Source organism: Microcoleus pseudofavosus SVA1_A4, assembly GCF_036700565.1.
Lineage (GTDB): Bacteria > Cyanobacteriota > Cyanobacteriia > Cyanobacteriales > Microcoleaceae > Microcoleus.
The window spans coordinates 61,770-119,440 of record NZ_JAUBPE010000008.1; the positions used below are offsets into that span (position 1 = coordinate 61,770).

Sequence of the window (57,671 nt, forward strand, 5' to 3'; positions counted from 1 at the left end):
CTCCCACACCGACTCCCACACCGACTCCCACACCGACTCCCACACCGACTCCCACACCGACTCCCACACCGACTCCCACACCGACTCCCGCGCCTACGCCAACTCCAACTCCTACACCTGCACCGACTCCGACACCCGCGCCGACTCCAACTCCTACACCGGGCGCAGATGATTGCCTATTCGATGGAGTCACTGCTCCGGAATTCAACTTTGCCACCATTACTCCCAACTCTGTAGAGCAAACTCTCAACGGCGGTAACGGTACTGATTTCATCATGGGGTGCAGCCAAAATGAGTTAATTAATGGGCTGGATCGGAATGACACTCTCTACGGTATGGGCGGCAGTGACAACATTGATGGCGGTGCCGATACCGACTTAATCTACGGCAATGAAGGCACCGATTTCCTTCAAGGTGGCTCTGGCAACGATACTATCTACGGTGGCAAAGATAATGACACTATTGTTGGCGGAGATGACGACGACTTTTTGAGGGGAGATTTCGGCAGCGATACTGTTGCCGGCGGCCTTGGCAGCGACACCATTTTTGGTGGCAAAGATGACGATCTCTTGTTCGGCGAAGATGGCGACGACTACATTTTAGGCAACTTAGGAAATGACACAATTAATGCTGGAAATGGCAATGATACTGTGTTTGGCAATGAAGGTGCAGACCTAATTTTTGGTAAAGCTGGAAATGACACGCTTTACGGCGGCAAAGACAACGACAGTCTCGATGGCGGTGAGGGCAACGACTTGCTGTTGGGCGGCAATGAAAACGATGTTCTCTGCGGCGACATCGGTAACGATACGCTTTACGGCGGCAAAGGCAATGATATCCTCAGTGGCGGTGCTGGTTCCGATTTCCTTTCCGGCGATGTTGGGGACGATACTTTGACAGGCGGTTCGGGAAATGATGTGTTTTTCCTAAATCAAAGTTTGGGTAGCGACATCATTACTGATTTCCGCAAGGGCGAGGATTTAATTGGGTTGAATCCCGGTTTGAGTTTCAATCAACTCAGCATTACTTCTAGCAACAATCAAATTTTGATTAGCTTGACTGGCACTGGTCAATTGCTGGCAAAATTGAACGGTGTAGCGGCGGGTACTCTTGCCGCTAGCGATTTCATTAGTTAGTAGTTATACCAAATCCGGGTTGGCTATCCCCTTTATCGTTGAGCGGTTGAAACCGATCGCACAACTTTTGGGAAATGGTATAAAATCGTTGGATTAACTAGGGATCTTCGACTTCGCCCCAGAAGTCGGGGATCTTTTTAATCGCACAACAAGCGATCGCCATTCTCCACAGCCGCATTCGTCCGCAAATAATCGCGCGCGCGATCGCAACCATAACCCAACAAATCCACCTTCAAAACTCGCTCCACATTCCACAAAATCAGCGTATTATCCTCACTCACAGAAGCCACAAACGACCCATCCCCACTATAAACTATCCCCCGAATCGCCGCAGAGTCACCTCTAAGCGTCGTTAATTCCGTACCGTCAAACTTCCACAACTTCACCGTATTGTCTACACTACCAGAAGCAATAATATTACCATCCGGGCTAAATGCCACCCCCCAAACCGCCGCCGCGTGACCTTCCAAAGTTCTCAATAACTTACCATCTAAAGTCCAAATCTTAACTGTATTGTCTCCACTCCCAGAAGCCAGAAATTTACCGTCAGGGCTAAACGCCACCCTCCACACCGCAGCAGTATGACCTTGAAAAGTTCTCACCAAAGTACCATCAAGCTTCCACAACTTCACAGTACCATCCCCCCCTGCCGAGGCAATTAGCTGACCGTCCGGGCTAAATACCACCTGCGAAACAGGAGCATGATGTCCTGTCATAGTATGCAATAAAGTACCATCGGGCCGCCACAGCTTGATAGTATTATCTTGACTGCTAGAAGCAATAATTTGACTGTCAGGACTGAAAGCCAATCCAAAAACCGTAGCGTTATGACCTACCAAAGTGGCGATCGCATTTCCGTTTCGACTCCAAATATTCACGGTATTATCGTTTCTGCCAGAAGCAATTAACTTGCCATCGCGACTCAGAGCAACAGCATAAATCGCAGCGTTTTCTCCAGTAAAAGTCCTCAACAATTTGCCTTGCCGACTCCAAAGTTTAGTCGTGCCGTCCTCGCTGCCTGTAGCGATTGTAGAACTATCCGCACTCAGTGCGATCGACCAAATCCCAGCTTTATGTGCAGTAATAACCGTCCGCAAAGGGTTTTGACTTTGCCACAGCTTCACCGTGTTTTCTGCACCCGCCGAAGCAATAAAACTGCCGTCGGGACTCCAAGCTATCCCCCAAATCGAAGCACTGTGACCTCTAAATGTCGTCAGTTCTGTTCCGTCAATATTCCATAGTTTTACAGTTTTATCCCGACTTGCAGAAGCAACAGTCTGACCGTCAGGACTGAAAACAACTTCAGATACTACAGCAGAATGACCTTCAAGAGTTCTCAGCAAAGTACCGTCAGAGTTCCAGAGTTTCACCGTTTTGTCTCCACTTCCCGAAGCAACAATCTGACCGTCAGGACTAAACGCCACTGCCGATACCACAGAAGTATGACCCCGGAGAGTTCTTAACAGTTTGCCGTCAGAGTTCCAGAGTTTCACCGTTTTGTCTCCACTTGCCGTAACGATAGTCTTACCGTCTGGACTGAAAGCCACTGAGGGTACCCCAGCAGTATGACCCTGGAGAGTTCTTAGCAGTTTGCCGTCAGAGTTCCAGAGTTTCACCGTTTTGTCCATGCTGGCAGAGGCAATAATTTTACCGTCGGGACTAAACACCACTGTCCAGATACCAGCAGTATGACCCTGAAAAGTTTTCAACAAAGTGCCGTTTCGCTGCCAAAGTTTTACAGTCCCATCATCACTTCCAGAAGCAATAAACTGACCGTCCGGGCTAAATTTGACCGATCGAACGATCGCCTGATGACCTTTGAGCGTTGCGATTTCCCTTCCGTCCCGCCGCCACAGTTTGATAGTTTTATCCACACTTGTTGAGGCAATAAACTTACTGTCAGGACTAATATCAACGCCGAGAACAGCCGCTTTATGCCCCGATAAACGGTTGAATTCATCTGCTTCGTAAACAGCTTGTTTCAGTACATTGTCAACTAGACCAGCGGTACTGACACCTGCCCCACCTAGTTTTTGCAATTTCCGTTTGGCTTTAATCGCTTCTATCAGTGCATCCAATTTGCGATTAGAAGCAAACAATCCATCAGAAGAAGACGCCAGCGCTTTAATTTCGCTCACCCGCGCTTGCTGTTCGCTTGCTGTTGCTTTGCGATATAGAAAAAACGTTGCGATTCCCAACCCGCTGGCCAGCAGTAATGCGATACTGACTGCAAACAATAAGATTCTTTGTTGTTTAGCTGCTTTGGTTTCTTGAATTAGTCTTTTGTGTTCTTCTGTTAGCCTCGCTTCAATTTCTTTAGTGCGTTCTGCCTCTAATCCTTGTTGGACTTCGCGCCGATCTATTTCTTCACTTGCAGCTAAAAATTTATAGTCTAAATCGCTCAAACTTTTTCCCTGCGCCCAACTTTGAGCATCTTTCAAGGCTTGTCCCCGCAACAGCCGCGATAAATCTTGCTGCTTAGATGTCACCCACGCATCAAAGGTTTGAGAATAAGGCCGCAGTTGTTTTAATTGTTTGTCTACCCATTTTAGGTTAAAAACTTGTTCGTAAATGCGGTTTTTTACTTTCAGTAAACTTTGCTCTTTCACTACCAACCCAGAGAGGATAAGTTCTATTTGTTCTCGGCTGTCATCGGTTGAGATCCCCCCTGCCCCCCTTAATAAGGGGGGTTCTGATTGTCCCCCCCCTTGATAAGGGGGGGTTAGGGGGGGATCGGATTGTCCCCCCCCTTGATAAGGGAGGGTTAGGGGGGGTTCTAATTGTAAGATTTGCTGGTAAATTCCGAGCAGTCTACTGGTCTTTTGTTCGTTGCGAAGGATGCGATCGCGTATCGTTTTTAAATGCTCTGGTTCGTCGCAGGCTTGCCAGTGGTGGATGATGCGCGATCGCACTAAATTTTCTACCCAAAATGCCTCCGTGCCTGGGGGAATATGTAAAATCTTGCTATCATTTTCTTGACTAATATTCGCTACTATGTTACACAGTTTTTGCGTGAGAAAAGGTTGCCCGCCCGTCCAATTTAAGATTTCTTTTAAAACTGGCACTGCATTGTTTACACTTGTTTCTAATCCAGCCAGTAAAGGCTGCGCTTCCTCAAAGGTAAATCCTGGCAAATCAATTGCCATTCCAATATTAAATGGAGTCCGATTTTTGTCAGCAATTAAGTCGCTAGGAGTGGCGACTCCAAAAATGGCAAAGGTAAGGCGATTATACTCTGGATTAATGGCGCGTTGGTTATAGCAAAATCGAATTAAGGCAAAAAAGTCATCAACGGGAAAATCTAAGCCTAAAATACTATCTATTTCATCGACAAATATAAAAATTTTATCTTGGGGGAATTGGACGAGCAGGATATTTTCTATAAAATGACTTAATCTTTGCAGCAGGGAAACTTCTTCTTCATCTCGCCACCAAGTTTTTAAGTTGATTTTCCCTAAAAGATTGAAGCTGCGCCACAGTTCGGCGGCGATTCCTTTATACCACTGCAAGGGGGTAATATTTTCGCTACCAGTGCGGGTTAAATCGAGGGTAGTGCATTGATAGCCTTGCGATTGTAGTCGGTGCAGGGTGCGGACTAAGAGGGAAGATTTTCCCATTTGTCGCGAGTTGAGGACGTAACAAAATTCACCGGCTATTAAAGCTTCATATAGTTGGGAATCTGCTTGTCGCCTCACATAGGTTCCGGCATTTGTGGCAAGACTTCCGCCGACTTGATATTCGAGCTTAGTCATCATTATTCCCTCCTATATACAAACTGCAAAACTTTTTCCCTGCATCCAGATTTGAGCATCTTTTAAGGCTTGTGCCCTCAAAAGGCGCGAATAATCTGTTTGTTTGGAAGCTATCCAAGCATCAAATAGTTGGGAGTAAGGGCGCAATTGCCCTAATTCTTTTTCTACAATTCCCAATTAAATACTTCTTGATAAATTAGGATTGGGTGCATCTCAATGAAAGCAAATATATGTCCGCACTCTAAAGGGTGCGGCTAAATGAACTAAGGCTGGATATTGAAATCGCCAACAACCCTTTTAAGCACCCGATCGCAGCCGTTGTCGAAATTCCTTAGCTGCTGTGAGCGAATTGGGATATCGAATGTATTCTGCCAGCAATTCTAGATCCAGATTAGGGAGAATTTCGCTGCGAGTAATTGGTTCATAACCGCAGGTTTCGACAAATTGAACTGGGATTTCTTCTCGCAGATAGTAGAGGCTGAAGCGGTCGTTTTGCCAGAACCAAACCTCTTTAACATTCAGCCTTCTGTAAATTTCCAATTTGTTAATGCCACCGCTGGTAACGATTACCTCAATTGCCAGGTCTGGAAATTCTTTGTCTGTGCCAATGCAGTAAGCTTCATCGGGTTCGGTACCGCCCCTTTTTTCCTCTCGTCGCAGGGTTGTAGAACCAAAGGGAAAATAGTTGATGTCTGCTTCTAAGAAGTAAATGACTAAAAGATCTCCAATGCGAGTTTTTCTGCTTTCATGGCGGCGCGAAGGTGACATAATTTCTAAGGCTCCATCTAAATACGTGACTCGATATGCCGAAGTATCGCCATTTCTGGCGAGCAAGGCTTCGTATTGCTCCCAGTTAACGCGATCGGTAATGTAGCGGCATTCAGGATCTTGCCGTTGGAGTGCTTGTTGGTCGAGTAGCGCGTTGAGATCGCTTGTGAACATTAGTATTACCTCCTTTAGGTTGTTTTTATTCTAATTTACTGAATGCGATCGCACAAATGTCTATCTTCCTCCTTCAGGTCGGCATTTGTTCGCAGGTAATCCCGCACCCAGTCGCATCCAGACGCTAGTACCCGATCTAACTCTACACTCCGCTCTAAATTCCACAGAATTACTGTTTTGTCCTCAGAACCAGAAGCAAGAGTTTTGCCATCAGAACTGAAAGCCAAAGACCCAACTCGTGCGCTATGTCCAATCAGGGTTGCAATCTCATTGCCGTCACGTTGCCAGAGTTTAACAGTACCGTCACTACCCCCTGTAGCGATCGTTTTATTGTCAGGACTAAAAGCAACACTCCAAATTCCAGACGTATGTCCCTTGAAAGTGTGTAGCAACTTACCATCACGACTCCAAAGTTTAGCCGTCTTGTCATCACTCCCCGAAACAATTACCTCTCCGTCAGGGCTGAAAGCTACACTAAAAACTAAACTGCTGTGACCTTGAAGGGTCTTAATTAATGTACCATCACGCCGCCAAAGCTTAACTGTTTTATCTCCACTGGTTGAGGCAAGAATCTCCCCGTCAGGACTAAAAGCTACCCCCCAAACCCCAGCTTTATGTCCTCTCAGAGTAGTCAATTCGGTTCCGTCTAACCGCCAAAGTTTGACTGTCGTATCCCCACTTGAAGAAGCAATAATTTTGCCATCAGGACTAAAAACGATTCTCCTCATATCAACCCGTCCTGGGAGAGTCTTCAATAAAGTGCCATCAGCACTCCAAAGTTTAACCGATTTGTCTGCACTAGCTACAGCAATAATTTTGCCATCGGGGCTGATGGCAACACCACTAAACGCAGAGTTATGCCCCTCAAATCGCCTCAGTAACTTACCGTCTCTGTGCCAAAGAAGAACCTCGTTTCCACTTGATGAAACAACTAACTGTTGATTCTTGCTTAAAGCGACTCCCCAAACGCCAGCAGTATGTCTTCGCAGAATTGTCAGCAAGGAGTTACTGAATTTCCAGAGTTTAACGGTGCCATCAAAAGAAGTGGAGGCGAGATATTCGCCATTGCGACTAAATGAAAGATCGCTAATTGCGCTGCCATGTGCTTTGATAGTGGTGAGCAAAGTGCCGTCAATGTTCCAGAGTTTGAGCATTTGGTTATCAGAACCAGAGGCGATCGTCTCTCCATCGGGGCTGAAAGCCACTGCCTGAACTCCAGCGTCATGGGCGGCAATTGTTCTTAACAAAGTGCCGTCACGGTGCCAGAGTTTAATAGTACCGTCTCCAGTGCCTGCAGCAATGGTATTACTATTAGGACTAAAGGCAATGGATAAGACTGGAGATTGATTTTGTGAAAGCGTTTTCAGCAAGGTGCCATCGCGCCGCCAGATTTTCACCGTGCTATCTTCAGAAGCTGAGGCAATTAACTCTCCATCTGGGCTAAAAACTGCTTTTCTGACTACGCCAAGATGCCCTGTTAGTGTCTTGAATAATGTGCCATTGGGCCGCCAAAGTTTCACCGTACTGTCTTGGGAAGCTGAGGCAATTAATTCTCCGTCTGGGCTAAACTTGACGCTGTAAATTGGAGCTTTATGTCCTGTGAGAGTGTGTAGAGGCAGTGCTGCGGCGCCTGTGCTGCCGTTACGCTGCCAGAGTTTGATAGTTAAGTCTCCACTCCCTGAAGCGATAAGCTGACGATCGGGACCGATCGCAACTCCGAGAACTGGTGCTATATGTGCTTTGAAGGTGCGAATTAATCTGCCATCTTGATGCCAAATTTGCACGTCTCCGTCGCTTGTTGCTACAGCGATCGCCTCACCGTCAGGACTAATTGCTAAGGCGTTCATCCAACCACTATTTCCTGATAAGCGGTTATATTCAATTTCTCCATAAATGGCCCGACGTAGCGCCGATTCAACCATGTCTGTTGTCGGGCGATCGGTGCCGTTTAATATTTGTAGTTCTTTTCTGGCTTTGAGTGCTTCTATTAAAGCATCTAACCGCTTATCTAAGGCAAAGAGGGCTTCGGAATACCGCGTGATGCTTTGAATTTTACCGATTTTTTCATTGCGTTGGCTTTGAGCAGATTTCTGATATTGCGAGAAGGCAATCGCTCCCAATCCTAAAGCTAAGATTAATGCCATACTCAGTGTAGCTATAAAGTAGTTTTGTCGTCGGGCATTTTTTTTCTGTTCGAGCAGTCGCGCTTCAACTTCTGTTAGTCGTGCTGCTTCTAGTGCTTGTTGCACTTCGATTCTGTCTAATTCTTCACTTTGGGCTAAAAATTGATAATCTAGGTCGCTTAAACTTTTTGCTCGCGCCCAATTTTGAGCGTCAATCAATGCTTTCCCGCGCAATAGCCGCGATTTATCTTGTTGTTTTGCCGCAAACCACGCATCGAAGTTTTGCGAGTAAGGGCGCAGAGATATTAAGTTTTTTTCTACCCAATTGAAATCGAAGACTTCTTGATAAATTCGGTTTTTAACTTGCAGAAAATTTTGCGTTTTTTCTACCAATCCACTTAAAATAAGTTCGATTTGTTCGCGGCTGTCATCGGAGGGCACGGGCGGGCACTGGGGCACCGCCCGTACGCTTTGCAAGATTTGCTGGTAAATGCCTAGCAATCTTCCGGCGCGTTGTTCGTCACGGAGGATGCGATCGCGTATCGTTTTTAAATGCTCTGGTTCGTCCAGGGATTCCCATTTATTGACGATGTGCGATCGCACCAAACTATCTACCCAAAATGCCTCTGTTCCCGGAGGAATATTTACTAATCCGCCTGCCGTTTCAAGGCTGGCTTTGTACGCCAAATAGCAAATTTTATGGGTGAGGAATGGCTGTCCTGAAGTCCAAGCTAATATTTGTTTTAGAACGGCATGAGGATTACTTACGGCACTCTCTAATCCTTTAACTAATAGTTGGGCTTCGTGCAGTTCAAAACCCCGCAAATCTATAGCATGACCGATATTAAAAGGAGTTCGCTTTTTGTCAGCAATTAAGTCGCTTGGCGAGGCTACTCCAAATATTGCAAAACTAATACGGTTATACTCTGGATTAATCGCTCGCTGATTGTAGCAAAACCGAATCAGGGCAAAAAAATCATCGACAGCGAAATCCAAACTGAGAATGCTATCGATTTCATCAATGAATATAAAGATGCGATCTTCAGGAAATTTGACTAGCAAGATATCTTCAATAAAATGACTCAATCTTTGTAGAAACGAGACATCTTCTGCGTCGCGCCACCAGGCTTTAAAATTAACTTGCCCGAAAAGATTGAACCCGCGCCACAAATCGGCGACCATTCCTTTATACCACTGTAAAGGGGTAATATTTTCACTGCCGATATGCGTCATATCGATCGTGCTGCATTGAAAACCTTCTGCTTGCAGTCGGTGCAGGGTGCGTACCAAGAGAGAAGATTTGCCCATTTGCCGCGAGTTGAGGATGTAACAAAATTCGCCAGCTTTTAAAGCTTCATAGAGTTCGGAATCTGCTTGTCTTACTACGTATGTAGGGGCATCATTGGCGAGACTGCCACCAATTTGGTATGTAACTTTGGTCATGCCGTTTATGGGTGGGTTTAAAAGTGAAAGTTGAGTATAAAAAGAGGCAGTCTGAGCGTTATTTTTGTCACCATCTCTACTGAATTATAATCCATCGGTCAAATTTAGGTTTCCACAGTAGTTGTTTTTATAATAATATTGACAAACTAACAATTGGAAGTTATTATACAATATAGCCTAATGTTGTAAATTTATATTGACATTGAAATTAACAGCAAACAAGGAGAATCAATATGCTCATTCAAGAACAACCGGCCCAGTCTAAACAAATGACCCTAGACGAGTTTCTGGACTGGTATCCAGAGGGTCAAGGTCGCTTTGAATTACATGATGGAGCCGTTATTGAAATGCAAGCAACTGGAACTCACGAACAAGTAGGAGGTTTCCTAGCTCTCGAAGTGGGAGTAGAAATTAAACGTTTGGCTTTGCCCTATTTCATTCCTCGCCAAGGAATTATTAAGGCTGTTGATTCTGATAAGTCTGGCTATAGTCCCGATGTGATGGTGTTAGATTGGCAACAAATCGAAACGGAACCGATGTGGAAAAAGCGATCGACTATTACCAGAGGTGAAACGATCCGTTTAGTCATTGAAATCGTGAGTACGAATTGGCAAGATGACTATTTGATGAAGTTAGCAGAATATGAAAAATTGGCAATTCCTGAATACTGGATTGTCGATTATTTGGGGTTGGGGGGAAGAAGATATATTGGCAACCCCAAACAACCCACTATTTTTGTTTATCAGTTAGTTGATGGTGAGTATGTAGTTAATCAGTTTAGAGCTGATGATGTGGTGCGATCGCTTGCCTTCCCCGATTTAAACTTAACGGCAGAACAGATTTTTCAGGTGGGGCAATAACTAAATAAAGTTTGGCGAACCAAAATACAGGCGGTACAACTCGCAGCTCAGGGTACAGCGGTTGTTATCGATATGAATCAGCCCCATACTAACTAATTTAGAAGCTACTATCGGATCTAATTCCACGCCGCGCTCAGATTTTACCACTTGTTTAAGTGCAAATGCGAGTTCGGGATACTCTTGCAATGTCACCCAAAAACTCCGCAAGTAATCTTTATAAATTCCCGCCATTGTGGGAGCTTCTTGTAGTAGCCGATCGAGCGTTACACTGTTTTGACAGAGGTGGTAAAGAGCGAGCCGCACCAGATAAGGGTGTCCCCCCACCATTGCCATCAGTCGATCGGGGCTATCTGTCAAATCCAGTCCGTGACGCTGCGCTAAAGCAAGTATCTGCTCTTCTGTAAAATAGGGCAATTGCAGCGGCAAACCGACATTAAAAGGAGATTCATTGAGCTTTAAAGGAATATAAATTTCTGTGGAGTGAAGAACAATTAACCGCAGTTTTTCCAGGGTTTTAATCCGCTTTGCTTCTTCATGCCAGCTTCGCAGCAGCGGCAAAAATTCTCGGGCAATTTTTGGATACTCGAAAATCCTATTGACTTCATTTAAAGCTAAGACAAGGGGGCTACTTATTTCTGCTAATATATATTGTTGCAAATAGATGGTACAGCTTACTTTGCTACCCATATCTTCATCCCAATAATCATCTAATAGGGGTGGCAATTCTAGGTGACGGCTGATGTTGGCACAAAACCAGCGCAAGAATTTATCGAGGTTGTCTAAAACAGCTTCCTCGGCTTGCTGAAAATCCAAACTTACAGTTCGGCAGCCAAGAGAATTAGCGCGATCTAAAATCCGTAGCAGCAGGGAACTTTTACCCATCTTCCTGGGAGCTTTAATCCGCAGAACACTTCCAGGTTTGGCAATTTCTCGATACGCGAGTTCTTCAATTAGCGGGTGATTGATATAAAATGGTGAACCGAGGGGTACGGGAGAGCCGGGAAATTCTAAAGGTGTTACTAGGCATTGGCTGCGGAGGAATTCTTGAATGAATTCTCGTTCCTCTACTCTCAGGGAACGCGATTCTAGAGAGGATCGAAAATTTGATTTGCTAATAGGTGTCTGCAAGATTTCAGAGAGAGATTGCCACAAGCCAGAGGCGATGTTTCTCAGGTAATGCTCTCCGTAATGAGAGGCAGATGCGATGCTTGTATAAGTCTTTCCTTCCCAAACTTGGCGGAGTATGATTTCTTGTACGGGATGTAAATCTTTTTGCGATCGGGCACGAGTTAGCTGTACTACCTCATCTATCGTCATAACTGGCAATTCTCCCGTAAGTGTATCGTTGATATTATCACTTTTGATTGACTTTAAAGCCCAGAGCGATCGCCTATTGGATGGCGACACGAGGCGGAAGCAAGATTTCCCTGGGGGTAACAGGTCAAATCCGTTAAATCTCACCTAACCCTTCTTTACCCTACTCCCTACGATCTACTTTCTTCGCTCGTTGACCAAAATGTCATGTAGGTGTCACATTTGGTCGTGAAGCCACAGTTAAAAATGTGACAGTTGATCTTGCTAAAGCTTAGTCGATTGATGTTAATTTAATTAGAAGTAGTTTCATATCGCTGCATCTACTCATCACAAGTGTTAAGTCCAAAAGCCTAATTCTTCTTTTTGTGCCAGCAGGTTTTTGAATTTTCCTGTAGTCCCCTCGAAAAAATAGTAGCAGATAACCGAGTTCATTTGATGCAAATGGTTCCTAAAATGTTTTCTAATTATTTTATTCCTCACGGTCATTGCTACTTGTGGAAGCCTGGATTAGTGGGGCTGCACGTTTTGTCCGACGCTTTGATTGCCGCCGCTTATTTTTTGATACCACTCACGCTGATTTATATTGTCAAGAAGCGCAAAGACGTGCCTTTTGACTGGGTTTTCATGCTGTTTGGCTCTTTTATTATCTGCTGCGGGATTACCCATATTATGGAAATATGGACGCTGTGGCATCCTAATTATTGGATCTCGGGTTTTCTTAAAGGGATTACGGCGCTGATTTCGCTATGTACAGCATCAGTGCTGGTGGAACTAATCCCAAAAATCTTGGCTATCCCCAGTCCCGATCAATTGGCGGTGGCAAATTTGGCTTTACAAAATGAGATTGGCGATCGCAAACAAGCTCAGGAAGCACTCTCGGAATTAATGCTGGAATTAGAAAAGCGGGTGATGGAGAGGACACTCGCTTTAGAATTAACTAATGAACTTTTGCAACAGGAAAATCGCGATCGCTCTTTGGCTGAAAATTCATTGCGGCACTCTGAATCTCAACTGATAGAGCAAACTCAGCAGCTAGAAAACACTCTCCAACAACTCAAAGGTACTCAAACTCAACTCGTGCAAACTGAAAAAATGTCGTCTTTGGGTCAAATGGTAGCTGGCGTTGCTCACGAAATCAATAACCCTGTTAACTTCATTTATGGCAATCTGATTCCGGCTGAGGAATACATTCATGAGCTTGTGGAGTTGATTAAGGTTTATCAAGTTTATTATCCCACTCCTGCGCCGGAAATTGCAGACAAGATTAAAAGCATAGAGCTCGATTTTATTTTAGAAGACGTGCAAAAACTTTTTGGTTCAATTAAAATTGGAGCAGAGCGGATTAAAGATATTGTTAAATCTTTACGCACTTTTTCCCGTTTAGACGAAGCCGATATGAAAGAGGTAAATATCCATGAAGGTATCGACAGCACTTTAATGATTTTGCAGCACCGCTTGAAAGAACAACCAAACCGCCAGCCTATCCAAGTGATTAAAGAATATGGAGATTTGCCACTGTTGGAATGCTACGCTGGACAGCTCAACCAAGTATTTATGAACATTTTTTCTAATGCTATTGATGCTTTAGGACAGGTGGCTGCCCAGGAGCGTTCGGCCAAAGGCTATTGGGAAAAGAATTTCCCTGAACAATTAGAAAATACCCATTGCCAACTGCTAACAATTCGCATCCGCACGCTTTTAGTTGATGGCAAGCGGGTGCAGATTCGCATTGCTGATAATGGCACTGGCATAGGTGCTGAGACGATCGCTAAAATTTACGATCCGTTTTATACGACAAAACCCATCGGTTACGGTACCGGGCTGGGGTTGGCGATTTCTTATCAGATTATTCAAGCCCATGAAGGTTATTTGCGCTGCACTTCCGAGGTTGCCAGAGGTACTGAGTTTATCATTGAAATTCCTTTGCGATCGCCACCTCACTCCCAAGCAATGTGTTACGATCGAGTTTTAATAAGGCGGTAAGAACTAACTCAGTCCTGGACGCACTCTAACCGTGCTGCAAGGGTTTGAGATTCTTCGCGCTTGGCTCAGAATGACATCATTACGTTGTTAGTGCGTCCAAGACTGTAACTCATTCCGAATCCTGCTACAATTTTCGGTTGCTTTCACTTTTTTGCCTAACTTACGCATAGTTCAAATCGATATTATCTTCCAAAAAAAAATATGTGGGAATTACTCAAAAATATCTTTTCCCCAACTCAGTATATGCCGCACGGTCACTGCTATCTGTGGCAAACGCCTTTAGTGTGGCTGCACATAACTGGCGACTTTTTAATTGCGATCGCCTACTATTCAATTCCGGCGATGCTGATCTATTTTATCTTCAAGCGGCGCGATGTTCCTTTCTTAGGAATATTTGCTTTATTTGGTGCATTTATTATTCTCTGCGGCACGGGTCACTTGCTAGAAATTTGGACGCTGTGGCATTCGGCTTATTGGCTGTCGGGGATTGAAAAAGGAATTACTGCACTCGTTTCCTGCTACACGGCCGGCTCGATGGTAACGCTATTGCCACAGTTTTTATCTTTAAAAACCCCCCAAGAATTAGAGGCCATAAATCGCAAGTTGCAAAGCGAGATTGCTGTGCGTGAAGATGCAGAATTAGCCTTGCGCCACGCTTATGATGACTTAGAAATTAAAGTCCAAGAGCGCACCGCACAGTTGAGTGAAACTAACAGTTATTTAGAAGCAGAAATTAGGGAAAGAATTGCCGCTGAATCGGCTTTGCGCGAAAGAGAAATTAGGTTAACAGAACAACAAACTGGTTTGCTAGAATTAGCAAAAACTTCTAGTATCTATGAGGGAAATATCGGCGAGGCTTTGAAAGAGATTACACAAATGGCAACCCGTACTCTGAATGTTGAGCGGGGAAGCGTTTGGTTTTATCGGGAAGATAAATCCGCAATGTGCTGTGCCGACCTCTACGAACTGACGGCCAATCAACACAGCGGGGGCGTAGAACTGAAAGTTACTGACTATCCTACCTATTTCCAAGCTTTGAATACAGAACAGGCGATCGCAGCGGTTGATGCCAAAACCGATCCGCGCAGCCAAGAACTTAGAGAATCTTATTTGATTCCTTTAAACATCTCGTCGATGCTAGATGTTCCTATTAGCCATCAAGGACGATTTGCGGGTGTAATTTGTTTAGAACATCAGGGAACGCTAAGGAATTGGACGCTCGACGAACAAAGCTTCGCTAGCTATTTGGCACAGATCGCAGCTTTAGCTATGGAAGCTCGCGATCGCAAGCAAGCAGAGTTAAAATTGCGCTCAGTTACCGAACGCTTGCAGTATTTGTTGGCGGCAACTCCGGCGGTGATTTTTAGCTGCAAATTAGGCGGAAATTATGACGTAACATTTGTCAGCGAGAACATTATTTCAATGATGGGCTACGAAGCGCGAGAATTTATTGATGGTTCCCTTGATTGGCATAGCCTCGTTCACCCAGAAGATCGAGAGGTTGTTGATAGTTCATTCGCTCAAATATTGGAAAAAGAATCGATTTCCTACGAATACCGCGAGCGACACAAAGACGGTAGTTATCGCTGGATATACGATGAGGTTAAGTTGGTCAAAGATGCTGCTGGCATACCTGTGGAATGCGTTGGTTATGGAGTAGATATTACCGCTCGCAAACAGGCGGAAATAGCCTTGCAGCAACAAGTAAAAAGGGAGCGACTGGTGAATTCAATTCAAGAACGGATTCGCTCCTCTCTTAACCTAGAAGAAGTGATGACAGTGGCTGTTGAAGAAGTCCGCCAGTTTTTGTCAACTGATAGAACAGTTATTTACCGCTTTAATCCAGATTGGAGTGGATTTGTAGCCGTCGAGTCGGTAGCAGCCGGTACGATGCCGATTTTGGGAATTTACATTAATGACCCTTGCTTTCGAGAAAGCTACATTTCTGTTTACGAGCAGGGACACCTGCGGGCGATCGACAATATTTACATGGCAGGTATTTCAGAGTGCCACATTAGTTTACTGAGCCAGTTTGAAATTAAAGCTAACCTCGTGGTTCCCATTATGCAAGGTGAAAAATTATGGGGGCTACTCATTGCTCATCACTGCCGCAGTCAAAGGGTTTGGACCTCTTCTGAGATAGAATCTCTCCAGCAAATTTCCGTGCAGCTAGCAATTGCCATCCAGCAATCCCTCCTTTTTGAACAAGCCAAAACTGAAATTGCCGAACGCAAATTGGCAGAAACAGCATTACAAAAAGCTGTCCTAGCTGCTGATACAGCTAACCGCGCCAAGAGCGAATTCCTTTCTTCGATGAGCCACGAACTGCGGACTCCCCTGAATGCCATTCTGGGATTCAGTCAGGTGATGGTGCGCGATTCTTCTTTAAACAATCAACACCAGCAGCACCTAGAAATTATTAATCGCGCTGGCGAACACTTGCTTTCCCTGATTAATGACATTTTGGAAATGTCCAAAATTGAAGCGGGCAGAAGTCAGCTTAATGACAGCAGTTTTAATTTAATGCGCCTGCTAGAAACCTTAAAACAAATGTTTCGATTAAAAGCTAAATCTAAGAAATTGCAGCTAAATTTTGAAGTGGTTGACGGCGTACCGGACTTTGTTAATGGAGATGAAGGTAAATTGCGTCAAATTTTGATTAATCTTGTAGGAAATGCGATCAAGTTTACAGAGACGGGTAGCGTTACCTTGCGAGTGAAAAAGAAGGTAGAAGAAAGCTTGGCGGTTGAAACCGCAGAGTTGGCGGGTACACAAAAAAGCTTGGCGGTTGAAACCGCAGCTATACAAACAAAACCCGCCTACGCGGGTTCTAATCAGTCCGCGCAGGCGGACTTTGATTGTGTAGACGCGAATTCTATTCGCCCGGTACTTTTACGCATTCAGTTTGAAATTGAAGATACCGGCCCTGGGATTGACGCACAAGAGATAAATAAGTTATTTGAACCCTTCGAGCAAACAAAAACAGGTCAAAAATCTCAACAGGGGACTGGATTAGGTTTACCAATTAGCCGCAAATTTGTACAAATGATGGGAGGGGATATTACTGTCAGCAGTACGCCTGGTTTGGGAAGTAAGTTTGCATTTGATATTGAAATCAGGCTGGCCGAGCCAACCGAGATTAAAATGCTTAAACCGCATAAAAAAGTAATGGGTTTAGCACCGAATCAACCAGAATACCGGATTTTGGTGGTTGACGATCGCGCCGATAACTGCCTAGTCATAGAGAGATTGTTGTCACCGCTAGGCATCCTCGTCAGAGAAGCTAGAAATGGTCAAGAAGCTATTGCTGTATGGGAGGATTGGCAACCGCACCTGATCTGGATGGATATGCAGATGCCAGTCATGAATGGCTATGAAGCCACCAGAAAAATTAAAGCTCATCCTCTCGGAAAACAAACCGCGATCGTTGCTCTCACTGCTAGCGTTTTTGAAGAGGAACGAAAAACTATTTTAGAAGCAGGCTGCGATGACTTCATGCGTAAACCCTTCGAGGCAAAGATATTATTTGCGAAAATGGAAGAACTTTTAGGAGTGCGTTACATTTACGAGGAATCTGTTGATGCCAAACTAGAAAATGAAAGCAAAATTAGCGGCGTGACCAGCAATCAATCTGTAGAATCACAAATCGGTCAAATGCCTCTTGAGTGGGTGGAGAAGATATCTCATGCTGCTCATGAATGTTGCGACGATAAAATCCTTAATTTGATTGAGGAAATGCCTAGAGAATTTGCTTTAGCCGCACAAGTTTTAACTACTTTAGTGCATGATTTCCTATTTGACGATATTATAGAGCTAGCGCAATCGGCAGTTACGGCGCGGTGAGAATACCAGTTTCCAACTAATCTCAACTTAGGAGGAGTGATTTTTTGAAAAAAGATTTAAGATTAACCCCCAACGACCTCTCCCGCTCCTCTCTTTTTAGGAGAGAGAATCGGAAGTCATACTGTTGCGATTTTTTTACCACAAATTCTTAAGTGTTAATATCTTTTATCTTAAAAAATTACCGTGAGCGATCGCATGGACAGCAATCAATATCCTACAATTCAAGCCAACATTCTAGTAGTTGATGATAAACCAGATAACGTGCGGCTTTTATCAACGATCCTAACTGAAAAAGGGTATCAGGTTCGTAAAGCGCTGAACGGGCAAAGGGCGATCGCTACAGTGCTGGAGTTTCCGCCTACTCTAATTCTGCTGGACGTAATGATGCCAGAAATGAATGGTTATGAGGTGTGTGCAAAGTTGAAAGATTCACCAAAAACCAGTGCCATTCCAGTGATTTTCTTAAGCGCATTAGATGATGTTTCAGATAAGGTGAAAGCCTTTGATGTGGGAGCAGTTGACTATATTACGAAACCTTTTCAAGATAAAGAAGTATTGGCACGAGTGGCAAATCAGTTAACAATTCAAAGTCAACAAAAGCTACTTCAAGAGCAAACGAAGCAATTAGAAGAAGTTGTCGGACGTTTGCAAAACGAAATTAAAGAGCGGCAGGGGGTGGAGCTAGCTTTACGCCTCGCTCAAAAAAAGTCGGATCATTTATTGCTAAATATTTTACCCGAAGCGATTGTTGAAAAGTTGAAAAAAGGCGAGGGTACTGCTGCCGAGAGGTTTGACTCAGCAACAGTTTTATTTGCCGATATTGTTGGTTTTACTTCTCTTGCTGCCAGAAATTCACCTCTGGAATTGGTGAATTTCCTAAACCAGATTTTTTCAAAGTTCGATCAACTAACTGAAAAACACGGTTTGGAGAAAATTAAAACGAGTGGGGATGCTTATATGGTAGCAGGGGGGTTGCCGGTGCCGATGGCAGCTCATGCAGAAGCGATCGCGAATATGGCGTTGGATATGCAGGATGCGATCGCTGAGTTTAAAACTGACACGGGCGAACCTTTTCAAATTCGGATTGGCATTAATACAGGCCCAGTAGTTGCTGGCGTAATTGGCACTAAAAAATTCATCTACGATTTGTGGGGAGATACTGTTAATGTTGCTTCTCGGATGGAATCTCAAGGATTACCGGGGTATATTCAAGTTACTGCTGCTATTTACGAGCAGTTAAAAGATCGGTATGTATTTGAGGAAAGAGGCGCGCTCGCAGTCAAAGGTAAAGGAGAGATGATCGCCTATTGGCTAAAGGCTAAAAAAATGAGTTCAAGCTAATTGGTAAGTGATAGCCGAACTCATAATTAAAAAATGAAAATTATTTGGAGTTTAAAAGTTTTATTTTCTCGTACTATCTCAATGCGATCGATAAATTCTCGAAAGTAGAACCTGCGTTCTGATTCTGACAAATCGAGCCAAAATTGGGGAAGAGAAACGGTTTGAGCAGTTTCTCGCAAATTTACTGGGGGCATTTGTGCGAGTTTGCTTTGCATTTCGGCAATTTCGGTGCGGATTTTGTAGGCTCTCAATTCGGCAGTTTCTGTGTCTAAGATCCCATTTTCAATCAGGGCGGGAAGTTGCTCTAGGATGTCTTGTTTGGCTGCGATCGCCCCGCCAATTCCTGCTTTAATTCGATTCATGTCGGGCATTTGCAGCCCAGCGACAGCATCGGGCAAATCCCGGCAAATTCCTGCGATGGTTAATTGCAATACTTCGTCGTAGGAAAGGCCGCTGCATTTAGGCTGGGACAGACAGTTAATTGGCCGCAAATAAAGGTATTCTCTATCTTTGCGGTATGCTGTGACTTTTGCAACTGTCATGGGCGACTTGCATTCCGAACAAATTGCTAAACCTGCGAGGGAACGGGGGGCGCTGGCGGTGCGGGGAGAAAGGTGGCGGTTGCGGCGCAGCAACCGGTCTACTTGGGCGGCTTCTTCTCTAGAAATAATCGGGACGTGGGTATTAGAAATTACTTGGCCGTTTTGATACTCTAAATCGCCTCGGTAGGCGGAATTTGTCAGCCAGCGGCGGCCCGTACTGACAGAGATTTTTTTGTTGTATTTCTTGGCTAAATAGCGCACGGAACCCCGCAAAGAACCGTAGATCAAAAAGTGTTCAAAAAAGTCTTTGACGGCGGGGGCGGCCGTGCGATCGATCGTGTAGCGCTCTTTGCCGCGCCGATAGCCGTAGGGAGCCTTGCCCGGTGGAGTCCGGGATTTGATACGGTTGCGGGCGTGTCCTTTGCGAATGCTGCGGCTGTGTTGGCTGCGCTGGAGTTCTGCGAGGATTTGCAGCAAGTTTTTGCGGTTTCGCGGTTCTGTTTCTTCTTGGACAATGATTTCGACGCCGAGGGTTTCGAGTTGGGCGAGGTGGGCGCACACTTGCTGTACTGTGTCGCCGAGTTCTTCAAAGCGCTGAATTAATAAGTATTGGACTGGTTCTGTTTGGCAGTCTTTGAGGAGTTGTTGCAGTTGTTGCCGCCCTCCTAAGTCTTGATATATTCGATCGACCTCTTGGCCCCAAATTTCCGGTGCGGGTGCAGCTTCGAGTAGGGGTTCGCTGTAGCTGTAGGCGATGATTTTCATCTCTTACTCGCTGAGTTCGATTATGTTGCCATCTGGATCTTGGGTAAATAAAGCCGATCGACCTGACGCGCTCATTTGTATCTGGCAATTGTGAGCGATTAATTGCTCTTTGGCTGCTTCTAAGTTAGCAACAGAAAATGCTAGGTGTCGGTTGCGCCCCAATTTCTCATAGTCTACGGCATCTGGTATAATTGTTGCAGCTAAAATTAGGTGGATCTGGAAGTTGCCGACTTGATACCATATTCCGGGAAATTTTAAGTTTATTTCTACTTTGGACAGTCCTAATACGCTGCTGTAAAAATGTTGGGATTTTTCGAGATTTGAGATGAGTAGGGCGCTGTGGAGGGCTTGATTAATTTCCATTGTTTTTTGTATTTAATTTTGAAGTTTAACCGCTGATGCAGGCAGATGAGCGCTGATTAACGCAGATTTGGTGATGTTTGTTGAGTTTTTGATAGGATAACATTGTCAGTTGCTCTTAAATACATTCAAAACTGCTCTGAGTAACTCGCGATCGCATATTTTCCGGTCGATCGCATTGTGTCTTTTGCTGAGAATGCTGAGGCAACGCAAACAGCCCGCTGGGAGTAATTTTAACAATGGTTTCTCAAAAACGCGCGATCGCCCCCAAAAGGGGCAAAGTCGGTCTCCGCGGCGTCCTGGTGGTTCCGTTTGTGTTGCAAATTGTCGCTGCTGTGGGCTGGGTTGGCTATCTCTCTTACAGAAACGGAGAGAAAACAGTCAACGATCTTGCCAGTCAGTTGCAGCGCTCCATCAGTGCCAGAGTTTACGAGCGCGTCCAAAACTACCTCGAAACTCCGTCGCTAGTCAATCAAATCAATCAGGATTCTTTACCCCTGGGGGTGTTGGACTTTGAGGATTTGGAGCGAGCTAAACCCTATCTCTGGAAGCAAGTTCTTCGCTTTAATTCGATCGGTTACGCGGGAATTGCCAACGAAAAAGGTCAGTACCTGCGAATTGGTTGGGTGAACCGGCTGGCGGGAGCCGAGCAACCTCAGCTTGCCCAGCAACTGATTCCCGGGGGTGGCGACTTGCTCTACTACAACATTGACAGTGATGGAAACCCGACCAAAATTGAGAGGTCTCAGCCCAATTATGACGTTCGCACGCGCCCCTTTTACAGAGTTGTTGTTGACAAGAAACAAGCAGCTTGGAGCGACGTTTACATTAATTTTGGCTACGGTACGCTGCAAATTAATGCCAGTCAACCCTATTATGATGCCAGTGGCAAACTGATTGGCGTGCTGACTTGCCAGATGGGACTCGATCAAATTCGCGGTTTTCTGCAAACCTTAAGCGTGGGTAATACCGGTCAAGTATTTATCATTGAGCCGAACGGCGATTTAATCGCCAGTTCGGTAAAAAATCAGCCTCTGTCCCTAGGAGAAGGCGAAAACAGAAAGCGGCTCAAAACACAGGACAACAGCAACCTGCTGATGCGCCAAAGTGTGGTTTATTTACTCGATCGCTTCCACCGTTTGGAAGACATTCAAGACACTGCTCAACTTAATTTTAAGCTCAACGGTCAGTGGCAATTTCTCCAAGTTTCTCCGCTAACTGACAAGTACGGTCTCAACTGGCTGATTGTAGTTGTGGTTCCCGAAGCCGACTTTATGGCGCAAGTTTATGCTAACACTCGCAACACCATCTTGCTCTGTATTGCGGCTCTAATTGCCTCCGTTGGAGTGGGTTTTGTCACCGCTAGCAAGATTGCTCGCCGGATTTTGGAAATTGCTAAAGCTTCAGAAAATCTCGCAGGTGGCGCTCTCAACCAGAACGTTGATTCTAGCAGAATTTTTGAAGTTGAGGCCTTAGCTAATTCCTTCAACAGCATGGCGGGCCAACTGAAAGAATCCTTTGAAACTCTAGAAGATAAAGTCAAAGAACGCACCTCCGAACTCGCCACAGCCACTAAACAAATTGCTGCTCTCAACAAGCGGCTGAGAGCGGAAAACCGCCGCATGAGTTCCGAACTCGATATGCTGAAACAAATGCAGCAGTTGATTCTGCCCAAACCTGCGGAACTCGCAGCCATTAAAGATTTAGATATTGCCGGATTTATGGAACCAGCCTCGGAAGTTGGCGGCGATTACTACGACGTACTTTACACTGAGGGCGTTGTGACAATTGCGATCGGCGATGTCACCGGACATGGCTTAGAAAGCGGTATTTTGATGGTGATGACTCAAGCTGCTGTCCGCACTCTTCAGGAAATGCAAGAATCCGATCCTGTGCGCTTTTTAGCTACTCTCAACCGCACTATTTATAAAAATGTCCAGCGCATGAACTCGGACAAAAATCTGACGCTAGCTCTTCTCAACTATGCCGACTGTAAAGTTAGTATTAGCGGTCAACACGAGGAAACTCTCGTAGTCAGAAAAGGCGGTCAAATTGAACGCATTGACACAATAGATTTAGGATTTCCCATCGGCTTGGATGAAGAAATTGCCGATTTTATCGACCATGTTATAGTAAAGTTAGAGTTGGGGGACGGGGTGGTGCTGTACACCGACGGCATCACGGAAGCCAGAAACACCAGCCAACAATTCTACGGACTCGAAAGGCTTTGTGAAGTGGTTTCTATTAATTGGCACAAAAGCGCCGAAGAAATCAAGCAAGCGGCAATTAATGACCTGCGACAATTTATTGGGGAGGAAAAGGTATTTGATGATATTACCTTACTAATTTTTAAACTTAAGGATGGGTAAACAGTAAAGGACTAGCGAATTAGTCCCGAAATTCGCAAGCATAACGGTTTTATTGTCAAGTATATGGGAGATGGAGTGCTGGCAGTTTTTCCCGACGGCGTTGATGATGCTATTCAGGCAGGAATTGTTAAGTTGGAACAGTTGCAAAAATACACTCAGAGTCGTAAAATAAGTGGGATATACCGCTGAATGTTGGCATTGGTATCCATGTCGGTGATACAATGGTGGGGATTATTGGAGACGCGAACCGGATGCAAGCCGATGCCCTGTCCGATCGTGTCAATCTCACCGCTCGTCTGGAAGGTTTGACTAAGTATTATGGCGTATCTTTATTAATGTCTGGAGATGTGCTACAACGTTTGAGTCAACCAGAAAAGTATCATATCCGTTTTTTGGATCGTGCAATTGTCAAAGGTAGACAAGAAGCCATTACAGTTTGTGAGGTGTTAGATGTTGAAGTAGAACCAGTGCGATCGCTCAAAATTCAAACTTTGCCTATTTTTGAGGAGGGAGTAGAACAATATTGTCAAGGAAATTTTGCTAATGCCCAAGTTTGTTTTGAACAAATAGTGGCGCTAAATCCCCACGACCAACCAGCAAACTTTACCGAAAACGCATCCAATCGCTGTTAGAAAATAGTATTCCCGCTAATTGGAATGGCGTGTGGAAATTTACCCAGAAGTGAGATTAACACATCAATGGGAGGGGAAAAAATAATGACATCTGGAAGCTTAAAAACAATGACACAAATCTTTGGAGACTTCATCGAAAAATTTCCTCCCGAACACGACTCCCTAGAACTTACATTTACGCCCAGTTCTCGTCCCATCAAGCAGCGCTGGCGCAATAACAGGCTTTCAGCTCATTTTGTAGCCGATTATTTGTCTAGTTTTTTACCGGTGGATGAGGAGGATGCTAGCAGCGAACAACGGATTAAACAAAGCAAGGGAGCCGTGAGTTACGTCGCTAACGAATTGTTAGAAAATGCTATCAAATACACCGATGATAATTATATTTATAAGGTCAAGTTTGGTATACACTTTATTGAAGATGTTGAGGTGATAGCAGTAATTTTTGCTACCAACTGTGCTAATTCACAATCAGTCAATAAATTGCAGGCATTCATTAAAGAACTACTATCTTGCGACGACCCCAATGAACTTTATTTGCAACAGGTTGAAAAAAATGCTGAAACAGACAGTGAAACGTCGGGATTGGGATTACTGACGATGGTTAATGACTATTCAGCCAAGATAGGTTGGAGATTTGAGACAATACCAGACAGTCTTGATACCATCCTGGTGACGACGGTGGCTCAACTTATTGTCTAGTTTCTAGCATTTCAATATTTACTCTTTTTGTGCAATCGCAATATTTCAGTCAGGAAACCAAAAAATAATGGGTATTCAAGAAATCAAAGGTGAAGATTACAGCATTAAGTACGATCGAGAATCGGTAACAGTCAGTTTCCAAGGCGAACTCAGCCTGAGCGGCCCAGCAGAGTATGCACCAATAGTCGAATTGTTAGATGAGGTCGCCAATCCCGAACCGCCTACTATTACCTTGAACCTAAAAAAATTGGAATTTGTTAACAGTTCTGGTATCAGTATGCTGTCTAAGTTTGTCATTACCGTGCGGAAAAAGAAAACGATCCAACTTTTGGTATTGGGTTCAAATGATATTCCCTGGCAACAGAAATCTCTCAAAAATTTAGAAAAGCTGTTGCCAACTTTGAAGCTAGAATTAAAGTAGGATATGTGTAAATTTTAACCGCAATTAACACAGGCGGGACGCCCGTGCCACCATTAACACATATAAATTAGATGTTTGTAAATTGCTTAAGTTTGTTGCACCGGCAGTTCAATAATAAACTCGGTTCCCTTGGACGGTTCAGACTCGCACCTGAGCGTTCCTCGATGATTTTCTACTAAGATTTTGTAGACAATAGACAATCCTAAACCAGTACCTCTACCGATTTCCTTGGTGGTGAAAAACTGCTCGAACATTCGTTCTTTTATCTGTGCTGTCATTCCCGCTCCCGTGTCAGCAATCCGCACTCTCACGCGATCGGGTCCAGCTAATTCTGTGCAGATCGAAATTTTTAGCGTCGCATTGGGCTGATTTTGTGCTGCCTCGTCCAAAGCATCGATCGCGTTGCTAATTAAATTCATAAATACTTGATTTAGCTGTCCGGCATAACACTCTACAGCAGGTAATTGTCCATAATTTTTAACTAATTGAATCTGGGGACGGTCTGTTTTAGAATTGAGACGGTTTCGCAAAATTAATACGGTGCTGTCAATGCTGTCGTGCAAATCGCACAGCGTCATTTTACTGTTATCGGTTCGCGAAAAGTTGCCCATAGATTTGACAATTTCGCGAATGCGATCGGAACCAATTTGCATGGAAGACATAACATTAGGCAAGTCTTCAACTAGAAAATCAAGCTCCATCTCTTTGATTTGATCTTGAATTTCGGGACAGGGATTGGGACAGTATTCTCGATAGAGACGCAGCAGGTGTAGCAAATCTTGAGTATAAATTTCCGCATGGATCAAGTTGCCGTAAATAAAACTAACTGGGTTATTAATTTCGTGGACGATACTAGCCATTAGCGCTCCCAGCGAAGACATTTTTTCGCTGTGGAGGAGTTGAGCTTGAGTTTGTTTGAGTTCGCAAAGTGCGCGATCGATCTGGGCAGCTTGAGCTTCTGCTTTGGCGGTAGCAGCACAGTTTTCTTGATACAGTTCAACCTGTTTGAGGTCGATTTCAAATTGTTCGATTTCGCTTTCTTGCTGGTATTGACTCACAACGGCATCGAATGCTTCTAGCAATTTGCCGCCCGCAGCTTCGACAATGTAAAGCAGATGGGGATTTTCCAGCCTGAGTTCGGCATCGGGAACTTGCACCAATGCTTTAATTCGATCGATATATTCGCGCACTTGTTTGTCTAAATACAGTGGCGCCTCAAAATACATGGCCTTGACGGTGGCGGAAGGGGGACTAAATAAGTTGATGCTGCTGTCAGTATTAATTAAGTCGCGGTGCGATTTTTCCATAAGCTCGATCGCCTCTAGCAAATTCCCCCGCAGTTTTGCTCTTTCTGCCGCATTCACAGAGGAAACTAACCTCATGCAAAAAAAAGCCGTTCGTTGGGAAAGCATTCGCTGGCGGCCGCTGATATTAATTACCGCAGCACTAACTTTTCTGGCTGTCGTAATTTCTTCCAGATTAAAGTAGTTGCTCAGTGTCGCCATTGGTAATACCCCCGACTCGACTAAAGGTCTGTAGCTCGTGCTGACACAATATTTTAGCACCATAAAAATTTTTCTACAATAGAGTAAGAAATATATTCTGTATTTCCTCTTAAAGTAGTATACTAAAACACAATTATTTTCCATTGGTGGCTTATAGCAGATGTTAAAGGAAGAAGGAAGTTCGACCACGGATTATTTAACTAATTTAACTGATGTAACTGATGTTAGGAAGAAGGCTTTAGTTATCTACCAGAGGCAGAAGTTGCAATCGACCGCATGGGGAAAAAGCCATTAAGAACGTCCTAACCGTCGGGCGCGGTTGCAGTATCACAGTTTTTCAGATTCGGCTTGTTGTACAGTTTTTCTTAATTATCCAAAAATTTACCAATCAACTTCGCCATGATTTGAGCTTGAGTTTGCGGCAACCCGTGAGTGGCATTGGGAATAATTGCTAACTCTGCCCCCGGTATCTCGTTGGCGTAGGTTTGACAGTGCCATAGAGGAATTGTTTCGTCGCTATCTGCGGCGATGACTAAGGTAGGAATTTGCAATTTGTTAATTTCTTTTTCTACTGTATCAACTGCGTCTTCGGGCCGCATCCGGCTCATTAAAAATGACCTTGCTACTGGTTGAGACATTAACTCCCTGCGCCACCCGGAAATTTGCTGCAATTTCTCACTTTTTCCGGCTAAACTAGCAAAAGGTTTTGCCAACTGCAATGCCCAATCAACGGCTGGGGTTTCCCACAGCAGCGGTCGCAAAGCATCGTATTGACCGCAAAAACTGTCGTCCCTAATTCCCGCAGGTGCTGCTAACACTAAACTGCTGACAGAATTAGGATATTTTAGGGCATATGCAGAGGCTACCCAACCGCCAAAAGAATGTCCGATTATGCAGCAGGGTTCGATATTTAGTTGTTCTACAACTTGCCGCACAAAGGCAACTTCTACAGCTACGTCGTAGCGGATTTGTGGTTTGCTGGATTCTCCAAAACCTAACATATCTAAACTGATGCACCGAAACTGAGATTGCAATAACTCCATTAATGGCAGCCAGCAATTCTTTTCTCCTAAGAAACCGTGCAGCATCAATAAGGGTCGGCCGCGCCCGATGTCGAGGTAGGCGACTGTTTGGCTGCTGCTATTGACAAATGTACTTAATGTGTGCTTGTGTCCTACTGCTGCTTGAGACTGCATGGGCGATCGCCTCCCGATACCTAAAAAACATTTGTAAACAATTGTAACAAAACCGCAGTCCAAAGGTTAAACTTCATTACGGAGTAAAGAATTAGAAATATAGCGTGATAATCTCTATTATTATTTGAAAATACTGCAAACTCAAAGCAGGAGAACACTTTGAACTCTACTTTAAAACAGTACCCGGCTTGCTCTCTTCGCGAAGATGTCAGTGAGTACGTAGCACACCTACAGCTTCACATGACTTTACAAGCTCGCAACTTGCTCCCTACCATTACCACCGCTAAGGACAGTCGCGAACAACTGTTGCAGCAGACTCAGGCTCATTTTGAGAAACGATTTTCTCGTCAAACTCTTTAAACCAATTTTACGATCGCCCGCGGTCGATCGAACTTTCCCAAATTTCAGCATCGTAGAAACCCGGTATCCCCAAAAATACCGGGTTTCTTTTCGGCTAATTAGGCAGGGGGCCAGGTTTTGGGTAATATGCGTTGGGTTCTTTAATTTTATGTTTATGCGAATTCCGATTATTGCTTTTTTGACTTTGGCGTCGGTGGCTGGCGGTGAATTGGCGGCGCGGGCGATCGATCCGACACTCGCACTGACTGAGGCGGAGTTTAGAGAGGGAACCGCAGAAATTGACAGGCGGGAAGCCTGTCCCACAAGGGTACAGACGGAGGATGAGGTGAGTCTCACATCTGGCACCATTCTCAAGAACGGGCAAGATGCCCGTTCCACTACAGATGAATTGTTTTGTGGAACAGGCATCTTGCCTGTTCATAAAAAGCTGAGTGAGAATGGTGCAACCTCTCAGGTGAGTCCAACTGTGGGGGATTTGCCGGCATCCGACGAGCTCGCAGTTGCGGTCGAAGTACCCGCGGCGCAGCTATCCCCTAGGGAATCTCCCTCATATCGTTTCCGGTTGCATCAAAATAATAAAATCGAGTCAACAGTTAACACTCAACCATTGAGTTTTTCCACCCCTCCTTCAACAGTCAACAGTCAACAGTCAACAGTCAACAATCACCTGACGGTGCAACCGGAATTGATATCACTCAAGTCCAGCCACCATAAAGATTTTACATCTCTGTTAAAAACTCCGACGATCTCCGCCAAAGCCGAAATCCCGGAAGCAGTCAACCGCAACGCCCGACAGCTAGGCGGTACTCTACAAATCAGTCAAGCGGGCAATGAGGCGGGCATTTACGTTGCTGAGGTGAAAATTCGCTTTGTCAATTCCAGAGGCGAAGCAGTTGATAAAAAAGGGAATCCGATTCAGGGCAGAATTTCGGAAGATTTTATCCGAGGCGAACTCAAACTCAAGGCGGGGGATAACTACAGCCCTGAAGTTGTACGATCGGATTTGCAGCAGTTGCAGCAATTGGGATTGTTTGAGAAAGTTACGGTTTCTACTGAAGAAGTTGGCACGGATATTAATGTAATTTACAACGTTCAAGAGCGATCGGCCCGCTCTTTTGGCGTGAGTGCCAGTCTTAGCGATGATCTGGGCGTTGCTGTTCCTCTTTCGTATACCGATCGAACTTTCGGCCGGGTTCCGCAGCGACTGTCGGTGGAACTTCAGCCCAGCCTCCGAGGTATCCAGTACGATGTCCAGTTTATCAGCCCTTACGTTGCCGCCGAAGACCGTTTGGGATACAGTGTGAGAGCTTTTGGCGATCGCAGAGTATCGGAAATTTTCAACAAAGATATTGATTTGCCCAACGGAGACCGGGTACGGGAAATTCGGATGGGCGGAAATCTCAGGTTTACCAGACCTTTGGGCGATTGGCAATCGACTTTGGGACTGAATTATACAAACATCAGCACGCGCGATCGCAACTTAAATATCGCCCGCCGCGACGAACTCGGCAATCCTCTCACATTCAGCGGAACGGGCGTTGACGAGTTATACACTGTTTCTTTTAGCGCGATGCTCGATCGGCGAAACAATCCCTTCAACCCCACCAGCGGCTCGATTCTCAGCCTCAGCACCGAACAGTCGATACCTCTGGGGCGAGGGAACATTGTGAGCAACAGGCTGTTGGCCAATTATATACAGTATGTACCAGTAACTTGGCTCGGCATCAGCGAGTCCGAAGCCTTGCCCGAAATGCTGGCTTTTAACTTGCAAGCGGGGACGGTAATCGGGGATTTGCCCCCAACGGAAGCTTTTCGCCTCGGCGGCCGCAATTCTGTGCGGGGTTACGATAGCGGGGACATTGGCAGCGGCCGGAGTTATTTCTTGGCTTCCGGCGAATATCGGTTTCCTGTCGGGCGGGATGTCGGCGGCGTAATATTTGTTGATTTTGCGTCGGATTTGGGAACGGGAGACAGCGTGTTGGGAAAACCGGCGGTAGTCAGGGATAAACCGGGGACTGGAGTGGGTGTTGGGTTGGGTGTGAGGGTGCGATCGTCCGTTGGATTAATTCGCTTAGATGTGGGTGTTAGCGACTCCGGCGACATCAAATTTGTACTCGGTACAAAGCAACGTTTTTAAATTAGTCATTAGTCAGCAGTCATTAGTCACGAATTATATCGTTTCCGGTTACATCGGAATGATACCGAGGACACGGCAGTGCCGTGTCCCTACCCCATTAATTGTAGGGACACGGCACTGCCGTGTCCTCCGTTTATATCATTCCGGTGCAACCGAAATTGATATTAAGTGTAGGGGCGGGTTTTATCAACATCAATGTCTAAAACAAACCATCTCAAAAACCCGCCCCCACCCACGAACAATAGTTAGTTATCATTTGTTAATTGTCACTTGTTAATTATTCTGTCCTTGTCTCGCTGTAGAGCAATTCTATTTTCAAAGCCGTCTCAACTCTTTGATACTCGGCTTCAACCTGTTCTAAAACCTCGCAGGCTTGGGGAGACAAAGGCTTGTTGGCATCGAGCCCAATCCGCGCCATAACTTCGAGTTCCTCGCAAAACTCAAACAAGCGAAAAGCACCGAGAGTACCGCTAATCGATTTCAAAGAATGAGCGGCCCGCCGCAAAGCCAGGGGATCGGCGCTGTTGACGGCCGCAGAGATGCCGTTAAGCAATGTGGGAGCACTGTCAAGGTATATCTCGATTACTTCCTCCAAAGCTTCAACGTCTCGCAGTCCCTCAATAATCTTGCTGTTGAGGCAATCGCGGCATTCTGACAGCGTGCTGTCTAAACTAGATTCACCGTACCTGATGTTTGAATTGGGAATTGTCAGTTGTTGATTTCCCGCAACAGCCCCATTCGATCGCACATCTAATTCACTCGTTCCTCCTATCTGTTCGGCCTGCGAGTTCACAGAAAAAATCGGCGGAGGGCGATCGAACTCCCCATTCGATCGAGAATTACACGCGCTCAAAGCTCGAACCAACTCCTCAATTTCGATCGGCTTGCTCAAATAGTCGTCCATCCCAGCAGCCATGCACTCTTCGCGATCGCCCTGCATCGCATTTGCCGTCATCGCTACAATCCAAGGCCTAGTTGATTTTAGATTTTGGATTTTAGATTTTCGATTGTTAGATTCCTCGTCAGTCAATGTGGGATTTTCGATTTGGGATTTTCGATTTTGAGATTGCTCATTAGTTGCTGAAACTTCTGATTCTCCCGTTGGATTTTCTAAGGTGAAATCTTCGGAAAATTGCTCGCGGATGCGGCGGGTAGCTTCCAAACCGTCCATTTCCGGCATTTGCACGTCCATCAGCACCACATCGTAAGGCTGGCGGCGCAAAGCTTCGAGCACTTCGATACCGTTTCCCGCCACATCAGCGCGATACCCCATCCGCTGCAAAATTTGCAAAGCCACCTTCTGATTTACCAAATGATCGTCAGCCAACAGAATCCGCAGGGGTAAGTGCAAAGCCAGCACGGGTATGCTTTGCAAAAAAGGCCCGCTGCTGCGCTGCACTCTAATTTCAGTTGGCTGTTCCCCAAAAATATTGATTAAAACATTGTAAAGCTGAGATTGTTTAATAGGCGTGTTTAAAAAAGCAGCAAAATCCACCTCAATTGCAGCGGTGTTAATTTCTTGCCTGCCGATCGAAGTTAGCATGACTAACGGCAACTTTTCGCAATCAGGATACTGGCGAATTTGCGCAGCTAAAGCCAACCCGTCCATTTCTGGCATTTGCATATCCAAAACTGCCAAGTCAAATACCTCTTTAGCAGCGAGCCAATCTAAAGCCAAACGAGCCGAAGCTGAAGCCCTAGCCACCATTCCCCAAGACTGAGCTTGGAGAGTCAAAATTTGGCGGTTGGTAGCATTGTCATCGACAATTAAGACTCGCTTGCCAGCTAATTCAGGTTGAGAATTGCTCAAGTTAACGGGCAAGGAACTGTTGGAGCCAGAAACGATCGTGCTGAAATAAAAAGTAGAGCCAACGGATGTGAGATTTGGGCCGATCGGCTTGCTGCTGAGTAAAGATTTCCCAGAGCAATATTTTTCGGCAATTTCGCAAGATTCTCCCCATTCCACATCAAAAACTGTGGCTATAAAATCTGCGGGAGGATTGCCCGCCAGATTACCCATACTTTCCACCCACATCCTGCCGCCCATCATTTCGGCCAAACGCTTGCTAATTGCCAAACCCAATCCGGTACCGCCGTAGTGCCGGCTCGTGGAAGAATCAACCTGGCTGAAAGATTTAAACAGCCGATCCATGCGATCGTTTGGAATGCCGATACCTGTATCTTTGACCGCAAATTGTATTTCGTATACTTGGTTAATTGCTAGTAATTCGTCATTAATTTCTGGCGGTTCTTTAGCGTTGGCCGCCGACAGTGAAATCTTTTTGGCCGTCACTGAAACCACTACTTCTCCAGCTTCGGTAAATTTAACAGCATTGCTGAGCAAGTTGATTAAAATTTGCCTCAAGCGGGTGCTGTCGCCGATCGCCGTTGTCGGTACTGCGCGATCGATCAAGTAACCCAATTCCAATTTTTTTTGTGCCGCCGCGGCAGCTACCAAGTCGAGAGATTCCTCAATGCAAGTGCGGATGTCAAACGGATGTTCCTCCAAGTCCAATTTGCCTGACTCAATTTTCGAGAAATCTAGAATATCGTTGATCAGCGTCAGCAAGGCATCGCCGCTGCTGCGGATAGTTTCTACAAAATCTCGCTGTTCGCGAGTTAAGCGGGTATCCAGCAGCAAACCGGTCATGCCGATGACTCCATTCATCGGAGTGCGAATTTCGTGGCTCATTGTGGCTAAAAATTCGCTTTTGGCTCTGGTAGCCGCCAGTGCTTCGTCGCGAGCTTTTGCCAAATCTACGCCTGTTTGCTGGCGATCGAGTTCGCTGCCCACCCACTGAGCCATCAGTTTCACCAACTCTCTGTCTACAACTCGGAACGGTTCTGTCACAGGAGTCGGCGAAAAGAAGCACAGAGTGCCGTAAACTTCACCTGCCACCGTAACGGGAATGCCCATGTAAGCTTCGATTTTGAAGGCAGGATCGTCCGTGTTGAAGGATAAACCCGAAAATCTTACCGACTCAAAGTAGAGCGGTTCTTTTGCCATAGCCGTAGCCACGCAGAAGGTGTTTTCCAAATCGTAGATTTGTTCTTTGGCGATCGACCCGTCGGGACACTCAACAGCCATTATTTGATAGTTGTCGCCTTGAATGCGCGACAAAATTCCCACGGACAGGCCTAACTGCCGGCATCCCATTGCCAGCAGTTCTTGGAGGCGCAAATCAAAGGTAGAGAGGCGGCCGTGCGGGTCTGTACGGGGAGCAGAAGTCACTTGGTACAAAGCTTTAATTGCAGCTTCGCTTTCTCGCAGTTCTTGTTCTGTTTGCTTGCGCACGCTGATGTCGCGGGAAATGCCGATAATTTCTTGCACGGAGCCGGTTTGGGGATCGCGGATCGTGCGGCTCGTGGTTTCAAACCAAATGTATTTGCCGTCTTTGTGGCGGATGCGGTAGCTGACGGTGTAAGTAACTGGGAGCGCCAGGATTTTCGAGTGAGCTTTGGCGATGGTTTCTAAATCGTCGGGGTGAAAATAATCGTTGGGGACGCGGCCGATGAGTTCAGAAGGTTCGTATCCCAGCAAAGCGCCACTGGCGGGCGAGACGTAAACAACCACGCCTTTGGGGTTGTGTCTGGTAATCATGTCGGTTGAGTTTTCGGCCATCAACCGATAGCGGTCTTCGCTTTCATTACGTTCGAGTTGAGAATTGCCCAATGCTTCTAGCATTCGGTTGATGGTGTCGGCCAAGCTTGCGAGTTCATCTGCTCCGGCCATTTCAACGCGCAAGTCTGGATCGCCGTTGGCTGCGATGTTGCTGACGCTGGTGCTCAAGGAAGCCAATCTCGCCAACACTAATTTTTCTAGCAACAGCAGGGCGATCGCGCTAAATATTAAACCTACTGCCAGTATTGATAAGGTAAACAGCTCCAAGGTAGCCTGACCTTGGCGGTAGATGATGCGCTCTGCCTCTACTCGCAGCAGCAGCGCTAGGTTGCCGTGGATGTCGCGAATCAGGGCGTATCCTGCGACTAAGCGGTCACTGAGCGGCTCGACTAAAATTTCTACTGATTTGAGGTGGGAAATTTTTAGTTTGAGATTTTCCAACTCTTGCCTAGATCGAGCCATCGCCTTGGCGCCGTGCCCGGAGTAGTTCGTGGCTCCCACTTTAAAATCTAAACTCGGCAATCTAAAATCCACTGACAGGTGAGTCAGTTCTGAAAGCAAACCGATTTCGCTGCTGTCGAGGTAGCGTCCCAGGATCAGCGTTCCGCGCGGCGGGCCTTGGGCGTTGCTGTTGAAAATCGGCTTTGAAGCAATCAGCAGCGTGGCTTCTGGCAGGGTGAGGACGCCTGTTTTGGCGGCGGAGCGATCGCCTCCTACTGTCGAGGAGTCTAGCAGCGCGTCGGTCAAGTGCTGTTTTAAGCTTTCGGGAATCGGGAGTTCTGTTTGGGATTTGAGGTCGAAACCTTTGCTGAATATAGTCTTACCGTTGGAGTCCAGCAGCACCAATAAGTTTAGTCTCAAGTAAACAAATGTCGAATCGACGAAATTTGACTTGACAAAATCCTCGTTACGTGTATCGACGAAAGAGTAAGTATCGTCCCAATCGGCGTAATCTTGGGCGCTGGTGTTTAAATTCGACAAGTCGTCATCCAATGCGTCCAAAGCCCGCGCGACATCCTGGCGGACGTACTGTGCCTCCAGGTTGTGAAAATCGTGCAGCAAAATGGTTGATGCAGTGGCATAGAGAACCACAATCAGGCTGATCAGCGCTGCACCGATGATTAATAGTGTTTTTTTTCGGAGTTGCATGGCGTCGCCCTCCTCACGGTGCTACTAGGCAACTAGCCAGGGGAGGTTTTAGACGTAGGTTGTTTAGCATTGGCGATCGCAGGGCCTGCGTGTTTTGAGTGTTGTGGGCTGAGTTGGAAACGCCCTTGGTATTTCCAAGGTATCCGGTATCTCGCCCCCCACAGTCAGTGTAGTATTTTCACGCCTTTAGTTCCCTATTATGCACAACTTATGACCTACAAGTTATGAGCTGACGACCGGCATTGTCAAAAGAAACGGGCGATCGAACTCAAAACAGTTCGCGTTTGATAATGACGCAGCCAGGGCAGCGGGCGGTTGGGAGAACAGGCGTGCAGCGCCGGACGCCGTAAATATGACTGTCGCGATCGGGTTTGTAGTCAGGACGAAGAGACGAAGAGTCCTCATAATTTTATGAGGACTTGCATTCCTAAATGCAAACCAATTTGCTTTTCTATTTTTAATCACTCAAAACTGCTAATTTAAAATAAATTCATAACTTGCACCATTCTCTCTAAAAAAAACTGTAGAATCGGAATTGCCAAAAATCTTAAATACTGCCAATAAATCCAAATAATATCAAATCCGGTAGCAGCGGAATTTATATTACCCAGAATCAGGACACGGCAGTGCAGTTTCCCTACAATTAATCGCGGTAGGGAAACGGCACTGCCGTGTCCTCTATATCATTCCGGTGTTACCGGAATTGATATAAGGTGCGCCATAAGCACCCTACATTAAAATTAATGCCTGATGTCAGTAGAAACTAACATCAGGCAATATTTGCAATCCGATCGCAACTTGAGTCTTTTTTACCGGATGACGGCTAAAGCACCGGCGCCTGCTGCTGCTGCGGCCGAAGTAAGAGCGGTGAAAAACAGCCACCAAGAGGCAACTTCTGCTGCTTTCCGGGTTTCTTCCGCTTGTTTTTCAGCTTGCAATTTAATGCTTTCGAGGCGAAGCTGCGCTTCTTGCTGCAAGCGTTCTGCTCTTTGCAAGACGCTGTTGCGGCTTCTTTCAATTTGATCGATCAAGCGGTTGGCATCTGCTTCGGAAATGTCCTCGCGGGAACTAATTAGTGCTACTAAAGTATCGCGGTTGAAGTGACCCAGCCGATCGCGCAAAGCGTCAAATCCGGCTTGCGGATCGTCAAATAATTTGCGAACATCCCGCGTAATGCCTTCGTAATTTAGTTCTGGGCGATCGAGGGAATTGAGGTAATCCCGAACTTTTCCGAGAATTCCGTCAATTACTGACTGAATGCGCTCTTGTATTTTCTGAATTTGGAGTTGGAATTGGTCGCGCACCGACACAATTTGATCCACAATGCGAGTGGCTTCTTCTTCAGAAATATCCGGGCGCTGAGACAGCAGAGAAACAACTGTAGCTCGATCGATGTGCGACAAGCGCTCGCCCAAACTGTAAGCGCCGACTTTCGGGTCGTGCAGCAGCAGTTGCAAGTCGCGCTTGATGGCTTCGGGATTTAATTCATCCTTGCCCGTATTCCGCAAATAATCCTCTAAAACACCCTGAAAATCTTGCACTTGACTTTGCACCCGTTTTGCCAAACGGCGCGGCGCTTTCACGATCGAGCCGAGAGTATCCTGCACTTGGTCGATAATTTGATTGACTTGTTCCTCGGTCAAATCTTCTCTCTGAGAAAGCAGTTTTACCAAAGTATCGCGATCGACTTGAGAAAGGCGACCTCGCAGCGCTAAAGCTCCTTCTTTGGGATTTTCCATCAGTTTGGTCAAATCCCGCTTAATTCCTTCAGGATTGAGTTCTGATTTCCCAGTGTTGCGCAGGTAATCTGCAAGGGCGGTGGTGCTTTGGTCGTACTGCTCCTTAGCTTTTTCTGCCAACTTTTGCGGCGCTTGGAGCGCGCTGTGCCAATTTTCTTCGGCGCTATCGATAAGCTGATTTACTTTGTCTTCGCTGAGGTCTTTCCGCTGAGATAGCAATTTTACCAAAGTTTCGCGATCGAACTTAGAAGCTCTAGCTCTCAGCGCCCAGATTCCCGCTTCCGGGTTGTCCAGCAGCGTTTTCAAATCGCGCTTGATGCCTTCGGGATTGAGTTCTTCTTTGCCCGTAGACTTCAAGTATTCTTGCACTTTTTGCCACTGGTTGTCTAGTCGGACTTGCGCTGCTTCTTGCAGACCTTTAGCATCTGCTAAAACTACATCTCGCGTCCTTTCCAACTCTTTAACAATCTGTTCTACTTCCTGGAAGCCGAAGTTTTCGCGGCCTCTGAGGATTTGCACGAAACTGTCGCGGGTATAAGGAGAAAGCCGATCGCGCAACTGTTCGTAAGTAGCGTCGGAATCCTCTAATATTTTTTTGAAATCGCTCCCGATACCTGCTGCTGTCAGTTCCTCTTTCGGTGTCAGCTTCAGATAAGTTTCCACCCGCCACTGCAAATCGCGAGTTTTTTCTTGCTCCTCCGCAAAGATAACGGTTTGCAACACTCGCTGTCTAATTCCTTCTAACTCCTGGGAAATTTCTTTAATTTTGTCTTGGGTAAAAACGCCTCGACTGGCCAGGGTTTCCGCAAAATTCGACTGTTTGAGTTTTTCTAATTCGCGGCGCACAGTTCCCGGATCGGCCGTAGGATCGTAGAGCACATCTCGAAATTCGCGCTCGATCGCTTGCGGGTTCATCTGCCACGAATAAGTATTGAGCAAGTAGTTTTCTACATCGGCGCGAATTGGGCTGTAAGTTTCGGGTTCGCCTTTGACTTGAGCGGTAATTTTATCAGCTTGCTGGCTAACTTTGTCTTTAGCTACTTTGAGCTGACCCATTACTTTTTCAACATCTAAGTCGGAAATATCCGTGCGGCCCAAAACTACTCCCATTAAAGCATTGACTGCCATTGTCGTTGCTTGGGACATCATTGTGGGGCTTTGTCCGGGATTTTGACCGCCCAGATTTCCGAGGGCTTTTTCTACCCTACTTGTCAGCGTATCTGAGAGCAAATCTCCCGATTTGGCAGATTTGAGATAATCTACCAATTGGGCGATGCCATCTGGTTTCTGGTCTTGTTTTCCTACTTGTTTCCAAGCATCTTGGAGTTGGTCTACAATCCGGTTTACGTCGCGTTTTGACAAGTCCGATCGCGAACTTACTAAATCTACGAGAGTTTGCCGATCGAGATTCGGCAAATTTTCGCCAGCAACTGCTTTGAGTTGGGGATCGTTGAGCAACTTTTCAAATTCGCTGCGCATCCCTTTGATGTCTAATTCCGGCGGTTTGAGTGCTTGAATGTAGTCTTCGACGTTTTCGCGCAAGCTTGTGGGGTCGATCGCGCTACCGAGTTCGTGGCCCACTGCTGCTGCTGCTGCTTTGGCTGTGGCCACTACTTGGTTGCTGGCTGCTTTCGCGCCCAGGGCCGCCGCTGCGGTGCCGAAAATGGCTTGAACGCCTGATGTCGCCGTGTTGACGACAGAACCGATCAGGGAACCGACGGTGGTGGAGCTCACCCATACCAGCAGTGAGAAATAAGCGGCCCACACGACTAAACCGACGATCGCACCTAAACCGGGACTGCTAATCAAGCTCAGCTTGACTGCTAGCAAACAAGCGAAGAATAGGGCGATGGTGACGGTTATTAGCGTCCAAGTGCCTACTTTGCGGCCGATGTGGCGGACTGGGGGACTGCTGCTATCGGATTGGTGTCCGTCGTCGTGGGATTGTCCGATGTAGGAAAGGCCCGCGGCTACTGATAAATTTGTTAGCAAGAGTTGGAAAGCGCAGGCGAGAACGACTCCAGATATTAAGGCGATAAAAAATTGCGGCCCGGAGTATAGGAGTGCTGCATCTTCTACTCTGTTTGTTGTTGTTGTAGTCTGCTCTACTGGCACTTGGGCCAGCCAGAACCCGATGTTATACAGTTGTGGATTTATTGGCAAATTTTGATACATAGTATATTCCTCGTTAAAGGGTGGGTGCGCGCGATCGTTGGCGCGAGTTAACCAATGTATAGTTTTAGACTCATGGCCCCAATGGCAAGCATCGCCTTATTGACGAGCTAAAGCATCCCCCTACAGTTGGAAGTGTATAAATATGTCTGCGGCCGGCTGTCAATTTAGGGCTATTTGTGCTATGTGAATGTTGTTTGATTTATGAACGAGATTTTTTTTAATGCACCGCAGAGGCGCAGAGGAGCCAGAAGAGAGAGAAACAGAGTTGTTAGTTATTAGCGTTCAAAGGATGGGATCGTGCAGCGAGAAAGTCATGCAATTATTATTGGTAGCAGTTTAGCAGGACTGTTGGCCTCTAGAGTATTAGCAAAACACTTCGATCGAGTAAGTATTGTTGAACGGGATTTTTTCCCCGAAAAACCCGCACCCCGCCCCGGGATTCCTCAATCCCGTCACCTTCACATCCTTTTGAATCGGGGAAAAATCATCCTAGAAGAGTTTTTTCCAGGCTTGGAAAACGAACTGGTAGCTGCTGGTGCTCCTAGTTTAGATCCGAGGTCGATCGGGTGGTTTAGTCCGGCGGGTTGGGCCCCGCAATTTAGCCCGGATCTAAATGATTTAATTATGTTCAGCCGGGATTTACTGGATTGGCAAATTCGCCACCGCTTGGCTGAAAATACGAACGTGCATTTTCTCGAAGGAGGCACAGTAACGGGGTTGCTGGCGAATGCCTCGCGCGCCGAGGTAACAGGAGTGTCAGTGCGTTTTCGCGATCGCCAAAACCCAGCCAATATTCACGAACAAAATTTGAATGCAGATTTAGTAGTTGATGCTAGCGGCAAAGTTTCCCAAACACCTAAATGGTTGAAAAAACTAGGCTATGTACCGCCTCAAGAAACCGCGATCAATGGTTTTGTCGGCTATGCAACCCGCATCTATGAATGCAGCGATCGACTGTCAGACAAATCGGCAGTATTTGTGGGAAACGCACCGCCATTGCGGACTCGCGGCGGTGGAATTTTCCCGATCGAAGGCGATCGCTGGTTGGTGACTCTCGCTGGGGGCGATCGCGATTATCCCCCCGCAGGCGAAGCAGGTTTTGTCGAATTTGCCCGCACTCTCCCAACTCGACTAATTTATGATGCGATTAAAGACGCCAAACCGCTAACTCCTATTTATAGTTATCGAGGTACTGAAAATCGTTTGCGTCACTACGAACAGCTTCCCCGTTTCCCTGAAAACTTGGTAATTATCGGTCATGCTGTTTGTGCTTTTAACCCGGTTTACGGACAGGGAATGACGGTTGCTGCACTGGATGCTCAGATGCTAGATGAATGCCTGCAAAAGCAGCGGCAGCGCTATATTGAAGGCAATTTAAAAGGTTTCTCTCGACAATTTCAACAAAAACTAGCAAAATTACATAGAATTCCTTGGATATTTGCCATCAGTCAGGATTCCCGCTATCGGGGAAGTACAGTTGCTAAACCAAATTTGGGTACGCGACTGGTTATTGAGTACATGGAGTTGGTGTTAAAAGCGCTTGTAGATGATGCTAAAGTTTGTCAAGCATTTTTGGAAGTTCTGCACATGATTGAGCCACCGACAATCCTTTTTCATCCTAGAATTGCTGTCAAGGCGATCGGGCAATTAGTCACCCGCAGGCAGAAGCTAGAAGGCAGAAAGCAGAATTAATAGAAAGAGTTTTTTTGCTAATTCTATTTTTTTACAGCTTGGTTCGTAGTGAGGACTGAAGTCCTCACTACAAAATTACTTATAATAATTTCTAAGACAAAGGACTGAAGTCCTTACTACAAACCTGTGCGTGCAGATGTTATGCGTTCTCAATTGCCAATCAAACAATCTAATTCGCCTTGCATTTGGGCGGTAACTCGATCGAAACAAGCATCGACATAATCGCGATCGCGCGCCGCCTCCGAACCGTACCTCTCAAATACAATTGGTTCGCAGACGCGAGTCCGAATTTGCACCGGTAAAGGCAGGTTCGGCAAAGGCCCAAAACTCAGTCCCCAAGGCAATCCCAAATACACCGGAAATACCACCGGATCGATGCCCAACAACCACGGCATCCCCCATTCGTGCAATTGCTTAACTTGTTCGTAAAAATCCGCCAAAACTATCAGAGTATCGTGGGCACCAGTAGAAATAATTGGTACAATTGGCACTTCTTCTCGCAATGCTAATTTAATAAATCCCTTGCGTCCGGCAAAGTAGATTTTATCGCGCAAGTGGTGGGGGCGAAAAACATCTTGGGCGCCCCCCGGATAGATGAGAACTGGGGCATTTTTTCGCAAAGCTGCGATCGCCATTTTCGGATGCGCCTTCAGGGCGCCGCACTGAACCGCCATGCTAGCAATCTCTGGCGAAACCTTCCAAACCGTGGGGTGCATCAATCCGTAGGCTAAGCGTTCCGTACCGTACCTGCGGAACCATTCGTATAGGAACATAAACATATCTGGAGCCGCAATTCCCCCGTTGTGAGAACCGACAACGAGCATTTTTCCGGTCGCGGGGACGTGGTGCCAGCCGTCGCTTTGTACACGAAAATAGTAGCGGTACAGCCATTCCCAGATTGGCAGCAAAAATTGAATGAAGTCGGGATTGCGATCGTCCAAAGATAAACCGTCAAAGCGAGAAGTTTGGCTATTGCTTCTGGGACTGGATGCAGAATATTTCATTTCTTGGTGTTTGGGAAAGTTCGATGTTCGGTATGTTTCAACTTGGGTTAATCGGGAATATTAAATATCTCAAACATTCCCGATTGTTCGCGGGGGGTTATCTTTTAAATACATTATTCAGACAAAAAAAGCAAAAAAAGGCGGGTTTTATATTGAAACTTTAGATTTATTGAGTTAGATTTTTTTCATAATAAGTATATGCCATTTTAAAGTGAGGGACTTACAAGACATTTAAGAATATCATAATCCCCTAAAAAAGTCAAGACTATCTGGCAGTATAGTTAAATGCGATAGCTATGTGAATGGCGACAGAAAAGATGCGAGAAGTATTGCCAATTATCAAAAATTGAATTAGACTGTAATCAGAGTAGACATATAAAAATTGACCAAAGCTGCCCACTTGAAACAAGGAAAAAAAGGCGATCGCCCGCAATCTACCCACTTGTATTATCAAAGGATACAATATGACGCTGCGAGAACTGCTGAATACCGTTGATTTGCAAGAATTCACAAACGCTCCATCTCAGCTAACCGATCGCCCGATCGAGTTGCAAATGGCGATCGCCAACCATCCCGACACACCGCACAGCCTCCTAGAAATACTCGTCGCGAGTTCTCATCCCGACGTTGCACAAGCCGCTTCTGGGCACGTAAACTGGGCCGGAGAAATAGCCGGAGATTGGCAAGAAGCACTCGATGCAGCAATGCAAACCGCTCAACTCGGACAAAACGATCGCCTCGCCGTCGAATTGCTAAAATTTGCTCCGGTTCCCGAATGTTTTTTAAGCGAATGGGTGCCGCCAGAACGCATTGCCCCAGGACTTACTAATCCCTACTTGCCCTTAAAATACCTGGTAAAATTGCTCGATCGGCTCGCAAGAGAAACAACCTTAGAACCGCGCCTGCAAGCAGCAGAATCGCCCCTTGCGCCGCTGTCATTATTGGAACAGTTGGCGGGAGATTTAGAACTGCCGGTGCGCTTAGCAGTCCAGTCAAACCCCAACACTCCGCCACAACTAATCGAGTTTGCCCAAGCACAATATACCGCAGCAAGCGATTGGAATGCAGATGTCCGACAGCTCGCTCAATTGGGGCAAAGTCCCTGGGCAAGGGTGCGTTTAGCAGTTGCACAAAACCCTTCAGCGAGTGCAGAAACCCTGATGCAGTTAGCCGGAGATTGTCTATTTAAAATTCCGCTAGCAGTTGCCAAAAATCCTCAAACACCTGCAACAATCTTGGCAATATTGGCAGAACATTCAGAAAGCTCGATTCGTCAAGCAGCAGCCCAGCATCCAAATGCCAGCGAGGAAATTATGCACCAGTTGTTCCCGGATTGCTGGAATATGTTGACGAATCGAAAAAACTTACCGACGAGTATTTTAGAGCGGTTTTTTAGAGAAGCGGCGACAGACAAGCCAATTTGGCAACAGCAGGAATTGCGGTATTTGTTCCTGGGAGAAGCGAACACGCCTGCATGGATTTTGGCGGAATTAGCCGATGTTAATTTAGAAGAATTAAGAGCTGAGAAACTGGCAAACCGCCAATGTGTACCCGAACCGGATGTTCTCGAAACATGGATGCAGGATGACACAATGTTTTTGCGTGAAATTGCGAAACACCCGCAAGTTTCTGCTGAAACTTTAGAGCGGCTGAGCCAGTATCCAAATCCTTGGGTACAGCTAGCAGTTGCCGAAAATCTTCTTAAAACGCCTGAAACTCTCAAGCTGCGCCTGCTAGAATCACGATCGGTCAACACCGACGAACGGATTAAAGTCAAAGTTGCAGAAAACATTAATACGCCTGTCTGCATTCTGGAATCAATGGCGCAAGACGAGTCTTATCACACAAAGTTATTGCGAGAAATTAGACGAGTTTTAGGAGCGAATTACAAAAAAAATGCTAACTCATTCAACACTCTTGCGGATCAAATGATCTCCGATTTGAAGTATGAGGTTTTAGATCCAGCAAATATCACTATTGATGTGGATCGCTGGATAGAAGCCCTCGAAAGTTCTGGCATTCTAGAAATTTTAAGCAGGACTTTGAATTATGGAAGTTTTGTATATAATAGGGAAATTGACAGAGAAATCCCGCTGTGGATTGAATTATTGCCCGGATTGTCAGCCGAACAGCATAAACGAGCGATCGAAACTTTTTTCCATGCCTTAGATATGATTAACAGCGATGTGAGACACGATTCAACTTACCGTTGTGTAGGTGTCGCTTTGGCTGGCAATCCCAACACTCCGGCTGCGCTGCGAGAACAGTTAAAAACTCAATTAATTAGACCATCAACAAAGCTTAATTCTTCCAATAACGACTGCGATATATTTTTGGCACTTGCCTACAATCCAGAAGTTCCCGAAACAGAACGCAGAGAGTATTTCCACCAACTAATTACATCGGGCTATGGAGAAACAATTGCCAAAGATTCCCGCACGCCCCTAGATATTTTAGAGCAACTTGTGCAACTGGGAGCAATAGAGGCGATCGCCGAAGATCCCACAGTTCCCGAATCGTTGCTAAGGCGAATTGCAGACTTACCTCTGCCGCATGACAGGGTTTTGAGACTAATTGCAAAACATCGAAATGCTCCCGCTGATTTGCTGTTGCGATTTGTCAGACAGCCCCACGATAATCCCACTAGCAGTAATGTCACGATGCTAGATTTGGTACTCAAAAATCCAAATTTACCTCTTTTAGAACGCTATCGGTTGCTGCTAGAACAAGAACAACACAAGGAAAATGCAAAATCCCGCGAATTCATGTCGCGCAGGCCGCAGAGTTTTTATGCGTTAGGAGAAGCGATCGCAAGTGGCGATCGCACTGCTTTGTTCAACGCCGCCCGCAATCCGAATACTCCGGTTAGCATCCTAGAACAAATCGCCAAGTATCCTGATGAAATAGTTCGCAGAGTGCTGCTGGACAATCGAGATTTGCCCTTAAATATCCGTTTAGAACTAATTCGCGATCCCAGCGTGTCGGTGCGCTGTGCAGTGGCACACAAACATTATGACAGGCCAACTCCCGTACAAGTTTTAGAATTGCTGGCAAATGATGAGTCGCCAAGGGTGAGAGAATTAGTTGCAGAAAACTCGGATACTCCGCTAGAAATTTTGGTGAAGTTGGCGAATGATAGCAACCGCGAAGTCAAGGCAAAAGTAGCCGGCAATCTCAATACTCCTACAGCAGTTTTAGAACGTTTGGGTTTAGAAGAAGGAATTTTTAACGCCCGGAATCCGAATACTCCCGGCAGTGTTTTGGCGAAAGCAGTCTCGCAAATGAGCGGCGATGAATTAGCCGATTTCCTGAAGCATCCGGTGCTTAATTCTCAAATGCCAGCCAGCACTTTAGAACAGTTAGCAAGTAGCAACAACAATTCAATCCGCTATCAAGTAGCTTCCCATCGCAACACTCCAGCTAGCGCGCTGGAAAAATTGGCTGGCGATTCTTACAGCCCTACGACGAGAACTGTAGCTTCCCACCGCAACACGCCTCCTCGAATTCTAGAGCAACTTGCTGCAAATTCTGACCATACAACCCGTTACAATGTAGCGCAAAATCCCAACACTCCCCCCGCAGCGCTGGAAATTCTCTATAACGAAACTCAAACTAACGCACCTGCGACAGCAAATTCGAGGAATCAAGAAAATGAAATTTACAGGATAATTGCTGCTAATCCCCGCACTCCTTTAGCAGTTTTGGAAATGCTGGCTGCCAGGGAATTTGTGACGGAACCAGAAACAGAGGAATCGCGCGATGCTGCAATGTTTTCTGGCTGTAATATTAAAGGCGTACTCAAAGCTTTAGTTTATAATAACAGTTTGACTCCGCAAATTTTGGCAATACTCGCATTAGATCCGAGTCCTAAAATTCGCAGTCTTTTAGAGCGCCATCCCAACTTAACTCCCGAACTTTGGCAGCAGTTAGCTGCGGATGAAGATGAGGAAGTGCGGGGTGCGATCGCATCTTCAACCAACTGTTCGACTTCTATGTTGCAAACTCTCGCATCAGATAGCGATCGAGAAATCCGGCAAAAAGTTGCAGCCAATCGCAACACGACAGCAAATACTCTGGAATTTCTCAGTCAAGATTTGAATTCACAAGTGCGAGAAAAAGTTGCTGTCAATCCCAATACAGCCGCATCTATTTTAGAACAACTAGCGCGCGACGAACAAGTCGAAGTCCGCCTTGCTGTTGCCCAAAATCCCAACACGCCAACTTCTATTCGCGAATCGCTGCAAAATTTAATCGTGCAACCTTATACTCGCGAATCCAGCCCGACATTGCGCTTCCTCGGCCGCATTTACAATCCCGATACTGACGATTTGCCAACTTTGCTATCGGAATACGCGCAATCTGCTAATGCTTTTGTGCGTTTTGTGGCGCTAATGCACCCGTTAACTCCTGTCAGCATACTCGCACAAGGTTCTCAATCTTTATCTTGGCTGGAACGCTGTGCAGTTGCTGACAATCCATCTACTTCTGTAGAAATTCTACAGTCTCTCGATCGAGATAGCAACCGGATCGCGCGTGCGATCGCCCAAACTCACCTGCAATGGTAACTTGAATAACTTTATGAATTCAAAAACCGAACAGTTGTTAGCCACTCTGGAAGTCATCACAGAAGGTTTGTGGTACAGCAGCGAAACCGATTATCCAATTCTACCGTTTGTCTGGGAATTTGCCGAAATGGGAGAGTTTAATTTACTTAATTTCCTAATTTCCCGAAATATTTTGCAAATCGGAGATTGGGAGGATTTTTGCCAAGCTTGGCGGCGCGCCGAAAAATCGGGAAAGCAACCATCGCTAGCGCAGAATTTATCAACACCTGCCATCCGCGACAGACAGCAGGAGTTGATCGACTCGATCGAGGAATTGCGATCGCACCTTACCGATTTGGAGTTTTATCACTTCGGCAACAACAGTCTTGCCAATGCGATAATTGTTGGCAAAATTCCGAATGATGCCTGGGTTGGCATCTCAGGAATCCTCAGCGAAATATGTACTCCTATATTTGGAGAGATTCTGACTTTTGAAGATGGATATTCTACCCCAAAATCCGAATTATTAAAATCGCAAGTTCAGCCGTTTGTTAAAGATATGCAGTTGTTAAGTTCAATCGAACTGCGGGAAGTGCCAGAAATAAATTGGCAAGTTGCTGAGTCGAAAGCTCAGGTGTTGACTAAACTGCTGAATTCGTGCCAATACGTTCAAACCTATGAATATTTTGGTTTGAGGTACGATCGGCTGAATCGTTTTATGGTTTCTGAATTGAAACAACTCCAAAGCTACGTCATCGGTACTTCTATTTATGCTGTTGGGGAAACTCCCAGTGGTGATTGGATCGGAGTAGGGACGGGCGGTTATTGGTCATAAGTCAAAGCATTGGACATTTCCAGAAAAGGCAGTATTGAACAGGCAGGATGCCTGTTCCACAATAATTATTAGAGATGGCTATTAGATATTGGGCGTTGGTCGCAAACAACTAATAACCAATAACAAACAACTAATAACCAATAACCAATAACCAATCACAAACAACCAACAACTAATCACAATTCAGTACAAAAGTCAATACTGTTTCATCAATTCCCTTAAGCTTCAGCGGCTTGTATTTAACAATTCGACCTTCCTCAACATAATCTGCAACCGCAGCCGAAATCAGCACAGTGTTTGGTTCCGCTACTTCTTGCAAACGGGCGGCAATATTGACGCTTGGCCCGATCGCAGTATAATCCGATCGGTCGGGCCCACCAAACATCCCCACCACCGCAGTACCCTGGTGAATTCCGCAGCGAAACCGCACCGGATTCACCCCATTTTCCCCAACAATTCCCTGCTCCAACCACCTCTTGTTAAGCTCATCCAGAGCTCGCAGCATAAGCCTTGCAGCAGCCACAGCGCGGCGTACTTGCTCGTTAGGCGTTAGTTCCTCCGGGGCGCCAAAAAAAGCCATTACCGCATCTCCGACAAATTTGTCCACCGTACCGCCGCTGTCAAAAATAGCCTTAGTCATTGCCGCCAAATATTCATTCAACAGCTCAGCTACCCGGCGCGAGCGCAGCGTATTTGCCATTTCAGTAAAACCGACAATATCGCTAAACAAAATAGTAATCAATCGCGGTTCAGGGCGCAAATCAAGGGGCAAAGCTCCAGCCGCTGCGGCCTTCACCATCGACGGCGGCAAAAATCGGCGCAGCACCGACTCAGTTAAATAACTGTTCAACTGCTGCACTCGGCGCTCGTTTTGTTTGAGGGCGATCAAATTCCGCACTTCTGCCAACAATTCTCGATCGTTAAAAGGCTTGGACAAATAAGCGTCAGCACCCCGTTCTACTCCTTCAATTCGAGTATCTTCGTCGGCTTTAGCAGTCAGCAAAATTACCGGAGTTCCCTGCAATTCCTCATCCTCTCGAATCATCCGAATCAAATCCAAACCCGATACCACAGGCATCATCAAATCCGTTACAATTAAATCCGGTAGGCGGTTTTTTGCCACGGCAAATCCTTCTTGTCCGTTGCGGGCGAGCAGAACTGCAAAGCCGGAATCTCGCAGAATTCCAGACACATAAAAGCGCAAATCGGGATTGTCGTCAACCACCATAACCGTGCCCACTGCTGTTTCTGAACTTATCGGTTCGAGAGCCTCAAAATTCTGATTTTCTACCTCATTTTCCGACAAATCCGACTCAACATCTGCCAGTTCCACCGAAGCTTTGGATGAGTGAAACTCCGCAGGTATTTCTAGTACCTGTTCTGGGGGCAAGTGAGTCGAACCGAAGTGCAGCCAAACGCTAAAAGTAGTACCTTCACCGTAAACTGACTCGACGGAAATTTGACCGCCGTGGAGTTCGACTAATTCTTTGACAAGTGCCAAACCTAAACCGCTGCCTTCGTAGGAGCGGCTGGCAGAACCTTCGGCTTGGTGAAAGCGCTCGAACAAATAGGGAATTTGTTCGGTGCGAATGCCGATGCCGGTGTCTTTTACTTGCAACAAGCAGTGAGCGCCGGCCGATGCAACTGTCAGGGTGATATTTCCCCCTTCTGGGGTGAATTTGACAGCATTTGATAGCAGGTTGTAAATAACTTTGTCAAATCTTTCAATATCCAAATAAAGTAAAGGACATTCTTGCAGTTGGGTAATTAAGTGGAGTCCTTTTTTCTCGCAGTAGGCGCGGAACGACTCTGCGGTGGAGTAACAGAAACCGACCAAATCGCAGGGGCGAAAACTCGGCTGCATCCGTCCGGCATCGAGCCGCTGCAAGTCCAGCAGTTGATTTACCAAGCGCAGGAGGCGGCGGGAATTTCGCAAAGCGATTACGGCTTGTTCGTAAGGCAAGTCTTCTTTGCGGCCGCAAGCTGATTCTAGAGGGCCGATAGTTAGTGTTAGAGGGGTGCGGAATTCATGGGAGATATTTTGGAAAAACTCGGTTTTGAGCCGATCGGCTTCCAGAAGCCGTTCTGCCTGCTGTCTTGTAGTCTGGTAGAGGCGCGACTGCTGCACGGCGAGAGCCGCTTGAGTTGCCACTATTTGAGCCAGGTCAATGTCTGAGAGGTTCCAGCGGCGGGTGCTGTGATTTTGGCGCAGGGAAATGCTGCCGATGATTTTGCCTTCGGAGAGCAAGGGAACGACTAACAGGGCGCGGGCGGGCGATCGAACTTGCAGTTCTGTAACATTTAACTCGGGGTGTTCGCTGAGGTCTTCGATCCCCACCGGCTCTTTTGATACCATTACTTGCAGCAACAGCGGATTGCCCCGAATCGGTACCAAAGACTGCGGTAGGGAAGGATGGGCAAAAACCCAGCCGCGAGCGTTCCCAGCAGCAATAGCAGAAGCCGTCTCAGGGCTTGGAGGGTTCCCAACTACCTCTGGATTGTTAAAACCCTGTTCTACAGCTACGGTATCCCTATCTGTGTCGTAGAGCCCCACGCACTGGACGTACTCATCATCTTCTGTCCACAGAGATAGGGCGCAGCCGTCAACTTGCAAAGCTTGGCCGAGCTGTTGAGTAATGGCTGCAAAAATATTTTGGGGGTCGAGGCTCGATCGAATTGCCGTAGTAATAGTATTGACTAATGCCTCGCGCTTTGCCAGGGCCCGCACCTTTTCGTAAGCCCGGGCTTGAGAAAGCGCCAAAGCAGCTTGGTCGGCTACCGTAATTACCAACTGTACCTCGTGGTCTTCCCACAGGCGCGGTCGATCGAACTGGTGCAGCGCCAAGACAGCCATCAGTTCCATTTTGTAAAACAGCGGTACGATCAAGCTCGATCGAATATTCGCAGCTTGGTAAGCCTGCTGCCGCTGCTGATTGTCCCAGTTTAAAACTCGATCGTCAGTTTGGGCATCTTGAATCACCTCCACATCCCGAGTTTCCCAAACCAAATCCCGCAGCAAATCCGGGGACAGTTCGGCTGCTGCATCATCTCGGGGTCTGGCTTCAGCATCGTCCTTCTGGTAAACGAACCACTCATCGGCCACCTGACCGTCTTGGAACGGCCGCAGCAGACAGCAACTCACCTCAAACATCTGCCCCACGCTTTCCACAATTCTTTGCAGCATTTGCTGGTAATTGAGAGCCGATCGGATAGTATTTGTAACGGCATAAAGCAGCGATTCTTGCGAGAGAGCCCTGCGCAGTTCATTGGTGCGCGCTTTCAGGAGATTGTGAGTATCAACAGCTTGACTGACAAGAGTTTTGAGTTCTTGAGCATCCCAAGGCTTGGTAACGTATTTGAATACTTTGCCAGCGTTAATAGCTTCAACTAAATCTTCAACATCCGTATAGCCAGTTAAAATAATTCGGATCACGTCGGGGTATTGAGCCGCCGTCAGGCTGAGAAACTCCGTACCGCTCATTTTTGGCATTCGCTGGTCGGAGATAATCACGGCAACTTCTCCCTGTTTTGCCAAAATTTCGAGGGCGGCGGGGCCAGATTCAGCTCTGAGCACTTTGTAGTCTCGATGGAAGGTGCGGTAAAGCAAATCGAGGTTATCCGGTTCGTCATCGACGATCAGAATTTTTAACTTAGGATTTTGTTGGGAATTCATGCACCGTTCTCCTGTGCCCCGGGGCTGTTCGATTTAATAAGTCTGATGAAAGGAAGAATTCGCCTGTTTCTGTTGCTGAAGTCACAATAATTCGTGAATTTGAAGTTGTTGTGAGGCAAGCAGAAGCAAGAATCAACCTTGATTTTTGATGTGTGGGTTTTCAATTCGGAATTCTTCTAAAGCCACAGTTATCTGTCGTGCACCCCAATTTTATTATTTAATGATATTCACATAAACTCGTCTCGCGGGAAGTGCCCTTGACCCCTCACCTCTATGCAGAAGAGGAAACACGAATCCGGCACTTTTAACTGCCGTCTGGATCTCTCATAATACATAGGAATAACCGTCCTGATTGTGAGTTGATTTGCCAAATTTATGTGCTCTTCTGGCCGCTGGGGCCTGTTTTATTTGGTATGTGAAAACTGCCCCCAGCACGATACAATAGACAACCACCATCTTCGCCTGTGTTTTTCTTTCTCAAGATGACAGCAACTTCAACAGTCAGGCAAGGATACCCCCCGATCGCCGTCGATAGGGCCCCTGAGTGATATTCGGCGGTGGATGACACACAACAGAGGCTTTGAGTGCGAGCGGCGCAATTGCTGTACAATTTGAGTGAAAATTGCACTTTTTCCCCCGATCGCGGCATTTTTTGTGCCTCCTGCACACCAACGCCCAAGCCAATTACTGCGGCGAAACACCGCAAGCTTGAGCATCCATCTGTTAATCTTAGCTAGGGATGTACTTTGTGGAAACCGATCAGTCGATTTTAGATTTTAGATTTTAGATTTTAGATTTACTCCACAGATGAATCTGGGAGCAGGAACTAGGGTCTAAAATTTCGATCTCTCCACGACGAGTGTACGTGGCACCGTATCGGTTTTTGGGCGCGGTCAATCAGCTCGATCGAGGTTTTGAAGGTCTCGATCGCCTGCAGCACAGTATCGCTCCGTTAGGGGGAAAATCCCCGCAGACTGTTTCCAGGCATCCAAATTTAAATGGGACGCTTGGGAGAGTACCCCCGGGCGCAACAGGTAAGGCCAGTTCGATCGGGGACGGGCTTGCTGATTGCCCAGAACTGCTGAAAGCTGGGTTGCCGAGCTCTCCGGCCGGCGATGAACCTCCGACGCGCGAGCGCGGCAGATTTTATTCTGACGAGTCGTTGAGTTTTTCAATTACCGCTTGACGGATAAATTATATTCGATCGGTATTTCCGCAAGCAGAGAGCGGTAGGATTCCGGGAACCTGACGTTAAAACCTTTTTGATTGTTTTTAATACCTTTCCCCCTACCCAGAAATCTAGTATTAGGGGATGAGTTTTTATCGATCGTAACTAAAGTATTAAATGCTTAATCTTTCCAATTTACATCAGATACTACTTAAAGTCAAGCACAAAAAAATGTGATTTAATCGGGCGAATAAACTATGCCTATAAGTTACGTTATAAGATCGGTATAACATCAGTGAAGTTTCTAAGAGGGGCAGCTTAGAAACCAGCGTAGAAAAATTAATATAGTGACCTGGAATTGTGAATCCTTCCTTTTTTTCCTCACCCTCTCACGAACAACAAACTCCCGGAATTTCTGGCTTTTCGATCCGGGCGGCTGCGTCGAACGACTTGACGCAGCTAGCCGATATTTTGGCCGTGAGCTTTCACTCCCGCCAGGGGTTTGTAGAATGGGTGTATCCGGTGTTGCGTTTGGGCATTTACGAAGATTTAAAAAATCGACTGCGTTCTAAGGCAGAACATTACATTTGTCTGGTTGCTGAGCTAGTCTCGCGCGATCCGGGAACGCAGAATTATCGATCGCACCGAGCTCAGTGCATAACAGGAACAATAGAAATGGCTCTGCGTTCTCGCTTCCCTTGGCAAATCCCGAGTTCTGACTATCCTTATTTGTCGAATTTAGCCGTTCACCCGGAGTACCGGCGGCAGGGAGTTGCTCAACAATTGCTCGGCAACTGCGAGCAGACAGCCCGAGAATGGGGATTTTCTGAGATTTACCTCCACGTTCTGGAAAATAATCACGCGGCGCGACAGTTGTACTATCAGGCCGGCTATCGCTTGCAACAAGTGGATTGGAATTGGACTTGTTGGCTGTTCGGCCAGCCGCGCCGGCTGTTTTTACGCAAGCAGATTTCGCTCTCCTAAGCTAATTATTGGAATTGATAATTGAAAATTGGTAACGGGGAATTGGTGATGAGTTTTAATTTCCTATGATGTGCGATCGCCCAACCCTAATAAAATTGGCTTGTAGTGAAAACTTGAGCTACCAACCGCTGTGTACCTTCGGACACCTGAAAACCGCGATCGAAAGTTATCAATTTTTAACATCTTTTTACGCCTCCTCTATCATATTAATGCCTTCGGGTGCAGCGACTTGTTAAGCTGCTGACAGGCTTCACAGTTTTTTACGCCAACAAACCCGAGTTGTGATAACGTCATATTTGTGTAAAAATAGGTTGCAACGAAAAGCAACCGTTGGAGGAAACGGGGAAAGTCCGGTGTAAATCCGGCGCTGTCCCGCAACTGCGATCAGATTATAGAGTCTCTTAGTCAGAAGGCCCGCCGATCGCAAACCTGTTCTTTTTCGTCTACGAGGCATAGATGATGGTTAATTCAACATTCTCAAAATTGATGTATCATGGCGATCGCTCTATAGACTTAGAACGATATTGTTGGAATTCACTGATTCCTGATAGATTTTGAGTCAGGTAATAGTTTCTTCCTGACTGTGAAGACGAGGCGAACCTCCACCGCTCGCTAGTTCTTTCCCTGTAGTTTGTCGCTACTCTTTGCAAATCATAATACTTGCTACTGGTTTGAACTTAGCCTCCGTATATTTTTCCTGTAAATTTTCACTAATTTAATCGTTTAAGTAAGTTGAGTTATGACGATTCTAAATGAGACATTGGGCTATCCTCTGATTGGTAAAAACCGGGAAGTCAAGAAAGCCCTAAAAGTATCTTCGAGTGGGAAATTAAAAACAAATTCTTTATTGCAGACTATTCCCGCGCTGAAAAATATAGTGAAAGCTGCTAAAATGCTGCGGGAGGAAGCGAATGCGAGTTGAAGATAACAAGCGGCAAGGTAGCTTTAACTATTGGCAAAATCTGTTCGTTCACCAAAATATGCTGACCATTGGATACACCGCTTGGAAGGGATTTTTAACCCTTGGTCTAGGAATGGTGGTTTGTGATGTCGATATGCCCGTCAACACACCTGTGAATTGGCAGGCTGATACGGTTCCGCATCACTTGCAATTCATCACAGAATTATCGGTAGCAGATTATCTGAAACGACTGGAATTAGAGCTATCCACTCTCTCCAATTTACTTCAAATCATTGCAACTTACAATCCCACCCAAGAAATTATCATTCTGCTAACAGGTAAGGGTAAAATTGAAATCGATTTGCTGCAACGTTTAGCAATCCCCCCGGCGGCTTGTTATCAGCAAGTACGTCAACGCTGGGATGAGTTTCAGCTTTGCAAGACAACCCAAAGGAGGAGCCAATGAGTGATACACTAATTGGCTCAGGTTTGTAACGTAGGGGCTAAATTTTAACTGCCATCTACCCATTACCACAGCCCAACAATGGCAAGAATCGCCACCTGATTCTAATGGTAATCTTATCGAAGCATAATAGACATACTCAATGAGAAACATGATAAAAAAGTCAGATTTTGTTCTAACTCCTTACATGAAGAGCAACAATTTAAAAGCTAGTTGGCAAATACTCAATACAGTCATTCCCTATACACTTTTATGGTTTTTAGCATTTAAGGCAGCAGCCATTTCTGTATTCCTCCTTCCGCCGATAATGGTGTTAATGACCCTCTTTTCAGGACGTTGTTTCTCTTTGATGCACGATTGCGGACACTATTCTCTTTTTAGTTCCAAAAAAGTCAATCGAGTCGTGGGTTTTCTGCTAGGTATCATCAATGCGATTCCTCAGTACCCCTGGTCGAGGGGACACGCTTATCACCACAAAAATAATGGTAATTGGGATATGTACCGAGGCCCTTCGGCGTTGATATCCACCGAACAATTTGCGAGACTTAGTACATTTCGTCAAAAAATGTATCAGTTCCTCAGACACCCATTGATGCTGTTTCCCGGTGGTTTTTTCTACCTAATCATCAAGCCAAGACTCGCGCTGGTATTGGGAATTGCTGGTTTTATCGGACATATGTTTGCTTGTCTCAAGCAAGATTTTGGCATGGGTTTATCTGCAATCATTGCTTCTTATAAATCCAAACATTGGTATACGACGGCTGAGTTTTGGGATTTACTCTTCAACAATATTTGCGTTATTAGTAGCTGGGTTTATCTGGGCAACTTACTTGGGTTTGGCTTTTTCTGGAGTGTTTACTCAATTGTCATGACTTGTTCGGCGGCGATCTTTATCTGTATTTTCTTCGTCCAGCACAATTTCGATGGTTCTTACGCTCATAAAACAGAGGGTTGGGACTATCTTCTTGGCGCAATAGAAGGCAGTAGTTACCTAAAATTACCAACTATTCTCAATTGGTTTTCCGCTGATATTGGTTGCCACAATATTCATCATCTCTCTGAGCGAATACCTAACTACAATCTTCAGGCGTGTCATCATGCCAATATTCACCTGTTGGCTAATTCAAAAACACTGAGAATTCGCGATATTCCTGACTGTTTCAAATTCATTCTTTGGGATGCTGCTTCAGATAGTCTGCAATCGATCGAATCATTTCAAGAATCAACTCAATTCAGTCATCTAGCTAATTAAAATCGGTGGGAAAGAGGGCGTTGCAGAAGATGGGTATGATTTCTCAAAATTTAGAGCGAGTCTTCGGCCTTCGAGCGATCGTTTCATATCTGCATTCAGCAACGCCGCAGTTTCAACCGCCGAGTCTTACAGCGTATTCCAGGTTTGTGAAGTGTAGGGACACGGCACTGCCGTGTCTAACCGGGGATCGAACGATAGGCGGGTGTACTTCATAAGCGTGGAATCTGCTGTATTTGGATGATATCAGTGCGAGCGTCTCGCTCGCGACATAGATCGTTCGCTATGGACGCTCGCACTACATAATTCCGATACTACCGGATTTGATATCACAGCGAACACTCATATAAAAGCCAAATTGGGATGCTCCCGATTTCCCCTTTGCTCACCCTTTTTATTGGGCTGCTTTCACTTGTAAAGTTAAGGCTCAATATAATTCTGGACTCTTGAGCATCTCCATTAACTTCCGCTTCCGACTGTGTATTTGCATAAGTTGAGAACGATAAGCAGACCACTGAAGATTTTGCCCAGTTTGTAAATAGGCAGCGCGGGCTTTTTCCAACCACTTAATCGCAAGATTGTACTCGTTTGATTTCCCTTGATCCATAATCGATGCAGCACGCCGACAAGCATTGGCGATTACCCAATCGGGGCTGTGGCTGATAGCAGCCCCCATTACTCGGTGAATCAGTGCTGAGTGGTAATAACTTAAGCCATCAGCAAGGGCGATCGCATCTTCAATCATTCCCTCATCCAGAAAAATATCAACCTTCGCGTCAGGAAAATTCCCACTTCCATCACTTTTCAGAGTTGCTAACAAATCTGCTTTCAAAGTTGACCAACTATCTCCCGCTAACTCCTTCACTAAACTATAATCGCTAAAGGACGGTTTGATTTTAAAGATTAGGATTCTAGCATTTAACGCAACTTCGTCTTTCCCCAACTCAACAGCCAAATCACTCATCAAGATTGCCAGTTGGTAATGGCAATGACCTGACAAATTCAACCCAGCTTGACAAATTTTCAGAGCTTGTTCTAAGGCTCCCTGTTGCTTTAAAGTTTGAACGAGAGCAAGAGCATCTTCCGCTGATTGCATCTCAGTAGCAGCAGCTTCCACGGCTTCTTCTACTCTCCCCAAACGAGTTAACATCGTCAAGTATTGTTGAGAACAACCTTCTGCTTGAGCTAAGTATAAGTATTCTCGATCGCGTTCCTGGCGATCGAGGATTTGCAAGCGAATCAATGTTAAGTCACGAGCGCAGTTGGGTGCGTCACCAGCCCAAACTCCTTGACCAGTAATGTTTCCTTCAAGTACCTGTTGGAGTAGGGGGTCGTCCCAACCTTGGCGTAAAGCTTCCAAGCTCATGCTGAAATCACAATCCCATTCATCTTGCCAAGCTTCTAACATCACCTGGAGATCGATCTCTTCTTCAGCAGTTAGTTGAGCCGTCAAAATCGCTTCTGTCCAAGCTTCATCCAAAGCGTTAGCTATCTCATAATTTTCAGCGCCAAACTCTTCTACATCATTCCAATCTTCAACGCAGGCTGTAGTGATGGCTTCTAAAATTACTAAGGCGTTGTTGCCATCCCCCTGTGCGCTAAATTCCTGGGCTCGCTGAATTACATCTAAAAGTTCTTCTGTAATCGGGTCTTCCTCCCATCCATCCTCCAAATACCTCACAGCCTCTCGCAAAATTCGTCGTACTTGGTATCGAAAGGGAGCAGGATCGATGGAGGTGCGGCGGGGTGCTTTGGTAGGTTGGTTTGAAGGTGCAGGAATAGCACTTAAGTTAATGTATCGTTCGATCGCATCAATGAGTGATGGTTCTTTTTTTACTAAATGCTGTATTAATTGCTGGGTTTGTACGTCGTTGAGGCGATCGAGCAGTTGTTCCAGTGTCGCGCCCTGCTCAATTATTTCTGGTTGTCGCAGACACAATAACAGCGTCGCAACAATGTGTTTACACCACCCACCATTATCGTAAGGACAAGTGCAGGATAATGTAGATGCTAATCCGGTATCCTCAAAGGGCACGGTAACACGATAGGGTTCTACTTCGGAACCCTCCACTACTGCTTGCACAATATTGCCGCGCAGAACTGCGCTAGTAACATTGCCAGCTAAATAGTAAGCTTCACCCCGCTTAAGGGATTGGGCAGAGGTGTTATGCTCGATCGTTGTTTCACTGAGTTTGGGAATGGGCATGAGACTATGCCTCAGCAATTAAAGGATTAGACTCGATTTTACCTGAGAAATACACTTGGTCTACAATTTAATTTCGTCCCGATTTGAGGTTTCCATAAATTTCAATAATCTGTAAAGCAAGCACTGAGAACGTTTGCAGCTTAAAAAAGCAATCGCTGTTGTTATAAACAGGGTTTCCGGTTGGCCCCACAAAGAGTGAACTTTCTTGTGAGGCTGGCCGGAGAACCCATTTGTAAAAAGCCTATTGAATATGGTGAAAGATATCAGTTGGATCGGACTTGACAGTAAAACTTAGATGCGCCTCAGCTAAAGCATTTTCGATCGACGCAGGATGTCAGGGAGTCGAAGTTGCAGGTTTGGTAAAATGCTAGAGGCGATCGACTTACCAATAAAAACCGCCAGATTAATTTAAGCTGATTAAAAATTAGGCTGCAAAAATCCGATGATTCACAAGAATAACCGCAAAAAGTTACCCTTATTAGCAGCTTTCTTAGTCTCGCCATTTATTTCTTGGTTCCTGAGTGCGATCGCACTATTTCTCAGC

General features: G+C 45.9%; 35 protein-coding genes and 1 riboswitch (1 of these 36 only partly in view). Of the genes, 21 read left to right on the forward strand and 14 right to left on the reverse strand.

What is annotated here, in order from left to right; genetic code table 11:
• A partial coding sequence (locus QUA02_RS05640; protein WP_333025932.1) for a calcium-binding protein occupies positions 1-1,136 on the forward strand: 1,136 nt, incomplete at its 5' end.
• A 137-nt stretch (positions 1,137-1,273) separates the two neighbouring features.
• Here the strand turns inward: QUA02_RS05640 and QUA02_RS05645 are convergent.
• The 4 genes from QUA02_RS05645 to QUA02_RS05660 form a co-directional block, all read right to left on the reverse strand.
• Entirely contained in the window at positions 1,274-4,888 is a 3,615-nt protein-coding gene (locus QUA02_RS05645; RefSeq protein WP_333025991.1) for a WD40 domain-containing protein, read from the reverse strand.
• 12 nt (positions 4,889-4,900) lie between these two features.
• A complete protein-coding gene (locus tag QUA02_RS05650) occupies positions 4,901-5,065 on the reverse strand; it encodes a hypothetical protein (RefSeq protein ID WP_333025933.1) in 165 nt (54 codons plus the stop codon).
• A gap of 120 nt (positions 5,066-5,185) precedes the next feature.
• A complete protein-coding gene (locus QUA02_RS05655) occupies positions 5,186-5,830 on the reverse strand; it encodes a Uma2 family endonuclease (protein ID WP_333025934.1) in 645 nt (214 codons plus the stop codon).
• 35 nt (positions 5,831-5,865) lie between these two features.
• On the reverse strand, positions 5,866-9,396 hold the full coding sequence (locus QUA02_RS05660; RefSeq protein WP_333025935.1) for a WD40 domain-containing protein: 3,531 nt from the start codon (positions 9,394-9,396) through the stop codon (positions 5,866-5,868).
• Positions 9,397-9,629: 233 nt separating this feature from the next.
• Between QUA02_RS05660 and QUA02_RS05665 the strand changes: the two genes are divergently transcribed.
• Positions 9,630-10,256, forward strand: coding sequence for a Uma2 family endonuclease (locus QUA02_RS05665; protein WP_333025936.1), 627 nt, complete (start codon positions 9,630-9,632; stop codon positions 10,254-10,256).
• Here the strand turns inward: QUA02_RS05665 and QUA02_RS05670 are convergent, their stop codons facing one another.
• On the reverse strand, positions 10,257-11,663 hold the full coding sequence (locus tag QUA02_RS05670) for an AAA-like domain-containing protein (protein ID WP_333025938.1): 1,407 nt from the start codon (positions 11,661-11,663) through the stop codon (positions 10,257-10,259).
• Between the two features lie 342 nt (positions 11,664-12,005).
• Between QUA02_RS05670 and QUA02_RS05675 the strand changes: the two genes are divergently transcribed.
• The 3 genes from QUA02_RS05675 to QUA02_RS05685 all read left to right on the forward strand — a co-directional run bounded on the left by QUA02_RS05675 (position 12,006) and on the right by QUA02_RS05685 (position 18,737).
• Positions 12,006-13,553, forward strand: a complete 1,548-nt coding sequence (locus tag QUA02_RS05675) for a sensor histidine kinase (protein WP_333025939.1) — start codon at positions 12,006-12,008, stop codon at positions 13,551-13,553.
• A 201-nt stretch (positions 13,554-13,754) separates the two neighbouring features.
• A complete protein-coding gene (locus QUA02_RS05680; RefSeq protein ID WP_333025940.1) occupies positions 13,755-17,396 on the forward strand; it encodes a GAF domain-containing protein in 3,642 nt (1,213 codons plus the stop codon).
• Between the two features lie 195 nt (positions 17,397-17,591).
• Complete coding sequence (locus tag QUA02_RS05685) at positions 17,592-18,737, forward strand: adenylate/guanylate cyclase domain-containing protein (protein ID WP_333025992.1); 1,146 nt, start codon at positions 17,592-17,594, stop codon at positions 18,735-18,737.
• Between the two features lie 26 nt (positions 18,738-18,763).
• Here QUA02_RS05685 and QUA02_RS05690 read toward each other — a convergent pair whose 3' ends face one another.
• Entirely contained in the window at positions 18,764-20,044 is a 1,281-nt protein-coding gene (locus tag QUA02_RS05690; RefSeq protein WP_333025943.1) for a recombinase family protein, read from the reverse strand.
• A 3-nt stretch (positions 20,045-20,047) separates the two neighbouring features.
• The gene (locus QUA02_RS05695; protein WP_333025944.1) at positions 20,048-20,407 is read right to left on the reverse strand and encodes a VOC family protein; all 360 of its coding nucleotides are present in this window, start codon (positions 20,405-20,407) and stop codon (positions 20,048-20,050) included.
• 236 nt (positions 20,408-20,643) lie between these two features.
• Between QUA02_RS05695 and QUA02_RS05700 the strand changes: the two genes are divergently transcribed.
• The 5 genes from QUA02_RS05700 (at position 20,644) to QUA02_RS05720 (ending at position 24,525) form a co-directional block, all read left to right on the forward strand.
• Positions 20,644-22,773: a SpoIIE family protein phosphatase gene (locus QUA02_RS05700; RefSeq protein WP_333025946.1), complete on the forward strand. Its 2,130-nt coding sequence runs from the start codon at positions 20,644-20,646 to the stop codon at positions 22,771-22,773.
• Between the two features lie 63 nt (positions 22,774-22,836).
• Positions 22,837-22,962, forward strand: coding sequence for a hypothetical protein (locus QUA02_RS05705; RefSeq protein ID WP_333025947.1), 126 nt, complete (start codon positions 22,837-22,839; stop codon positions 22,960-22,962).
• A gap of 32 nt (positions 22,963-22,994) precedes the next feature.
• Positions 22,995-23,405, forward strand: a complete 411-nt coding sequence (locus tag QUA02_RS05710) for a hypothetical protein (protein WP_333025948.1) — start codon at positions 22,995-22,997, stop codon at positions 23,403-23,405.
• Between the two features lie 108 nt (positions 23,406-23,513).
• Entirely contained in the window at positions 23,514-24,104 is a 591-nt protein-coding gene (locus QUA02_RS05715) for a slr1658 family protein (protein ID WP_510182592.1), read from the forward strand.
• A gap of 67 nt (positions 24,105-24,171) precedes the next feature.
• Positions 24,172-24,525: a slr1659 superfamily regulator gene (locus tag QUA02_RS05720; protein WP_333025951.1), complete on the forward strand. Its 354-nt coding sequence runs from the start codon at positions 24,172-24,174 to the stop codon at positions 24,523-24,525.
• An 86-nt stretch (positions 24,526-24,611) separates the two neighbouring features.
• Here the strand turns inward: QUA02_RS05720 and QUA02_RS05725 are convergent, their stop codons facing one another.
• Positions 24,612-26,030 carry an ATP-binding protein gene (locus tag QUA02_RS05725; protein WP_333025953.1) on the reverse strand — a complete coding sequence of 473 codons (1,419 nt, stop codon included), beginning with the start codon at positions 26,028-26,030 and terminating at the stop codon, positions 24,612-24,614.
• A 365-nt stretch (positions 26,031-26,395) separates the two neighbouring features.
• Entirely contained in the window at positions 26,396-27,226 is an 831-nt protein-coding gene (locus QUA02_RS05730) for an alpha/beta fold hydrolase (protein ID WP_333025955.1), read from the reverse strand.
• A 159-nt stretch (positions 27,227-27,385) separates the two neighbouring features.
• Here QUA02_RS05730 and QUA02_RS05735 point away from each other — a divergent pair, with 159 nt between their 5' ends.
• Positions 27,386-27,586: a hypothetical protein gene (locus QUA02_RS05735; protein ID WP_333025956.1), complete on the forward strand. Its 201-nt coding sequence runs from the start codon at positions 27,386-27,388 to the stop codon at positions 27,584-27,586.
• Between the two features lie 154 nt (positions 27,587-27,740).
• The gene (locus tag QUA02_RS05740) at positions 27,741-29,723 is read left to right on the forward strand and encodes a BamA/TamA family outer membrane protein (RefSeq protein WP_333025957.1); all 1,983 of its coding nucleotides are present in this window, start codon (positions 27,741-27,743) and stop codon (positions 29,721-29,723) included.
• A gap of 277 nt (positions 29,724-30,000) precedes the next feature.
• Here the strand turns inward: QUA02_RS05740 and QUA02_RS05745 are convergent, their stop codons facing one another.
• The gene (locus QUA02_RS05745) at positions 30,001-34,494 is read right to left on the reverse strand and encodes a response regulator (RefSeq protein ID WP_333025958.1); all 4,494 of its coding nucleotides are present in this window, start codon (positions 34,492-34,494) and stop codon (positions 30,001-30,003) included.
• A gap of 809 nt (positions 34,495-35,303) precedes the next feature.
• Positions 35,304-38,408 (reverse strand): MFS transporter, encoded by a 3,105-nt coding sequence (locus tag QUA02_RS05750; protein ID WP_333025959.1) that lies wholly within the window; start codon positions 38,406-38,408, stop codon positions 35,304-35,306.
• A gap of 297 nt (positions 38,409-38,705) precedes the next feature.
• Between QUA02_RS05750 and QUA02_RS05755 the strand changes: the two genes are divergently transcribed.
• Positions 38,706-40,100: an NAD(P)/FAD-dependent oxidoreductase gene (locus QUA02_RS05755; protein WP_333025961.1), complete on the forward strand. Its 1,395-nt coding sequence runs from the start codon at positions 38,706-38,708 to the stop codon at positions 40,098-40,100.
• A gap of 149 nt (positions 40,101-40,249) precedes the next feature.
• Here QUA02_RS05755 and QUA02_RS05760 read toward each other — a convergent pair whose 3' ends face one another.
• Positions 40,250-41,104: a lysophospholipid acyltransferase family protein gene (locus QUA02_RS05760; RefSeq protein ID WP_333025962.1), complete on the reverse strand. Its 855-nt coding sequence runs from the start codon at positions 41,102-41,104 to the stop codon at positions 40,250-40,252.
• Positions 41,105-41,568: 464 nt separating this feature from the next.
• On the opposite strand from QUA02_RS05760, the gene QUA02_RS05765 reads away from it, so the two are divergent.
• A complete protein-coding gene (locus QUA02_RS05765; RefSeq protein ID WP_333025965.1) occupies positions 41,569-45,669 on the forward strand; it encodes a hypothetical protein in 4,101 nt (1,366 codons plus the stop codon).
• Between the two features lie 13 nt (positions 45,670-45,682).
• Entirely contained in the window at positions 45,683-46,483 is an 801-nt protein-coding gene (locus tag QUA02_RS05770) for a nuclease A inhibitor family protein (protein ID WP_333025966.1), read from the forward strand.
• A 172-nt stretch (positions 46,484-46,655) separates the two neighbouring features.
• Here QUA02_RS05770 and QUA02_RS05775 read toward each other — a convergent pair whose 3' ends face one another.
• Positions 46,656-50,156, reverse strand: coding sequence for a response regulator (locus QUA02_RS05775; protein ID WP_333025968.1), 3,501 nt, complete (start codon positions 50,154-50,156; stop codon positions 46,656-46,658).
• 865 nt (positions 50,157-51,021) lie between these two features.
• Between QUA02_RS05775 and QUA02_RS05780 the strand changes: the two genes are divergently transcribed.
• From QUA02_RS05780 to QUA02_RS05800, 5 genes are all read left to right on the forward strand, one after another.
• The gene (locus QUA02_RS05780) at positions 51,022-51,342 is read left to right on the forward strand and encodes a hypothetical protein (RefSeq protein ID WP_333025970.1); all 321 of its coding nucleotides are present in this window, start codon (positions 51,022-51,024) and stop codon (positions 51,340-51,342) included.
• Positions 51,343-51,684: 342 nt separating this feature from the next.
• On the forward strand, positions 51,685-52,308 hold the full coding sequence (locus QUA02_RS05785; RefSeq protein WP_333025972.1) for a GNAT family N-acetyltransferase: 624 nt from the start codon (positions 51,685-51,687) through the stop codon (positions 52,306-52,308).
• Between the two features lie 291 nt (positions 52,309-52,599).
• A riboswitch (cobalamin riboswitch) is annotated at positions 52,600-52,744 on the forward strand.
• 303 nt (positions 52,745-53,047) lie between these two features.
• Positions 53,048-53,230 carry a hypothetical protein gene (locus QUA02_RS05790; RefSeq protein ID WP_333025973.1) on the forward strand — a complete coding sequence of 61 codons (183 nt, stop codon included), beginning with the start codon at positions 53,048-53,050 and terminating at the stop codon, positions 53,228-53,230.
• Positions 53,220-53,675, forward strand: coding sequence for a hypothetical protein (locus QUA02_RS05795; protein ID WP_333025975.1), 456 nt, complete (start codon positions 53,220-53,222; stop codon positions 53,673-53,675). The genes QUA02_RS05790 and QUA02_RS05795 overlap by 11 nt, the downstream gene beginning before the upstream one ends.
• Before the next feature lie 148 nt (positions 53,676-53,823).
• The gene (locus QUA02_RS05800; protein ID WP_333025976.1) at positions 53,824-54,924 is read left to right on the forward strand and encodes a fatty acid desaturase; all 1,101 of its coding nucleotides are present in this window, start codon (positions 53,824-53,826) and stop codon (positions 54,922-54,924) included.
• Positions 54,925-55,348: 424 nt separating this feature from the next.
• On the opposite strand, the gene QUA02_RS05805 is transcribed toward QUA02_RS05800, so the two are convergent.
• A complete protein-coding gene (locus QUA02_RS05805) occupies positions 55,349-57,127 on the reverse strand; it encodes an SWIM zinc finger family protein (protein ID WP_333025977.1) in 1,779 nt (592 codons plus the stop codon).
• A 442-nt stretch (positions 57,128-57,569) separates the two neighbouring features.
• On the opposite strand from QUA02_RS05805, the gene QUA02_RS05810 reads away from it, so the two are divergent.
• Positions 57,570-57,671: the start of an alpha/beta hydrolase gene (locus QUA02_RS05810; protein WP_333025979.1), read on the forward strand. 1,140 nt of this gene lie beyond the right edge of the window; only the first 102 of its 1,242 coding nucleotides appear in the window; the start codon lies at positions 57,570-57,572; the stop codon falls past the right edge of the window.

Bases quoted from the DNA above. Each gene is read 5' to 3' on its own strand.
- QUA02_RS05675 (WP_333025939.1), top strand. From the start codon at position 12,006: ATGCAAATGGTTCCTAAAATGTTTTCTAATTATTTTATTCCTCACGGT.
- QUA02_RS05665 (WP_333025936.1), top strand. From the start codon at position 9,630: ATGCTCATTCAAGAACAACCGGCCCAGTCTAAACAAATGACCCTAGAC.
- QUA02_RS05645 (WP_333025991.1), bottom strand. From the start codon at position 4,888: ATGACTAAGCTCGAATATCAAGTCGGCGGAAGTCTTGCCACAAATGCC.
- QUA02_RS05690 (WP_333025943.1), bottom strand. From the start codon at position 20,044: ATGAAAATCATCGCCTACAGCTACAGCGAACCCCTACTCGAAGCTGCA.
- QUA02_RS05700 (WP_333025946.1), top strand. From the start codon at position 20,644: ATGGTTTCTCAAAAACGCGCGATCGCCCCCAAAAGGGGCAAAGTCGGT.
- QUA02_RS05800 (WP_333025976.1), top strand. From the start codon at position 53,824: ATGATAAAAAAGTCAGATTTTGTTCTAACTCCTTACATGAAGAGCAAC.
- QUA02_RS05745 (WP_333025958.1), bottom strand. From the start codon at position 34,494: ATGCAACTCCGAAAAAAAACACTATTAATCATCGGTGCAGCGCTGATC.
- QUA02_RS05730 (WP_333025955.1), bottom strand. From the start codon at position 27,226: ATGCAGTCTCAAGCAGCAGTAGGACACAAGCACACATTAAGTACATTT.
- QUA02_RS05775 (WP_333025968.1), bottom strand. From the start codon at position 50,156: ATGAATTCCCAACAAAATCCTAAGTTAAAAATTCTGATCGTCGATGAC.
- QUA02_RS05715 (WP_510182592.1), top strand. From the start codon at position 23,514: ATGACACAAATCTTTGGAGACTTCATCGAAAAATTTCCTCCCGAACAC.
- QUA02_RS05710 (WP_333025948.1), top strand. From the start codon at position 22,995: ATGGTGGGGATTATTGGAGACGCGAACCGGATGCAAGCCGATGCCCTG.
- QUA02_RS05685 (WP_333025992.1), top strand. From the start codon at position 17,592: ATGGACAGCAATCAATATCCTACAATTCAAGCCAACATTCTAGTAGTT.
- QUA02_RS05770 (WP_333025966.1), top strand. From the start codon at position 45,683: ATGAATTCAAAAACCGAACAGTTGTTAGCCACTCTGGAAGTCATCACA.
- QUA02_RS05725 (WP_333025953.1), bottom strand. From the start codon at position 26,030: ATGGCGACACTGAGCAACTACTTTAATCTGGAAGAAATTACGACAGCC.
- QUA02_RS05805 (WP_333025977.1), bottom strand. From the start codon at position 57,127: ATGCCCATTCCCAAACTCAGTGAAACAACGATCGAGCATAACACCTCT.
- QUA02_RS05750 (WP_333025959.1), bottom strand. From the start codon at position 38,408: ATGTATCAAAATTTGCCAATAAATCCACAACTGTATAACATCGGGTTC.
- QUA02_RS05760 (WP_333025962.1), bottom strand. From the start codon at position 41,104: ATGAAATATTCTGCATCCAGTCCCAGAAGCAATAGCCAAACTTCTCGC.
- QUA02_RS05720 (WP_333025951.1), top strand. From the start codon at position 24,172: ATGGGTATTCAAGAAATCAAAGGTGAAGATTACAGCATTAAGTACGAT.
- QUA02_RS05765 (WP_333025965.1), top strand. From the start codon at position 41,569: ATGACGCTGCGAGAACTGCTGAATACCGTTGATTTGCAAGAATTCACA.
- QUA02_RS05655 (WP_333025934.1), bottom strand. From the start codon at position 5,830: ATGTTCACAAGCGATCTCAACGCGCTACTCGACCAACAAGCACTCCAA.
- QUA02_RS05790 (WP_333025973.1), top strand. From the start codon at position 53,048: ATGACGATTCTAAATGAGACATTGGGCTATCCTCTGATTGGTAAAAAC.
- QUA02_RS05680 (WP_333025940.1), top strand. From the start codon at position 13,755: ATGTGGGAATTACTCAAAAATATCTTTTCCCCAACTCAGTATATGCCG.
- QUA02_RS05795 (WP_333025975.1), top strand. From the start codon at position 53,220: ATGCGAGTTGAAGATAACAAGCGGCAAGGTAGCTTTAACTATTGGCAA.
- QUA02_RS05705 (WP_333025947.1), top strand. From the start codon at position 22,837: ATGGGAGATGGAGTGCTGGCAGTTTTTCCCGACGGCGTTGATGATGCT.
- QUA02_RS05740 (WP_333025957.1), top strand. From the start codon at position 27,741: ATGCGAATTCCGATTATTGCTTTTTTGACTTTGGCGTCGGTGGCTGGC.
- QUA02_RS05660 (WP_333025935.1), bottom strand. From the start codon at position 9,396: ATGACCAAAGTTACATACCAAATTGGTGGCAGTCTCGCCAATGATGCC.
- QUA02_RS05695 (WP_333025944.1), bottom strand. From the start codon at position 20,407: ATGGAAATTAATCAAGCCCTCCACAGCGCCCTACTCATCTCAAATCTC.